This is a genomic window from Microbulbifer magnicolonia (assembly GCF_035117725.1).
Taxonomy (GTDB): Bacteria; Pseudomonadota; Gammaproteobacteria; order Pseudomonadales; family Cellvibrionaceae; genus Microbulbifer; species Microbulbifer magnicolonia.
The window spans coordinates 1,149,208-1,206,878 of record NZ_JAYEFD010000002.1 but is presented as its reverse complement, the minus strand read 5'-3'; the positions used below and the strand labels follow the sequence as shown (position 1 = coordinate 1,206,878).

Below are 57,671 nucleotides of genomic sequence, written 5' to 3'. Positions count from 1 at the left end.
GTTGTAAAAGAACATGTAACCGAGCCGCCCGCCCACCACGACGCCGATGGCGCAGTAGAGGATCAGGTCTTCCACCTCCGACTTGACCGGCGGCGTCCAGGGCTTGCTGGCCCGGCGAAGTGCCAGCCACCAGGCGGCGACAAAGCCCGCCAGGTACATCAGCCCGTACCAATGGACTTTCAGCGGGCCAATGGCGATGGCTACCGGGTCAATTTCGGGGTAGGGAATCATGGGGACTTCGCAGTTGTTGGTGAGTGCGTTGAGTTGGGCGAAATGTTACCAGCTAAACAGCTCGGAGAGTAATGCGGAATGATGAATGCGGACCAATCGGCAGGACGCCGATTGGCATCGCCAAAGGCGACCCCGCAAGGGGGTGAAGTGCAGGGACGCGCTTCATGAATGCGGAAATTCACCGCGATAGCCACTAATATTCCGAATTCATCATTCCGTATTCCGCATTCAGTTCATGTGCCTGTTGCTCTTCGCCTATCGCTGCCACCCGCAATACCCGCTGCTACTGCTGGCCAATCGCGATGAATTCTACGATAGGCCCAGTGCCGCCGCGGCGCCCTGGGAGGGCGAGGCGCTGGTGGCCGGCCGGGACCTGCAGGCGGGCGGCACCTGGGCGGGCATCGCGCGCGGCCGTGCGGCCGCGGTGACCAATATCCGCGAACCACAGGTACCCACACCGGTGAATCCGCTGTCACGCGGCGACATCCCGCGGGACTTTCTGCGCGGCAATGCCACCCCCGCCGAGTTCGCGCTGCGACTGGCCGACCAGCGCTACCGCGGCTTCAACGCCCTGCTATTCCAGCTCGACGCTGACAGCGAGCTTGTCTGCGCCGGCAACCGCCACAGCCCCTTCTCCTTTACCGCCGGCATTCACGGCATCTCCAACGGCGCCCCGGATGCGCCCTGGCCCAAAGTGCAGAAAGGCAGGGCCGGCCTGCGACGTATCGTGCAGGACATCCAGGGCCCGATAGACGCCGACAACTTCGTGCGACCGGCCCTGGCACTGCTGCAGGACAGGGCCACCGCCGCCCCTGCGGATCTGCCCAGCACCGGTGTCGGCCCGGAACTGGAGCTGGCGCTGTCGCCGCTGTTTGTAAAGATCGATACGCGCGACAAATTTCCCGCCGCAATCGCCGGGGCCAGCACCAGCGGGTACGGCACCCGTGCCAGCACCATGATGGCGATCGACAGCCGCGGCCGCTCACAGATCTGGGAACAGAGCTACAACGCCGGACGCGCGCTGGATCCGCTGCGCCACTTCACCCTGGAATAGCGCCCTTTCACGGTAACCCGATGGCCCCAGCCCTCCGGACAGTGCTGCAAAGGGGCTCCGCCCGGCCGGGACCACGGAGTCAGATTTTCAGCCCGCGATTAATGTAAAAAGAAACAAACGCCAAGCAAATTCTGCGTTTGTTGCCATACTTATTTTCACAGACTGAATTTGGTTGAGTTTCGCGCAAGGTCACTCAAACCACGGTCTATATAAAAGGAAGGTCGCGCGGGACGCATGACAAGGGCGAGTCGTCGGTAAACATCGACGAACAACAGGACCGACTCGCCACAGGTTGGGAAGGTATGAACGATCTGGCGCCCGATTTCCGCTGACTGGCAAAACGGGCCCTGCAGTATCGCTGAGGTACCATGTCGTATTTCAACCCAGAGCGCCGCACACGCAAATCACCGCTGCCACTGCTGACCCTCGGCAGTCTGTGCGTATTCGCCCTTTACTACGCCTTTGCCGCCAACCAGAAGACGGTGCCGGTGCTACCGGAGAACGCCGTGCGTCCACACCTGGTGCACTGGCTGGAGGAGAACCCCGACGCCTGGCCGGCACAGGACCCCATCTTCAATCCCGCCGCGGTGCGCCGTATCTACCAGCGCACGGACTACCGGTTGCTGTGGTTCGACAACTACAGCCTGAGCGACACCGCCAACGACCTGCTCAAGCAGCTGACTGCGGCCAGTTCCGGCAATCCGAGCAGCATGGTGGATTACCGCTATCACCTGGGCTACTTCGACCGCACCCTGCGCGACACGCCCCAGCGGCTGCAGATGGCCGCGGTGCTCGACGTACTGCTGACTGACGCCTTCGTGTCCTACGCCCAGGACACCCAGCTGGACAAGATCAGCCCGAAGAGCCGCCCGCCCCGGGATATTACCCCCGTCTACCACACCGATGGCGGTTTCCGGCTGGCGGCCTATACCGCGCCGCGGCAACAAACGTCTCCCGGCAGCGGGCGCCAGTATTTCCGCGGCTACAACCGCCGCAGCGACGCCGCCGACAGCCGCTACTATGCGCGCGATTACAACGTAGACCGCTCGCGCCACTACTCCACCTGGGGCAGCCGCAGCTACAACAGCAGTAACCGCGCTTACAACGGCAGTAATTCCGGCCGGGTCTATTACAACGCCGGCCGCGCTTACCAGAATCAGGGTGACCTGCCGCCCGTCGGACGGGTATCGGAGAACAGCGAAGGCCCCTATATCGAGGACAACACGCCCTTCGGCGGCGATGTCTACGCCCTGCGCGAACAGCTGTCGCGACTGCGCGCCATGTCTGCCAGTGGCCGCTGGCGCCCGATGCCGCCCGGGCCGGCCATGACGATCGGCGCGCGCCATCCGCACGTGGCCCTGCTGCGCGACATGCTCTCCCTCTATGGCGACTATCGCGGCTACTACGGATACGGCGGCGCGGAGCGCGACAAGTTTGACCGCGGCCTGCACGAGGCGGTACTGCGCTTCCAGCTGCGGCACGGCCTCAAGCCCGACGGCATCGTCGGCCGCGCCACCCGCCAGCGCCTGAACCTGTCGCCAGCCGCGCGCGCGCAGATTGTCGAGATCAATATACGGCGCCGCGAACAGCTGCCGGCGAGCCTCGGCGACCGCTTTATCCAGGTCAATGTGCCCGCGTACAAGCTGCAGTATGTGGAGGACGACCGGGTGCGGCTGTCGATGAACGTGGTGGTGGGCAAGAAGGAACACGCCACGCCGGAGATCGCCACCCGCGTCAGCAAAGTGGTGTTCAATCCGACCTGGACGGTGCCGCGCAGCATCCTGGTGAACGAAATTCTGCCCAAGGCGCGCGCCAACCCCGCGGGTATGGAGAATATGGGCTACCGAGTGGTCAGTGGCAGCGGCGAGCACCTGCCGCTGACCTCGAAGAATCTGTCCGCCGCGGGCGCCGGCTCCTTCCTGATGCGCCAACTGGGCGGCGAGGACAATATTCTCGGCCGGGTGAAGTTCGAGATCCCGAACAAGCACGATGTGTATCTGCACGACACCCGGGCGCGCAGCCTATTTACGCTGACGGACCGCGATTACAGCCACGGCTGCGTGCGCCTGGAAAAGCCGCGCCACCTGGCCGAAGCCCTGCTGCGCCCGGAGGGCGACTGGGACCAGTGGCGCATCGACCAGCTGACAGTCGGCGATGAGACCACCGAAGTGGAGCTGAAACAGAAGGTAAAGGTCTACATCACCTACTGGACCGCCTGGGTGGACGGCGACGGACGCCTCAATTTCCGCCCCGACCTCTACGGTAAGGACGGCCTCAGCGACAATCAGTTCTAACCGCCGCGCGGGGGCTTTCTGAGGGATAGCCCCCGTTTAATTACCGCCATATTCCAAACTCCCCCAGCCCCCGATAAAGCAATTCCTCAAAAGTATTAGGGGACAACCGGTCACAAGTTACCAATGTGAGTAGGGTCATCAGCCTGGCTGATAAATTCCTGCTTACCGGGGTGACTTATGGACGTTGGCAACCAGCTCCCGCTAGCGCGCGACTGCTCTCACGGCCGCGGTGCTTCCCACCATTGCAGCGCCCTGGCGCTGGCCCTGGCACTGTCATTGGCGCTAGATCTTCCACAGGTCGCTGCGGAAACCCAGCCCACGGCGACGCCCCCGCTGATCGACAGCAGTGACCCATATTCACCTTACGGTCGCCAATACGCGCTGATGCGCGAGGAGCTGGCGCGCTACAGCGCCCTCGCCGAGGGCGATCACTGGCGCCCCCTCGCCCCCGGCCAACCCCTGGTTCCCGGCGTGCGCGACCCGCGCGTCGCGCAGCTGCGCAGCCTGCTGATGCTGTATGGCGACTACCCGCTGGACGACCAGGCTTCGGCCAATCGCAGTGCGGACGAGTACGACGAACAGCTGCAGAGCGCCGTGCGCCGGTTTCAGCGCCGACACGGGCTGAAAGAGGATGCACTGGTCGACGAGCGCACCCGCGCGCGCCTGAATGTCAGTCCTGCAAAAATGGTGGAGACCCTGGCCGCCAATCTCGAGCGCTGGCGGCTCCTGCCCAAGGACCTGGGCCCGCGCTATATCCTCGTCAACATCCCGGACTACAGCCTGCGCCTGATCGACGGCGAGCGCGAGCAGTTCCGTATGCGGGTAGTGGTGGGCAAACCCAAGCACGAGACACCGCAGCTGACCACCCGCATGACACGGCTGGTATTCAATCCCGTCTGGCGCGTGCCGCCCAATATTGCGCTGCGCGAGCTGCTGCCCAAGGGCAGCGCCAACCTCAGCGCCAATGGTTACCGCCTGGTCAATCACAGCGGCAGGGCGGTACCCTTCTCCAGTCGCAATGTCGCCGCGGTCCGCCGCGGCAAGGTGACGCTGCAGCAGAAAGGCGGCCCCGGCAATGCGCTGGGGCGGGTCAAGTTCGTGATACCCAACCGGGAGGCCATATTCCTGCACGACACCAACAGCAAGCATCTGTTCAAGCGCAACCAGCGCGCCTTCAGTCACGGCTGTATCCGCCTGGAGAAACCGCTGGAATTCGCGCGCCTGATGCTGGCGGAGCAGAACAACTGGAGCGAAGCGCGTATCGAGCGCACGCTCCTCAGCAGCCGCACCCGGGGCGTGGAACTGGAAAATCCGATTCCGGTGTATATCGCCTACTGGACCGCCTGGGTGGATGAGGAGGGCCTGCTGCAGTTCCGCCCGGACATATACGGCCGCGACAATCCCGCAGCGTCCGGCGGCGAAACAGCGCCCGCAGATAACACGCAGCCGGAGTGAGTCATGGCACACAACCACGCCAGCTACAGCGTCAGCCCCAGGGTCGGCCGCTGGCTAGCGGCACTGCTGGCCGCGCTGGTGTCAGTTGCCCTGTCCCATGCCGGCAGTGACGCCGCGACAGAAGAGCGCGCACTGGATCCGGCCGGTGCCGGGGCACAGCTGCGCAGCATGGCGGCCCACTACCGCGAACTGGCCAAAGACTGGCAGCCCTTGAGCGAGGGCGGAACCCTGCAGGCGGGCGACCGGAGCGAGCGCGTGGTCCAGTTGCGCAGATTGCTCGAGCGCTACGGCGACTTCCGCGGACTGCCCGGCCCGCTGTCCGCCGGAAATGGCGATCCGCTGCGCTTTGGCAGCGCCTTGCAGCGGGCCGTGGAGAATTTCCAGCGCCGCCACGGCCTGGAAGCGAACGGCATCGTCGGAGCGGAAACGCTGATGGCACTGGCGGTGCCGCCCGCTGAGCGCGCGCGCCAGCTCGAGCTCAACGCCGCTCGCTGGGACAAGCTGTCACCGCCCGGCAAGGAACGCTATGTACTGGTCAATGTCCCCGACTACCGCTTGCAACTGGTGGAAGACGGCGCCGTGACACTGAGCATGAAAACCGTCGTCGGCAAGACCAGCAGCCGCACGCCGACGCTGCGCAGCCGCATCACCAACATCGTGTTCAACCCCACCTGGACAGTACCGCGCAGTATCCTGCTGACCGAGCTGCTGCCGAAAGCGCGCAACAATCCCGAGGCCATGCACAGGCGCGGCTACCGCCTGGTCAATTACGGCGGGGGCGATGTATTCCCCATCTCCGAAGATGGCCTGAGCCGTGCGGCCGAGGGTGATGCCACCCTGCGCCAGGTCAGCGGCCCCGGCAACTCCCTGGGCAGGGTGAAGTTCGTGATTCCCAACCGGCAGGCGATATTCCTGCACGACACCCAGGCGCAAAGCCTGTTCGGTCTGCGCGAGCGCGCCTTCAGCCACGGCTGCATTCGCCTGGAGCGCCCGGAAGAACTGGCCTATGCACTATTGCACCGGCAGGGCTGGGACAGAACCCGCATAGCCCAGGCGACGACCGGCGACGAGACGCTCAATATCAAGGTGGACCGCCCCCCGCGCCTGTATATCACCTATTTCACCGCCTGGGTGGATAGCGCCGGGCGCCCCCATTTCCGCCGCGACATCTATCATCACGACACTGAGTCCGGCACCGCTGAGTAGGCCGGGACAAAGGTCACGGTTCGCTACCCCAACCCTCGCCACTCCTAGTCACCCGCCCGAATCGCTTATTTTTGACTAAAATTGCACCAGCCGGTCACAGAAAAATTTTATTTTAGCAGCGCCACATAAATGACAACGCTGTCTCCCATTAACCGCCCGATTTTGCCGCAGATCGCCAGAATCCGGCGCTGCTCATAGTCCATGGAGCAACAAAGTACCAGTGTTTCTCTTGGATCAATTGCTAATTAGCAGAGATAGATTTGTAACACCTGGCTATTTTTTGTACATTTCTTCCCGTGCCCAGCGACGCCAAGCGTCACCAGGGCAATGACGAGACACAAACGACGAGGCGGAAATTAGGTATGAAGAATCCATCCAGACGTCGATTCCTGGCAGTGACCTGCGCAACTGCGGCGGCGGTCAGCGCCGGACCGACTTTCGCAAAAGTGGGCAACGCCCGCACTTTGAAAATGCGCAACCTGCACACCGGCGAAAGGCTGAGTACCGCCTACTGGTCGGGGGGTAGTTATGACAGCAGCGGCCTGAAGCAGTTCAACCGCCTGCTGCGCGACCACCGCGCGAACGAAGTGACGCGTATGGACCCGAAGCTGTTCGACATCGTCTACAAGCTGAAGGAAAAACTGAACTACAACGGCGAGGTCGAGATCATCTCCGGCTATCGTTCGGAGAAGACCAACGCCAAGTTGCGTGCAGCTGGCCGCGGCGTCGCCAAACGCAGCTACCACACGCGCGGCATGGCGCTCGACATCCGCATGCCCGGTGTGCCGCTGTCCAAGCTGCGCCAGGCGGCGCTGGACCTGAAAGCCGGTGGCGTGGGTTACTATCCGAAGAGTAACTTCGTCCACGTCGATACCGGCCCGGTTCGCCGCTGGTAATACGCCGCCGCAATACGCGGCGGGCAGAAAACACAAACCCCGGCCTTTGCCGGGGTTTGTCGTTTATGCGGCCGGGAAGCCGGCAGATGAGCGGTTACTCGCCCGGCAGCGGCAGCGCTACCGGGGTCATGTCTTCCGCCGCCACGGGCACCTGCGCGGTGCCGGTCATCAGCCCCGCCATCCGCTCCAGTAGTTCGCGCGCCTGTGCCAGCTGCTCCAGCTCCGCCAGCTCCACCGGGTCCTCCATCTTCAGCAACAAGGCTTCGAGCTCGGTAAAGGTTTGCGTCAACGCACTGACCTGGTGGCGATCCAGCAGCATCTCAGCCAGACCGGCCCCCTCTGCCGGCACCCAGTTGGACTGCAGAGTAGAGAGCATCGCCAGCAGGGCCTGCTTGGAATCCGCCGCGCGACCGCTCTCCACATCGCTCTCGGAACTCTCCGGCAGGCGCCGCAGCAACTCCTCGTCGAGCAGGCGGGTGTGGGCCACGCGGATCTGCTGCAGGCGGGCGGCGGGACTCAGGGCGAGAAAATGGCGCGACAGGTCGTTGGCAGCGGTCGGCCAGCGGCGCACCAGCCCGTCCACATCCTCCGCCATGCCACGGCCGATCAGGCGCGTCAGCTCACGGCGGCGGTTGGCGGCCAGCGCCTCGGGCTTCTCGCCTTCACTGACCTGACTGAACTGTTCTGCGGTGCGCTCACTGGTCGGCCCCCAGAGCATGATCTCCATCGCGTGGAACCCGGTGCTGGCCTCCTCGTGCGCCGTCAGCCGGTGCTGTTTGCGCAGATTGGCCAGGGTGAGCTCAATGGTGGTGTCGTTGACGATCCCGCTATCGGAGTAACCCGGCACCGTATCCAGGTAGCCCGGCTGCACCGGCCAGCTGTCCAGCGCCAACAGCAGCTGGCGCCCCTGATTCCTGAGTTCCGCCGGCGCGAAGGCCAGCTCGATATAGGGCAGCGCGCCGGTGAATTCCCGGTGCGCATCCAGCCAGGCCAGCTTGGCCGCCTCCAGGTGATCCTCACTGGGCTGATCCAGCAACGTCGCCACGGCGCGCTCCAGCGCCTCGACTGCTGCCTGGGCATCGATCAACTGTGCCTGACCGGCCTGCCAGACAGCCTGGGTCAGCTCTTCCGCCGCCTGCTCGTCGAAGGCCCGCGGCGCCGCCTGCTGCGCCGCCGATGGCGGCTCCACACGCTTTTGCTCGCAGGCCGCAAGTCCCGCCAAAAGCGCGAGCAATAACACTATTTTTCCATGCCGACTCATTATTACGCTCACAAATTTCCCCAAATCATGCAGCTTGCGCCGACGCCCGCCAGCTTATTCACTGTCGCGCAGGCTGATCACCGGCCAGCCACGCAGTTCCGCCTCGGCGCGCAGGCGCGCGTCCGGGTCCACCGCCACCGGATGCTCCACCTGCTGTAGCAGCGGCAAATCGTTGATGGAATCGCTGTAAAACCACTTCTCCCCGCCGCCGTATTGCGGGTTGTGCGCCAGCCACTGGCGCAGGCGCACGACTTTGCCACCCTGATAGCAGGGTTCGCCCACCACCCGGCCGGTGAAGCGCCCCTGCGCCTCTTCCGGCTCGGTGGCCAGCAGGGTATCCACTCTCAGGCGCGCGGCGATGGGCTCCACCACGAAGCGATTCGTGGCGGTGATGATCATAATATGGTGACCCTCGCGGCGATGCCGACTGATTAACTCTTCGGCGCGCGGCAGCCAGATTTCACTGATCACCTCCCGCATGAACTCGCGCTGCAGGTTATCCAGCTGGCCGCGGGACAGCTGCGCCAGCGGCTCCAGGGCGAACTCCAGGTAGGCGAAGATATCCAGCTCACCGCGCTGGTAATCCGCGTAGAAGCGGTCGTTGGCGGAGCGATAGCGTTCGCCATCGACGTACTCGCGCTCCACCAGGAACTCGCCCCAGGCGTGGTCGCTGTCACCGCCGATCAGTGTGTTATCGAGATCGAAAATTGCCAGTTGCACCACAGACTCCCCAGTAACTATAGATTCCCCAGGACGCTTCCGCCGCCATCTGCGGCGGGCAATTTTACCCCGCTGGCGGGCACTGCACACCGACCATTTCACACGAAGCGCGCCCAATTGCCGTAATACCCCCGCTGTGGAACAATGCGGGGCAAGCAGGCGCGGCAGCTGGCCGCGCACAACAGAATCGAGGACGGTATTTTGGGCGACGGCAAGCCAGCGCAAGCTGGGCGCAAGAACCGCCGCAAGTCCGCCAGACAGTCAAACCGCACCGACAATCCCGGCAACAACCGCAAAGGCCGGGCACGCGGTGACGACAACAGCAGCAATATCGACGCCGAGGGCTTCCGCCCCAATGTCGGCATTATTGTGCTGAACGCCCGCGGCCAGGCGCTGTGGGCGAGGCGGGTGGGCGGCAAGGACGCCTGGCAATTTCCCCAGGGAGGCATCAATCCGGGCGAGACCGCCGAGCAGGCGCTCTTTCGGGAGCTGTACGAGGAGATAGGCCTGACCCGGGACCAGGTCAGCGTATTGGCCTGCACCCGCGGCTGGCTGCGCTACCGACTGCCGCAGCGCCTGATCCGGCGGCGCTCGGAGCCCCTGTGCATCGGCCAGAAGCAGAAGTGGTATCTGCTCATGCTGGAGGCGCCGGAGAGTGCGATCAGCTTCAACAACGGTTACAAACCCGAGTTCGACCACTGGCGCTGGGTCAGCTACTGGCACCCGCTCAGCAAGGTGGTGACCTTCAAGCGTGAAGTGTATCGGCGCGCGCTGACCGAACTGGCCCCGCAGCAAATACAATTGGAAAGGAGCTGGCTGCGCGAGCTGGGCAATCCCTGAGGCGTGCACAGCCGGCTGTGCTGCGAACGAAATCTATCAACCTGACGGATCTGATAGAAAAGCGAAAATAACCGCTGCTGGTCAGCGAAACAATTCCGTTGAATGGCGAGGACAGGCCTTTGCTCGGATCTCTGCGCAGTATTGTTCAGGAAGTCAACGCGGCTCGGGACCTGCCCGCGGTGCTGGAAATTATTGTGCGCCGGGTGCGCGAAGTGATGCACACCCGCGTCTGCTCCGTCTATCTGCGCGACAAGCAGTCCGGCCACTATGTCCTGATGGCCACCCGCGGTCTCAATCAGGATGCGGTCGGCCAGGTGCACCTGGCCCCGGGCGAGGGCCTGGTGGGCAATGTGGTGACCCGCGAGGAACCCATCAACCTGGAACAGGCCGAGGCCCACCCCGCCTACCAGTATTTTCCGTCCACCGGCGAAGAGCGTTTCAGCGCCTTTCTCGGCACGCCGATTATTCACCACCGCAACGTCCTCGGCGTGTTGGTCGTACAGCAGGCGGAAAAGCGCCGCTTCGACGAGGGCGAAGAGGCGTTTCTGGTCACGCTGTCGGCACAGCTCGCCGGCGTCATCGCCCACGCCGAGGCGACCGGCGCCCTGGCCGTCATCGGCCAGCAGCGGCGCGAGGCCAAATTTACCGGCATCGCCGCTTCCCCGGGTGTCGCCATCGGCCGCGTGCATATAGTCGCGCCGCAGGCCAACCTGGCCACCGTGCCCTACTCCTGCTGCATGGATGTCGAGGCAGAACTGGAGCTGTTCCACGAGGCTCTGACCAGTGCGCGGGAAGAGATTCGCGAGGTGGGCGAGCGTCTCAAGGACGACCTGAACCGCGAGGAGCGCGCGCTCTTCGACGCCTACGTCGCCATGCTCGACGACAGCTCTCTCGCCGTCGAGGTCTGCGACCGCATCCGCCAGCAGGTCAGCGCACCGCGCGCCTGGGCCGAAGTGATGCTGGAACATGTGCGCCGCTTCGAGGCCATGTCCGATTCCTATTTCCGCGACCGCGCCGCCGACGTGCGCGATCTGGGCGCGCGGGTACTGATGCACCTGCGCCAGCAGCAGCAGAGCCGGCGCGACTACCCGGAAAACACCATCCTGATTGGCGAGGAGCTGACCGCCGCAGTGCTGGCGGAGGTGCCGCGCGAGAAACTGATCGGCGCGGTTTCGGTAAAGGGTTCCGCCAACAGCCATGTGGCCATCATCGCCCGCGCCATGGGGCTGCCGGCGGTGATGGGCGCGCAGGACCTGCCCTACGAGACCATCGACGGCGCCGACATCGTCGTGGACGGCTACCGCGGGGAACTGCATGTGCACCCCGGCGCAGAGCTGCGGCGGCGCTATGACAGCATCGTCGCCGAGGAGCGCGAGCTGGCCCGCAACCTGGATCATATGGCGAGCCTGCCGGGCGAGACCGCCGACGGCCACCGGGTGCGCCTGTGGGTCAATACCGGCCTGATGGCGGATGTGGTGCGCTCCCTCGAGCGCGGCGCCGAAGGGGTCGGCCTCTACCGCACCGAGGTGCCCTTCCTGCTGCGCGACCGTTTCCCTTCAGAGGAGGAGCAGCGCGAGATTTACCGCGAGCAGCTGCAGGCCTTCGCACCGCGGCCGGTGACCATGCGCACGCTGGATATCGGCGGCGACAAGGCGCTGACCTATTTCCCGATCGAGGAGACCAACCCCTTCCTCGGCTGGCGCGGCATACGCGTGACCCTCGACCACCCGGAGATTTTCCTCGCCCAGGTGCGCGCGATGATGAAGGCCAGCGTCGGCCTCGACAACCTGCGCATTATGCTGCCGATGATCAGCGGCCTGGGCGAGCTGGAAGCCGCGCGCAAGCTGTTGGAACGCGCCCATCGCGAACTGGTGGAAGAGGGCTACGACATCCCCATGCCGCCACTGGGCATCATGATCGAGGTGCCCTCGGCCGTGTACCAGGTGCGCGAGCTGGCCGAGCACTCCGACTTCATTTCCGTGGGCAGCAACGACCTGACCCAGTACCTGCTGGCGGTAGACCGCAACAACAGCCGTGTGGCCAACATTTACCACGCCCTGCACCCGGCCGTATTGCGCGCCCTGCAGGAAATCGTCAGAGCCGGGCACGCCGCCAATACCAAGGTGGGCATCTGCGGCGAGCTGGCCGGCGATCCGGGCGGCGCGCTGCTGCTGGTGGCCATGGGTTACGACGTGCTGTCGATGAACGCCACCAACCTGCCGCGGGTCAAGGCAACGCTGCGCGCCGTACGCAAGGCAGACACGGAAAAACTACTACAGCAGGTTTTGCAGATGCAGTGCCCGGAGGAAATTGAAGAGACGGTGCGGGCCTACCTGAAGCGGATCGGGCTCAAGGCGTTGCTGCAGCCGGCGGGGGGACAATAATTCGCGCTGCAGGCCCCAATTACTTAACAAACAAAAAAGCCGCTGTGATTTCACAGCGGCTTTTTTCTAAGCGATCACCGGCCGGGAATCACTCTTCTGATTCGGCGCGGTAGGCGTCGGCATCCAGCATGTTGTCCAGCTCGCTCACGTCGCTGGGCTTGATGCGGAAAAACCAGCCGTCGTCGTAGGGGGATGCGTTGACGGTTTCCGGCGCGTCTTCCAGCGCCTCGTTGACCTCGATGACCTCGCCGGAAATCGGTGAGTAGATGTCGCTGGCCGCCTTGACCGACTCCACTACACCCGCCTCGTCACCGGCCGCCAGCGTGGTGCCCACTTCCGGGGTCTCGACGTAAACCACATCGCCCAGCGCGTCCTGGGCATGGTCGCTGATGCCGACGGTGACGGTGCCGTCCTCTTCCAGTCGCGCCCATTCATGGCTGGACAGGTATTTCAGTTCGCTGCGAATTTCGCTCATGCTGTGCTCCCTCGATTAAGCATCTCTAAATATTGTTCAAGCTGCTGCGGGACTTGCCTTCAGACTCTCACGAGGACAGTCCCGCTGCCAGACAGCCGTCAAATCACCGATTTACCATTGCGCACGAAGCAGGGCTTTACCACTTTGACCGGCACCAGCTTTTTGCGCATTTCCACCTGGGCTGTGTCCCCCACTGTCACCGGCACACGCGCCAGCGCAATGGAGTAGCCCAGGGTGGGAGAAAAAGTTCCGCTGGTGATGATACCGCGGTCGTCGCTGCCGTCCACCACTACCGGCTGGTCGGCGCGCAGTACACCGCGATCCTCCAGCACCAGGCCGACCAGCTTTTCTTTTACACCGGCCGCCTTTTCCCGCTCCAGCGGCTCGCGGCCGATAAAGTCGCGGTCCTCCGGCTGCCAGGCCATGGTCCAGGCCATGTTAGCTACCAGCGGCGAAGTGTCTTCGTCCATTTCATGGCCATAGAGATTCATGCCGGCCTCCAGGCGCAGCGTGTCGCGGGCGCCGAGGCCACAGGGGGCGACACCGGCATCCGCCAGGGCGCGCCAGAAGCCGGGGGCGTCCTCGGCGGCCAGCATGATTTCCAGACCGTCCTCACCGGTGTAGCCGGTGCGGGCCACAAACCAGTTGCCGCGGGCCACACTCTCGAACACCTTCAGGCCGTCGATGGCGGCGACCCACTCGATACCCATCGCCTTCTTGACCTTGTCGATCGCGTTGGGGCCCTGGATCGCCACCATCGCCAGCTGCGGGCGCTCGCTCAGGGTCACGTCGAAGGACTCTGCCTGCCGGTTCATCCACGCCAGGTCTTTCTCGCGAGTGGCGCAGTTCACCACCAGGCGATAGCCCGGGTCGCGCAGGTAGACGATCAGGTCGTCGATCACCCCACCCTTTTCGTTCAGCATGCCGGTGTAGAGCGCCTTGCCCGGCTTGCCGTCCAGTTTGGCCACATCGTTGGCCAGCAGGTGGCGCAGGTAGTCGCGGGCGCCGTCACCGTCCACATCCACCACGGTCATATGGGAGACATCGAACATGCCGGCATCGGTGCGCACCTTGTTGTGCTCTTCCAGCTGAGATCCGTAGTGCAGCGGCATATCCCAACCACCGAAGTCCACCATTTTGCCGCCCATGGCGACATGTGTGTCATACAGAGGCGTTCTGTTTCCCATCTTTTGTTCTCAATTCACCAGGTAAGAAAGCCGCGTATTCTAGCGGCAGCGCCACCGGCGTTACCAGACGGCGGTATGCTGCAAGCCTAGCAGGCGCCGGGACGAATGACTGCCCGGCGCCGCACTCGCCGTCAAAGATTCGGCGGCGGTGGAAAAAAACACAGCGCAGAACCAAAAATGCTTTGCCGCCACCAGCATTGGCTGTATAAGTGGCCATCCCCACTGGCGGCACCCCGCTGCAGACAGAGATTCCCCGATTGAACATCAACGTTTCCGCCCTGGCGGAGGAGCACCATTCATCCCTCCGTTACCTGGGCCCCCGCGACGACGACCCCATGGACCTGATCGCCGCAGCCCTGCGCAGGGACGGCTATATCGTGCTGCCGGCGCCGCTGCCACCGGCAATGCTGGGGGGGGTGTTGCGCCACTTCAAATCCATCGACCGCGAGCGCTTCAAACGTGCCGGTATCGGTCGCGAGGAAGAGCACCAGCTCAACCGCTTTGTGCGCGGTGACCAGATCTTCTGGCTGGACGACTCCAACCCGGCGGTAACCGCCTATCTGAGCTGGATGGAAACCCTGCGCCTGGGGCTGAACCGGCGCCTGTTCCTCGGACTGTTCGATTACGAGTGTCACTACGCCTACTACGACCGCGGCACCTTCTACAAGAAGCACCTGGACGCGTTCAAGGGCGGCACCAACCGCGTGCTGAGCACCGTGCTGTATTTGACCCCCAACTGGCAGCCGCGGGATGGCGGCGAGCTGGCGATATATCCTCCCGAAACTGCGGCAGCGCCCACGGCGGAACCGCTGCTGAAAGTGGCGCCGCGCTTCGGACAGATGGTGATCTTTCTCAGTGAAGAGTTTCCCCACGAAGTGCTGACCGTCAACCGGCCCCGCTACAGCGTCACCGGCTGGTTCCGGGTCAACAACAGTCTCGGCGACAGCATCGACCCGGCCGCCTAAAGGCGCAAAACCGCGGCTGCCGGCCAGCGGCAGCCGCGGTGCCGGACTCAGTGCGCCGGCGCCACCGCGCGCTGGATATCGGCGAACGTCGGCAGCGCGTCTATGTTGATCTCCGCGTGCAGGCGCCTGCCCACCTCGGCGGCACTGATCACGCCGCGCACATGGTGGTTGTGCTGGTCGACGATCAGGCAGTCCCGCTGGCCGTGGTCGCGCATAGCCTGCAGCACCGTGCGGATACTGCTTTTCTCCACCTGTCGGTAACTCAGCACTTTCAATTTGCTGCGCGAGCGCATCAAATCGCCGACCGTCAGTTCGTGCCGTGGCACGCCTTCGGCCACGCGCTGAATGACCCGCTGGTAGGAAATATCCTCCGCGGTCAGCAGGCCGGCAACCAGCCCCTGCCGGTCCAGCACCAGCACCGCACTCAGATGGCCGGCGTGCATCACCTGAGCGGCATCCGCTGCTGACACCGATGGTGTCAGCAGAGCGGGATGATGGTCTTTGAAATCGGTAACAAAACTGAGTGCGGGAGAATCCGGGGTAAGCTCGCAGAACTCTTCCGGGAAAACCAGCTTGTCGATTTCGTGCAACTGTAAAAAATTCAGATCTTTCATGGCATAACTCACTGCAGCGTGCGCCCGGCAAATCGGGGGCACAGACTATTTCGGGATCACTGCCTCCGGCGGAGCACAGCTGATACAAACGTAAATAATCGAAGCGTTATGCCTGAGAGGGGGGCGCGCGAATGCCATTGGCCGCGCCGCGCAAGGACTGCGGGAAAAACTCGCGGGGAGAAAAGCCGGATGCCGCTGCCGCGGTCGGCTGGGTACGGAAAGCGCCGGCATTCTGCTGATCGTCGTCGCCATCGGTGTCATCGATCGAGACACCGTGGCCACAACCGCCGGGCTGGAAATGACTGGCGATATCGGACGCAAGGGAATCTGCAGCGACGGGACCGGCCTGCACTGTTGCGCACAACAGCACCGCCTGAAGAATCAAAAAGAGCATCCCGGTTCGCACTTTACCCGCTCCCGAAAACCGCGTTGTGTGCAGAGCCGCCGAACATAAACCGGGTACCGCTTGACCGGCAGCCGCAATATCGGCGAGCTCTACTCTGAGACTGACTATCTGGGGCCGGGTTCCGCAATTTCAATCGCCGGAGCGGTTGCGCTCTTCTTCGGCACCCTCGACAGCCTCTTTCGCATCATGCGCCTGTTGTGCGGACTCGTCTACTTTTAACCCGTATCTTTTCGAACGCAGTCGCCACAGGCGCTTGGCGACTTCCTGCCGATCCGGCGTCTTGTCCGCCTCGTCGACGATCTCCTCGCCCAACAGCGTCTCCAGCAAATCCTCCAGCGTGACCAGCCCTTCGAAGCTGCCGTACTCGTCCACCACCGCGCTGATCTGCACCCGCCGCGAGAGCATTTTCTGGAAGGCCTGATAGATGGTCGCCGTTTCCGGCAGCATCAACATGTCGCGGCGGAATTCCGCCAGCTTTTTCTCCCGGTCACCTTTGGCGAAGGCGAGCAGCAGTTCTTGCTTCAAAACGAAACCGACCACGCAATCCGGATCGCCGCGCTCGTAGACGGGAATACGGGAGAAGCGGCTCTTCTCCACTTCCTCGTAGGACGCCCCCACAGTTGCGTCCTGTGACAGTGAGTAGACCACGGTGCGGGGCGTCATCACCTCTCGTACCGAGTGATCGCGCAGGGTAAAAAACAGGTTGCGCAGAATACTGGACTCGCGGCGCTCCAACTGCCCCTCGGCCTCGCCGAGCTCCGCCATTACTGCAAATTCATCGCGACTGAAGCCAGTCAGCGTCGGGCCGTGTGCCAGTCCTCGGGTCAGCCACTCGGACAGCTTCACGAACGGGTAGAGCGCCCACACCATGAACCGCACGACATAGGCCGTAACCGGTGCCAGTTGCCGCCAGTAAGAGGCACCGAGGGTTTTGGGAATAATTTCCGAAAACACCAGGATAAGCAGCGTCAGCACCGCGGATATCACCCCTAGATACTGATTGCCGAATACGATCGCGGCCTGGGCACCGGCACCCGCGGCGCCAACGGTATGGGCGACAGTATTGAGAGTCAGAATGGCGGCCAGTGGCGCGTTGATATCATCCTTCAGTTTGCGCAATACGACACCGGAACTGTGCCCTTCCCGCTCGAGCAAACTGATATAGGGTTTGGTCACGCTGAGAATCACCGACTCGGCGATGGAACACAGAAAGGAAAAACCGATGGCGATGAGGATATAGGTAATCAGTAGAATCATGGAGGCTCAGACTGTCGCGGAACCAGGGGCAAATTTTCGCGCGCCGCCGACGAGACAGTAGACCACTGCGAGCAGCAGACCGCAGACAAATCCGCCAATATGCGCGGCATTGGCAACGCCGACACCGAAGACGTAGGTCACCAGCCCGGTCGCACACAACAGCAGCCAGCCGACCGCTACGGCGACTATGCCACGGGGCACGTCCCGCCAGCCGGGCTGCCAGCGCTGCAAAACAAAAACGCAGCCGACCAGTGCGTAGACCACGCCGGACATGCCGCCAAACAGAATCTGCGGCGACCAGTAGTATTGGGTCAGGTTGGAAGCTGCCGCACTGAAAAACACCAGCCCTGCGAATACCGGGGTTCCGGCGCGCGCCTCCAGCGGCCGCCCGAGTATCCAGATGCCCAGCGCGTTGAACAGCGCGTGGGGCAGCGAAAAGTGGACCAGCGCCGGCGACCACAGCCGCCAGTACTCGCCATGGGCCAGGTGCCAGGCGAGGGTGGAACTGCCCAGAGCCTGACGCATATTGTCCAGCTGGAAATCGCCGCCGCGATCCGGGTAGATAATCAGCACATCCGCCAGATCGTTGCGCAGCAACAGCCAGCCGATAAAGCACAGCGCGATCAGCATCAGGCTGAGCGCCGTTTTCTGCCAGGGCCAGCTCGGCAGCGGCGACGACACAGCGGCTGCTTCGGGCTCCTTTCCACCCTGCGCCGCCGATTCGGGCTGTGCGGTCTCCTCGCCGGCAGCGGACGTCTCGCCTACCGGCTCCAGGCGCACGTCGGCGAGTCTGATCTCGCCCGCATCCCAGCGCTGCAGAAGCGGCAACAGCAATTCGCCCAGCCGCGGATCCAGCGTCGAAAGTATCTGGCGATTGCTTTCTTCGGCAATGCGCAGCGGCAGGCGATAGCGCTGAATGAACTGGGCCAGCTCACTGAGATCTTTATCGATGGGAAATTGGTAAATGCTGGTCCAGTGGCTCAAGAGGCAGGGGCCTTTTTATTTAACGCGCTTTCGATGCACGGCGGGCCCTGGCCCGCCTGTAAAAGATATAGGGGCTGGCGACCACGGATTAAACCGCCATCGCACGCAGAATTATGCGTTTCTTCAATAAGGGGCTGGCATCCACCATGCTCAGCCCGGTGTTGCGCAGCCAGCGCCAGTGCAGGTCGCCGGCGCCGAACAGGGATTTGAAAGTGCTCATGGCTTTCAGCGTCGCGGCATTGTCGCCGCGGCGGCGGCGCTGATAGCGCGCCAGCACCGAGACGTCGGCCAGTTCCAGACCGCGTTTCAGCGCGCGACCTATCTCGTCGCTCAACACGCGCACGTCCTGCAAGCCCAGATTCACCCCCTGCCCCGCCAGCGGATGAATACTGTGGGCCGCATCGCCGATCAGTACCGCACCGGGGCCAAAATAGGATTCGGCATGGCGCGCACGCAGCGGGAAGGAAAAGCGCTCGCTGACCGATTCCACGCGGCCGAGGCTGCTCTCGAACGCCTTCTCCAGGTTCAGGCAGAAGGCGGGGTCATCCAGCATCAGCAGTTCCCGCGCCAGCTCGTCATCCGCCGACCAGACCACCGCACAGTGGTTCTCGTCGCCGAGGCCGGCCAGCGGCAGGAAGGCCAGTGGACCGGTTTTCAGGAAGCGTTGCCAGGCGGTGTGCTGGTGGGACTTCTCGCAGCGGGCTACGCACACCAGCGCCGTCTGGTGGTAGTCGGTATCCTGCGAGCGGATACGCAACAGGTCGCGCACCTTGGAGCGGGCACCGTCGGCACCGATCAGCAGGCGCGTGCTGAGCACCTCGCCGCCTTCCTCCAGCCCCTCGACAGCATTGATGCGATTGCTGCGCGGCTGCAGGTGCCAGAGGCCACAATCGCGCCACCAGCTCTCCAGGCGGAAGCCGTTGACCAGCTCCACGTTCGGCAGCGCCGCCAGGCGCTGGCGCAGTGCCGCCACCACCACGTTGTTCTCGACAATGTGGCCGAGGTTGGGCAACTGCACGTCGCGGCTGTTGAAGCGCACGGAACCGGTACCCTCCGCATCCCATACGCGCATTTCAGTGTAGGGGCAGGCGCGGCGGTCGCCGATCTCGGCCCAGGCGCCCACTTCCTCGAGCAGCTCACGGGAGGCCTGCGTCAGGGCGACTACGCGGGGATCGTAGTGATCGGCGGGCAGCTGCGGCACCTCGGTGGAGGCCTCCAACAGCGCCACCTGTAACTGCGGATGGCGAACGGCGAGCAGCGCGGCCTGGGCCAGCCCCACCATGCCAGCGCCGACAATTGCGATATCCAAACGGTGTCTGATCATATGACGCCAATCCCGTTGTTGTGACTCCGCCGGCATCTTGCCGGCCGGTGGGCACTATTAAAGCCCAAAACCCGCCGCCTGGCCGACGAAACTCGCGCGCAGCGGCGGCGCCAGCGTCAGCCCGAGCAGACCCGCCTGGCGCAAGCCCTGCGCCAACAAACTGGAGGAGGCGAAGAGCGGCGGAATCCGGTCGCTGAAGCCGATGGTCAGCTGCTGGTCCAGGCGCCGGTCGCGGCCGTAGCCCTGTAACAATTCTAGCTGCCCGGTTGAATCATGCGCCAAACCGGCCCCGGCCAGGGCGTGCGCCAGGCCGTAGCAATCGCGCAGGGTCAGGTTAAAACCCTGGCCCGCTACCGGGTGCAGGTAATGGGCGCAGTTGCCTACCAGCACCAGACCGCGGCGCCACTGTTCCCGCGCCAGCGACAGGCTGAGCGGATAGCTGTGCGGGCTGCCCGCCCGCTGAATGCGACCGGCGCGCCAGCCGAAGGCGCGCTGCAGCCGCTCGACAAATTCGCGCTCGGGCAACTCGGCCAGGGCCTCTGCCGCTTCCTCCTCGCAGGTCCACACCAGCGCCATGCGGTGCTGGCCGCCGCGCTTCGGCAGTGGCAGCAGGGCCATGGGGCCCGCATCGGTGAAGCGCTCGTAGGCGACACCGCCGTGATCCCGCTGCAACCCTACTGTAGTGACCAGCGCCCGCTGTCGGTACTGCACCGCTTCGGTCGCAATACCCAGCTGCTGGCACAGCGGCGAATTGACGCCGTCTGCGGCAACCAGCAGCGCGGCCCGCAGCTCGCTGTCGGCGCCGTCTTCGCCGGCGCGCCAGCGCAGGCGCGCGCCGCTGGCATCCATCTGCACTGCGGTAACCTGCGCCGGCGCCAGCAGTCGCACCGGCGTCTGCGCCAGCGCTTCGTGCAGAACGGGTCCCAGGGCGGCGTTTTCGATCACCGCACCGAACATACCGTCGAAACTGGCGCGTCGCTGCCGCTCCGCATCCATGGCGACACCGACGGCGTGGCCGCGGTCGTTGACCTGAATGCGTCTTATCGGTGCGCAGTATTCGCGCAATTGCGGCCAGAGCCCCAGCTCGGCGAAGATCTGCAGGCTGCCGGCCGCTATGGCGGTGGCGCGGGTGTCGAAGCTGGGCAATTGCACACTGGCGCCGGCGTGCGGCAGTGCCCGCTGTTCGAGCAGCGCCACCGACAACTGCGGACAGAAGCGGGCCAGCATCAGCGCCAGGCTTGCCCCGGCCATACCGCCGCCGACAATGGCGACGTCGACCCGCTGCAACGATGTAGCTACCACAGTTCCTCCTGCACCAGATCGTGCCCCTGGCGCATCGTGTATTCGATATCCGCGACCGTTTTCGGCGCCGCCGCCGACAGAACCTGAACGCCCTCCCTGGTCAGCGCCACGTCGTCCTCGATACGGATGCCGATGCCGCGGAATTTTTCCGGCACCTGCTCGTCGTCGGCGGCGATGTAGATTCCCGGCTCCACCGTCATCACCATGCCCGGCTCCAGCTGGCGCCACTGACCGTGTACACGGTAGTCGCCGGCGTCGTGCACGTCCATCCCCAGCCAGTGGCCGGCGCGATGCATATAGAAGCGCCGGTAGGCACCGGATTCGATCAGGCCGCCGAGATCACCGCGCAGCAGGCCCAGGTCCAGCAGCCCCTGGGTGATGACCTCCACACTGGCCGCGTGGGGCTGGTCCCAGTCATTGCCGACGCGAATCCGGTCAATGGCCGCGGCCTGCCCCGCCAGCACAATCTCGTACAGCGCGCGCTGTACCCCGCTGAAGCGCCCGCTGACCGGATAGGTGCGGGTCACGTCCGCGGCATAGCCGCGGTACTCGCAGCCGGCGTCCACCAGCACCAGGTCGCCGCTTTTGAGCTGCGCACTGTTGCTGCAGTAGTGCATCACCAGGGCGTTCCGGCCGCCGCCGACAATGGTCGGGTAGGCGGGCTCGCGCGCTCCGGCGGCGACAAAGGTATGCAGTATTTCCGCTTCCAGGTGGTACTCGTAACGGCCGGGGCGACAGCGGGCCATGGCGCGGCGGTGCGCCTCGGCGCTGATCTCCGCCGCGTGCGCCATCAGGCGCAGCTCGGCAGCGCTCTTGTACAGGCGCAGGTCGTGCAGCAGGTGATCCAGGTTGACCATTTCCGGCGCGCCGCCGCTGCCCGGCGCTGCGTCTATGGCCTGCAGGTAACTCTGCAGGCGGCGGTCCAGCTGCGGAAAGCGGCCCATCGTGAAGTAGATGTGCGCGCGCCCCTCGAGCAGGCCCGGCAGTATGTCGTCCAGGTCCCCGATCGGGAAGGCGTCGCACAGGCCGCACTGCTCGGCGGCGCGTTCCGGCCCGAGTCGCGGGCCGTCCCACATTTCCTTCTCCGCATCGCGCTCGCGACAAAACAGCAGCGCCTCGCCCTGGCTGCGCCCGGGCACCAGTACCAGCAGCGCCTCGGGTTCACTGAAACCGGTCAGGTAGAGAAAGTCGCTGTCCTGGCGGAAGGGGAAGTAGGTGTCCCGCGAGCGCAGCTGTTCGCGCGCCGCGGGCACTAAGGCCAGGCTGCCCGGCGCCATACTCGCGATCAGGCGCGCGCGCCGGCGAGCGTATTCAGCCCTGGTGATGGCCGCCGGTGCGGCCGCGGCAACTGTCATCAGTGTACCGTGGGCCCACTGCAGGACCTGTCGCCGCGTACCTCCGTAAAAATATTCAGTACCGCCACGCGCACATACTCCTGCAGTTCCGCCAGCTCGCGCTCGGCCTCGCCCGATTTCTCGGCGTGATCGGCATCCACCTGCGCTATGGCGCCGATGTCCCGCAGTGCCTCCTGGCTGGTCGGCTGCAGCTCCCCCTTAAATGCACCGATACCAAAGCCGTGCAGGAATCCCTCACACCAGTGGCCGAGGGTCAGTGTCCGCGCAATGAGGTCGTCCTCATCGCTGAGCAGCAACTGGAACGCAAAGTTGCTGTCACTCAGCTGCTGCTGGCTCTCCTCGGCCAGCAGCAGGAATTCACGGTTCAGGTCCGCGGGCACCGCGTCCAGCTCCAGCAGCTCGGCCAGTTCATTTTGCCAGCGTTTTTTATCCGGCCTGGCACCCGCGGCCAAAATACCGCAGGCAAAGCCGTGCAGTTCACTGGGATCTGCTTGACCGCCGGCGGCGAGAATGGCATTGGCAAGGGAGTCAAATCGGTTGGCTGCTGATGTCATGGTTACCGCTCAGTAAGTTTGCAAAGTGATCAGAACTTATTCAGTTAGTTGCGACCGCATTGGGCCGCCACCGGACATTTCGGTCTAAGGGACAAATTTATGATTACCCGCGCAGGCGGGGCGATTGACCCACCCATACGCCGGCAATATAGTAGCGGAATCCCTCGCAGTCTGTCGTGTTGCGAACCAACCCAAATGCAGGAATTATGGATAAGCTGCAAACGTTAGAAAGCACTGTGGATTCGCTGATCGCCCGCTGTCAGCAGCTGGCCGATGACAACCGCGAGCTGCGCCGGCAGGAAGCCGACTGGCAGCAAGAGCGCCAGCGCCTGGTAAAAAATAATGAGGCCGCCCGTTCGCGGGTAGAAGCCATGATCAACCGCCTCAAGGGGCTAGCGCAAGAATCCTGATGGCTGACTCAGCATCCTCCTCGGAAACCGTGACTGTCTCTATACTCGACAAGGAGTACCGCGTCGCCTGCGCGGAAGACGAGCGCGCCGAATTGCAGGCCTCTGCACGCCTGCTGCACGAGCGCATGTCGCGCATCCGTGCCAGCGGTTCGGTGATCGGCCTGGAGCGCATTGCGGTGATGGCGGCGCTGAACATCGCTCACGAACTGATCCAGGCCAAGGCGGAACTCACCCGCGTGCCGCTCGAACAGGAAATGCTCGACCGGCTGAAGGACAAGGTGCAGTCTGCGCTTGGCAAAATCGATACGCACGAAAAAAGCTGAGCACCCGGCCCATTAATTCACCCCAGCGCACAGCCAGTCTGCTCCACTGAAAAAACTTGACAGCCTCGCCGCAAGCAGAATTCCACCGCAAGTGCATTTAGCCTTTTCCGGCACCCCGCGTTATAATTCCTTTGCCCTGGGGTGTTGGCCAGTTGACTATGTCCTCGAGCCGATAATCTGACCCTGGTGGTTTCCAGCGGGTGCTGGTGAGCAGGTCCGCCGCGTAGCGGAAAGCCTTATGTATCCCGGACACCGCCACCTTGAACTTTACGGTTCAAGGCTACGTCATCAGCCGCACACTCGGGGTTCCTAATTTCTCTTCCAGTCTTCCCAATCGATGACCGAAAGCAAAGCCCGATCTGAGAAGGCTGAGTTGCGCCGCCGCATGCGCGCGGCCCGACGCAAGCTCAGCGTTTACCAGCAGCGCCTGCACGGTCGCGCCGCCGCCATTCACTTGAGCCGCAGCCCGCGCATGCAGCGCGCGCGGCATATCGGCATCTACTGGCCGATGGACGGAGAACTGGATATCCGCTGGCTGGTGCGGCGCTTTCCCGACAAACACTTCTATCTGCCGGTGCTGCCGGCAGAGCCGCACCCGCACCTGCGCTTTCGCCGCTGGCACGGCAAGCCGCTGAGCTATCGCAACCGTTTCCGCATCCCCGAGCCGCTGCGCGGCCACAGTCAGCCGCCGCTGCAACTGGATCTGGTGCTGGTGCCGCTGGTGGCCTTCGACCCGAGCGGCGCCCGCCTCGGCATGGGGGCCGGCTTCTATGACCGCACCTTCGCCTTCAAGCGGCTGCTACCCGGCGCCGGCCCGGTATTGATTGGTGCCGCCCACCAGCTGCAGTGCGTACAAAAGCTGGCCACCGACAGCTGGGACATACCGCTGGACGCGGTGGTGACCGAGGAGCGGATGTACCGCTGCCGCTGAACCTCAACACACTGTGGGAGCCGGCCCTGCTGGCGATGCCCATCGGCCGGCGGCCTCATAGCCGCCTGCAGCGCAGGCTTCCACAACGCGGGGAGAGCCCCGAAACGAAAAAGGCCGAACGCTGGAGGCGTTCGGCCTTTTTCGTTTGTTTGCGGGCAGAGTGGCTTTGCCGGCGAGATGCCTAGCGGTTCACCACTCCCTGCTGCAGAGCCGCGGGCGGTTCCGGATCCGAGGCGAATACCTCGGTCAGACCGGTGCTGCTCAACAGTACGCCCGCGACAAAGACAACCACGGCGATTGTCAGTGCATCGGGTTTCATTGGGACCATCCTGTAGGATCGATGTTCTTGTTATGCGCGTTTCGCCCCGCGTTAGACTCAGTTCAACGCAAAAGTTCCACAGCGGGAAAGATACTTTAGAAACGGCCAAATAGTAACCGGCGGGCGGTCGTTTTTTGTGAATTTTGTCGCATTATTGTTCAAAAAAGTTAGACAAGTCCGCCAACCCGGTCTACCCAGCGGCGGAACCATCCGGTCGGAAGTGACTTAACTGCCCCGCGGCGCGGGGCGGCCGCCTCAGCTGGCAAGGAAGAAGCGGTAGGCCGGGTTGTCCGTCTCGTCCCAGAAGGGGAACTGCAGCTGGTCCAGCAGCGCCCTGAGCTGCTCCCGCTCCTCCTGCGCCACCTGCAGTCCGGCCAGCACGCGACCGTAGGCGGCGCCGTGGTTGCGATAGTGGAACAGGGTGATGTTCCAGCGCCCCGCCAGGTGTTCGAGGAATTTGCGCAGCGCGCCGGGGCGCTCGGGAAACTCGAAGCGGTATACCACCTCGTCGGTCAGCCCCGGCGCGCGGCCGCCCACCAGGTGGCGGATATGCAGCTTGGCCATCTCGTTGTCGGTCAGGTCCGCGACCCGGTAGCCGGCGGCCTCCAGCCTCTCCAGCAGCTGGCGCCGGTCCGCATCCGCGGTCACCTGCAGGCCGACGAAGATATGCGCCTCGCCGCTGTTGGCGTAGCGATAGTTGAATTCGGTGATGGCGCGGTCGCCCAGGTCGCGGCAGAACTGCAGGTAGCTGCCGGCGCGCTCGGGGATGGTGACCGCCAGTACCGCCTCGCGCTTCTCGCCGATTTCGGTGCGCTCGCTGATGTAGCGCAGGCGGTCGAAGTTGGTGTTGGCGCCGCTGCACACGGTCGCCAGGGCCGCGTTGCGGCTGCCGCTCTGCTCTACATATTTCTTCAGCCCCGCCAGGCCCACGGCACCGGCGGGCTCGGCGATGGAACGGGTATCCTCGAAAATGTCCTTGATCGCCGCACAGATCTCATCGGTGGTCACGGTAATGACACCGTCCAGTGTTTCGCGCAGTACGCGGAAAGTCTCCTCGCCGATCTGCGCCACCGCGACACCGTCGGCAAAGAGCCCCACCTGCGGCAGGCGTACCCGCTCGCCGCTGTCCATCGCCGCCTTCAGGCAGGCGGCTTCCTCCGGCTCCACCGCATAGACCTTCACCTCGGGGCGCACATATTTGATGTAGGCGGCCATGCCCGCGGCCAGGCCGCCACCGCCGACCGGGATAAACACCGCATCCAGGTTGCCCGAGTGCTGGCGCAGCAGTTCCATCGCCACCGTGCCCTGGCCGGCAATCACGTCGGGATCGTCGTAGGGGTGCACGAAAACCAGGCCGCGCTCCTCTACCAGCTCCCGCGCGCGCGCCGCCGCCTCGTCGAAGGTATCGCCGTGCAGCACCACTTCGGCACCGCGCATGCGCACGGCGCCCACCTTGATCTGCGGCGTGGTCGTCGGCATCACGATGGTGGCGCGCACCCCCAGCTGTGCCGCGCCCATCGCCAGCCCCTGGGCGTGGTTGCCCGCGGAAGCGGCGATGACGCCGCGGGCGCGCTGTTCCGGCGGCAGCTGCAGCAGCTTGTTGTAGGCCCCGCGCACCTTGAAAGAAAACACCGGCTGCAGGTCTTCGCGCTTGAGCAGAATGCGGTTGTTGAAGCGGTGTGATAGCTGGCGCATCGGCTCCAGCGGCGTCTCGGTGGCGACATCGTAAATGCGCGCGTCTAGAATGCGCTTGATATAGGACTTGGGCATGGCGTAATTCGGCGGCCTTAGCGGTAAGAAGCAGCGGTTAAACTCTGTGCACGACGCCGTTTAGCACCGGTTCATTGAGATCGGCCGGACACGCGACACCGGCAGGCCAGTCTAATCCTCCGCCAGCAGAATTGCCACAGGAAAGCCGGAGTCACGCGAAATTAATTCGCGATCAAGACCTCTCGACACGAATAATTGCACAGGAAACTTTCCACACTATGACTCAGGACGAATTGAAACGGGCCACCGCCCGCGCCGCCGTGGACTATATCGCCCCCAAACTGGAAGCCGATTCGATCGTCGGCGTCGGCACCGGCTCCACTGCCAACTTCTTTATCGACTACCTGGCGGAGATCAAAGGCCAGTTCGACGGCACCGTGGCCAGCTCCGAGGCCTCCGCGGAACGGCTCAAGTCCCACGGCATACCGGTTTACGACCTGAACAGCGTCGACGGCATCCAGTTCTATATCGACGGTGCCGACGAGGCCAACCCGGCGCTGCAGCTGATCAAGGGTGGCGGCGCCGCGCTGACGCGGGAGAAGATAGTCGCGGCTGTGTCCTCCGAGTTCGTCTGCATCGCCGATGAGAGCAAGTGGGTGCCGATCCTGGGGGATTTCCCGCTGCCGGTGGAGGTCATCCCGATGGCGCGTTCCCTGGTGGCGCGCGAGCTGGTCAAGCTGGGCGGCGACCCCGTCTACCGCCAGGGTGTGACCACCGACAATGGCAATGTCATCCTAGATGTGCACAATCTGCGGATTACCGAACCGAAAGCTCTGGAAGAAGCGATCAACAATATCACCGGCGTGGTCACCAACGGCATTTTCGCCCTGCGCCCCGCCGACGTGCTGTTGCTGGGCACCACTTCCGGAGTAAAGACCTTTACCGCCGAATAAACTGCTTTGTCATGCCGAAAAACAATAACGATCGAATTGCCGTTTTACTGCTGCTCACACTGTCAGCGCTGACCGCGGGCTGCGCCACCAGCCCGCCGAGCAATCCCGACGATATCTGCTCCATCTTTCGCGAGAAAAAGGGCTGGTACGGCGAGGCCAAGGACGCCGAGGAGAAATGGGGCTCGCCGGTGGCCACCATGATGGCGATACTGCATCAGGAATCGCGCTTCGTGCACGACGCGCGCCCGCCGCGCACCAAGATCCTCGGCTTCATTCCCGGGCCGCGCCCGTCCGACGCCTACGGCTACCCGCAGGCGCTGGGCACCACCTGGCGCGGCTACCAGCGCGCATCGTTCAATTACGGCGCCGATCGCGACGATTTCGGCGACGCCATCGATTTCGTCGGCTGGTACAACAACACCAGCGCGCGCCAGTGCCGCATCAAGTCGAACGATACCTACCATCTCTATCTCGCCTACCACGAGGGACAAGGTGGCTTTAACCGGCGCACATTTAGAAATAAGGGCTGGCTGCAGCAGGTTTCCCACAAGGTGTCCGCCCGCGCCCAGAGCTACCAGCGGCAGCTGAACAGCTGCGAGAGCTCGCTGAAAAGGCGCCGGAAATTCCTCGGCATCTTCTGATTTGCGCCACAGCGCCCGATAAAAAAATTCACCCGTCTGGCGGCAAATGGCGCAACGCGCCGCCGAAACTGTCTACCCTGAGCTGACAACACCTCACTTTTGTCCCCGGCTGCGCCCGCAAAAGTACGACGTTTGTGGCCCCCTACGCGACGCTGGGCGCTCCCTCGCCGAAGCAAAAGCGTCCTTCCACCTATCCGAGGTGCACGATGAAAACTCCAGCTATCTGTTTTGCCGCGCTCGCTCTGCTCCTGGTACTGCCAATGGCACAGGCGCAAACTCCGGTCGCCGAAGTCAGGGCCCAGCAGACGGCATACAGCGATCCGCAGCTCCAGCAATTTGCCGACGCCTACCGCGCCATAGTCGTGCTCAGCCGCGAGTACGGCCCGAAACTCAAGGGCGCAGCCGACATAGAGGAAGCGGAGGCAATCAACCGGGAGGCGCAGGAAAAGATGGTCGCCGCAATCAACAAGGCGGGGCTGTCCAAGGAGGAATACCAGGCGATAGCCTCCAGCCTGCAGTCGGACCCGGCACTGGTGGAGAGAGTCAATAAACTGCTGCAACAGCAGGAAGGACAGTAATCGACAACAGGACCGCGGCGCACCGCCGCAGCCTTCAGGCGAGGGACACCTGCAGCACCTTGCAGATCTCCGGCAGGTGACCTCGCACCCACTCCCGATCGAAAGACCCCCAGTCGCGCAGCACGTAGTAGCCGTCGTTATTGCGCACGCCCTGCTGCACAAACTCCACCCGGGTACCGTGGCCCGGCAATCCCTTGGCGATGATGTCCTGCACCGTGCGCCGCGGCCAACCGGTAGCCTCCTCCAGCGCCGGGTTGTTCGGCTTCGGCAGCTGCTCGATCAGATGCGCGATCAGCATGCGCCGGCAGATGGTGGGATTGAGCTGTTCGGCGAGATCTGAAGTCATGGTATCCGTCCATTGGTCGATGCGCCCTTTGTAGCACACCGAAGTCCCACTCACACCCCAAAACTGACTTTCCGCGCCGCTTTGCGCATAATCGCGGTTCCACATCAGCGGATACACGCTGCGGGACTAAAGAGGGCTGAGGCTGTGGAAAACGACAGTGTGGAAATCGACAAGGCGGAAAATGGGGAAGCCAGATTCCGCGATGCGGACCCGGGCATACTCGCCGCGGCGGTGCGCGCGCAACTGGCCGGCGCCCACGATGCCGGGCTGGACTGCCGCCAGCTGCTACTCGACAGCGGCATAGACCCCGCCGCTATCGACGAGCCCGACAATCGCATCGGCCGCGAACAGGTCGCCAACCTGCTGCGCCGCGAGTGGGACCTGCTGAACGACGAGTCCGGCGGCTTCCTCGCCCGGCCGTGGCTGCCCGGCACCTTCGCGATGATGGGCCACGCCTGTATCAGCTGCCCCAACCTGCGCCGCGCGCTGCTGCGCTCCGGCCGCTTCGTCGCCATGGTCAGCGACGACCTGCACATCAAGCTGGTGGAAGACGGCGAGGAGGCGCGCCTGACCTTTCACCACGGCAACGACAAACAGCTGCCGAACCAGATCTTCGTCGAATCCCTGGCACTCATCTGGCTGCGCTTCTTCAGCTGGTTGATCGACCGCACCATATTGCTCGAACGGGTGCACCTGGCCTTCCCGCCCCCGGACTACAACGAAGACTACAGCGATATGTTCCCCTGCCGGCACTACTTCCACCAGCGCGAAACCTGCCTGGTGTTCAGCACGCGCTATTTGCAGATGCCGCTGGTGCGCGACGAGCAGCAGCTGGCCGAATTCCTCGCCCGCGCCCCCGAGTGCCTGCTGGCCCAGTACAAATCCGACCACAGCTACACCGGCCGCATTCGCCGCATGCTGCAGCAGCAGAACTGCATCGAGAACCTGTCGCTCGACGACGTCGCCGCGCGCCTCTATACCTCGCCGCAGACGCTGCGCCGGCGACTGAAAGAGGAGGGCAACAGCTGGCAGGACATCAAGGACTCGGTGCGCCGCGATATGGCCGTGTACCAGCTCAAGAAACAGGAAACGGCAGTGGCGGAGATCGCCGAGCGCCTCGGCTTTTCCGAACCCAGCGCTTTCAACCGCGCCTTCAAGAAGTGGACCGGCCTGGCGCCGGGCGCCTACCGCGAGAAATATCGCGGCTAGTGACATCTACTTACTGCGCCGGCGCCATGGGGATTTAAAGAAAATGTGCATCCGGTCGTCATACCGGCGCAGACCGGTATCCAGTTTCGCGGCACCAGGGTTCCTGGCCTGCGCCGGAACGACGACAATACGCCGAAGTCTCCCCAGCATCACAATCAAAAAAATCCCCGCAATTGCGGGGATTTTTTTCGTCTGGCAAAGCCGGGTTACTCGAAAGTCACCACCCGCACGCTGATGCGGCGGTTCTTCTCCTTGCCTTCCTCGGTGCTGTCATCGGCGACCGGCTTGGCCGAACCCATGCCGGTGGCAGTCACACGGTTTGGGTCTATGCCCTTTTCCACCAGCATCTGGCGCACCGTATCCGCGCGCTCCTGCGACAGCTCCTGGTTGGCCATCGCATCGCCCTCGCTGGAGGTGTGCCCCTCGATGGCGATGGTCAGCCCCGGGTTTTCCTGCAGGATGATGGCCAGCGCATCCACATCCGGCACAGACGCGCTGGTGACTTGGGCGCTGTCGACGGCAAACTGAATTGTGAGCGGGAACTCACGATTCGGATCCCGCGCGGCGCTGGTCAGATAGTCGCGGAAACTGCTGGCGAAATCCACCGTCTCCTCGGTGGTCGGCGGGGCGGTAGTGGTATCCGGCGGTATCGCGGTGGCATCGGGTGTCTCCTCGATAATCACCTTCTCCTCGTCCAGTATCACCTCGCCGGGTTTTTCCTCCACCTTTTCCCGCTTCGCGCACATGTTGAGCGCGTAGAGCGCCGCCAGGGCAATCAGCAGTGGCCAGAACCACTTGCCGAAACCGCCGCGCTTTTTCTCCGGCGCGCGATGTATCGCCTGCGGGCGCGCCTCCTGCGGCTGTTCGTGGCCGTGAGTTACCAGGGATTCGCCGAGCTTGTTGAAATCGGCCACCCCCAGTTCCCTCAGCAGCCCCGCGGGCACCTTGTCCTTGATAAATGGCTTCTGCCCCAGCAGCAGCGAGGCGAGACTGGAAACGTCCAGGCCCTTGCTCTTGACCATTTTGCTGAGCAGCGACATCACCACCGGCGCCGCCACCTTGAGCAGGCTGCCGCCTTTGCCGCCGCTCATGCCCAGCGCACTGGAAACAATGTCCCCGACACCGGCGGCCTTGCCGCCGAAGATGCCCTCCAGCATATTGCCGCCGCTCTTTTGCAGGCTGCTCATCTGCTCCGGGTCTTTGAAGACATCGGCGATGGACGAGAAATTCAGCTCGCTGCTGCCGGTGATCATGTTGAACAGGTTACCCATACCCGTCTTGCTACTGCCCTTGTTGAGCATGCCCGCAAGCACGGATGAGAGCCCGGTATTGACGGCGGACTCCCCTTTATCTGCCGGCAAGCCGAGCGCGCTGGTCAGCGCATCGATACCTGAATTACCCAACTGGCGTACCGCCATTTCCAATAAATTTTCCGCCATAACACAACCTCGTCGTTTAATACCTCTAAACGTCTCCACTGAGTGTACGGCAACCCCGCCAGTGGATTAGTTTGATTCCGAATAACCAGCGGGCGAATACCATCGGTGTCTTTATGGTCACCCCACTGGCGCCGGCGTCACCGTCTGTGGCGCCTTTTATCATTTGCGTCACCGGCGGGCCCAACTAAGGTATAGCTACTACCAATAACGAAGAGGCTCAGAACGTGCCCGCAGAAGCCTATATCTACGATGCGATCCGCACGCCCCGCGGCAAAGGCAAGCCCGGCGGCGCCCTGCACGAAGTCAAACCGGTGACGCTGCTCGCCGACCTGCTGCGCGAGCTGCAGAAACGCAACCAGCTGGACACCCGCAGAGTCGATGACGTGGTCATGGGCTGCGTCACCCCGATCGGCGACCAGGGCGCCGATATCGCCAAGACCGCGGCTTTGGTTGCCGGCTGGGACTGGGATATCGGCGGTGTCACCCTGAACCGTTTCTGCGCCTCCGGTGCCTCGGCGGTGAATTTCGCCGCCGCCAAGGTGCGCTCCGGCTGGGAGCAATTGGTGGTGGCCGGCGGTGTCGAGTCCATGTCGCGCGTGCCGATGGGCAGCGACGGCGGCGCCTTGATCGCGGACCCGCGCACCGCCATGGACACCGGTTTCGTGCCGCAGGGCATAGGCGCGGACCTGATCGCCACCCTCGGCGGCTTCAGCCGCGAGGACGTGGATGCCTTCGCGCTCGAGTCCCAGCGCAAGGCCGCTGCCGCCTGGGCCCGCGGCGCCTTCGCCAAATCCGTCGTGCCGGTGCGGGACCAGAACGGCCTGCTGATCCTCGATCATGACCAGCTGGTGCGCCCGGACACCTCGATGGGAGGCCTCGGCCAGCTGAAACCCTCGTTCACCGGCCTCGGTGAGCTGGGTTTCGACAGCGTGGCCAAGGCCCGCTACCCGCAGGTGGAGCGCATCGACCATGTGCACACCGCCGGCAACTCCTCCGGTATCGTCGACGGCGCCGCGGCGCTGCTGCTCGGCAGTGAACAGGCCGGCCGCGATCTCGGCATAACGCCGCGCGCGCGCATCGTCTCGGCCGCGGTGGTCGGCACTGATCCCACCATCATGCTCACCGGCCCGGCGCCGGCCACGAACAAGGCATTGAAAGTGGCGGGCCTGACCGCGCAGGAAATCGACCTGTACGAGGTGAACGAGGCCTTCGCCGCGGTGGTGATGCGCTTCCAGCGCGAGCTGGATATAGATCCCGAGAAAATCAACGTGAACGGCGGCTCCATCGCCATGGGCCATCCGCTCGGCGCCACCGGCGCCATGCTGATCGGCACCGTGCTGGACGAGCTGGAACAGCGCGGCCAGCGCTACGGCCTGGTCACCCTCTGTGTCGGCGGCGGCATGGGCGTGGCGACCATCGTCGAGCGTCTCGGTTAAATAGGGGAAGGGGAAAGAAAATGAAATCCATTCGCCTGGAAAAAGACAGCGACAACATCATCCACCTGATCCTCGACAATCCCAACGCGTCCGCCAACGTGATGGACCGGGATTTTGCCGAGTCACTGCACCAGGCCGTCGAGCGCCTGCAGAAAGACGACTACGCCGGCATCATCGTGCGCTCGGCGAAAAGCACCTTCTTTGCCGGCGGCGACCTCAACTGGCTCTACTCGGTGCAGCACAAGGATGCCGGGGAATTCTTCAAACACTGTGAAGCCCTGAAAGCGGACCTGCGCTGGCTGGAGATCCAGGGCAAGCCGGTGGTGGCCGCGATCAACGGCGCCGCCCTCGGCGGCGGCTGGGAGATAGCGCTGAGCTGCCACCACCGCATCGCGATCGACAGCCATGCGGTAAAGATCGGCCTGCCGGAAGTCACCCTCGGCCTGCTGCCCGGCGGCGGTGGCTGCGTGCGCATGCCGCGCCTGCTTGGCATCCAGAATGCACTGCCCTACTTGCTCGAGGGCAAGCAGGTCGGCGCACAGCAGGCGCTGGAAGCCGGCCTGATTCACCAGACCGCGAAAGACGCGGACGAGCTGCTCGATCACGCGCGCGCTTTTGTGCTCGCCAACGCCGGCAGCGAGGTGCAGCAGCCCTGGGACCAGCCCGGCTACCGCATGCCCGGCGGCGACGCCAGGAACCCAAAAAATGCGCAGCTGCTGGCATTCGCCCCGGCCATGCTGTGGCAGAAAACCAAGGGCTGTTTCCCGGCGCCGGAGGCGATACTGGCCACGGTGATCGAGGGCTCCCAGGTGGACTTCGACACCGCCACGCGCATCGAATCCCGCTATTTCGTCGAGCTGACCTGCGGCCAGGTGGCGAAGAACATGATCGGCACCTTCTGGTTCGGCCTTAACGCGATCAAGGCCGGTGCCTCGCTGCCGGACGCCGCGCGTGCTTTATTAAACGAGCGGGAAACCGCACCGTTAAAGAAAATCGGCATTCTCGGCGCCGGCATGATGGGCGCGGGCATCGCCTACGCCTGTGCGAGCAGGGGCGTCGAGGTGGTGCTCAAGGACGTCTCGCTGGAGGCCGCGCAGAAAGGCAAAGGCTATGCGGAGAAATCCCTGCAGAAGCGCGTCGACCGCGGCCGCATGGACGAGGCCGGCATGCAGGACATACTGTCGCGCATACTGCCGAGCGACAGCGCAGCTGACCTCAAGGGCTGCGAGCTCATCATAGAGGCGGTGTTCGAGGACCGCGAACTGAAGGCCAGGGTCACCGCGGAGGCCGAGGAACAGCTGGGAGAGAGCGCCATCTTCGCCTCCAACACCTCCACCCTGCCGATCAGCGGTCTCGCCGAGGCCTCGAAGCGGCCGGAGAATTTTATCGGCCTGCACTTCTTCTCCCCGGCGGACAAGATGCCGCTGGTGGAAATCATCTGCGGCGAACGGACCAGTGACGAGACCCTCGCGCGCGCCTTCGCCTTCGTGCTGCAGATCGGCAAGACGCCGATCGTCGTCAACGACAGCCGCGGCTTCTTCACATCGCGGGTGTTCGGCTGCTTCACCAACGAGGGCATCGCCATGCTCGGCGAGGGCGTGAACCCGGCCAGCATCGAAAATGCCGCGGCCCTGGCCGGTTTTCCGGTCGGCCCGCTGGCGGTCAGTGACGAAGTCTCGCTGACGCTGATGGGCAAGATCCGCCAACAGACCGTTGACGACCTGCAGCGCGAGGGCAAACCGGTGCCGTCGCATCCGGCGGACAAGGTGATCGACCATATGCTGGAAATGGGCCGCGCTGGCAAAGCCGCCGGCGGCGGCTTCTACAGCTACCCAGAAGATGGCAAGAAACACCTGTGGACCGGGCTGGCGAAGGAATTTCCCGTCGGCGAACAGCCGGCGTTCGAGGATGTGAAGGAGCGGCTGCTGTTTATCATGGCGATAGAGACGCTGCGCTGCTATGAGGAACATGTGCTGCGCAGTGTGCGCGATGCGAATATCGGCTCCATCTTCGGTATCGGTTTCCCGCCCTGGACCGGCGGCGCCCTGCAGTACATCAACCAGTACGGCCCGGCGGAATTCGAACAGCGCGCGCGGCAGCTGGCGGAGCACTACGGCGAGCGCTTCGCGCCGTCGCAGGTGCTGGTCGAGATGGCGGAAGCCAACCTGCCGCTGACCGATGAATAGCACGATGCCGAATTACCCCCTGTAGGAGCGGCCCTTGGCCGCGATCGATCTCGCTATAAACCACCATCGATCGCGGCCATGGGCGGATGGCCGCCCCGCCGCTTCTACAATAAGAAAAAAGATCCGGAGAAAAGTGATGATCCCGAGAACCGTCTTCAACGAAGATCACGAACAGTTTCGCGATACCGTGCGCAAGTTTCTGGAAAACGAGGCCGCGCCCTATCACCACCAGTGGGAAAAGGACGGCCAGGTGGACCGCGAGCTGTGGACCAAGGCCGGCGAGATGGGCTTCCTCTGCCCGCAGATCCCGGAAGAATACGGCGGCCTGGGCCTCGACTTCGGCTATAACGCGATCGTCGCCGAGGAGATCTCCCGCGCCAACCTCACCGGTATCGGCTGGGGCCTGCACTCGGATATCGCCGTGCCCTATATCGTCAACTACGGCAGCGAGGAGCAGAAACAGAAATACCTGCCCAAGTGCATCAGCGGCGAGATCATCACCGCCATCGCGATGACCGAGCCGGGCACCGGCTCCGACCTGCAGAACGTGCGCACCACCGCCATCAAGAAGGGCGATCACTATGTGCTGAACGGCTCCAAGACTTTCATCACCAACGGCCAGCTGGCCGACCTGGTCATTGTTGTCGCCAAGACCAATCCGGACGAGGGCGCGGCCGGCGTCAGCCTGCTGCTGGTCGAGTCCAACCTGCCCGGCTTCAAGAAGGGCACCAACCTGGAAAAGGTCGGCATGAAAGCCCAGGACACCTCGGAGCTGTTCTTCGACGACGTCAAGGTGCCGGCGGAAAACCTGCTCGGCGGCGAGGGTCAGGGCTTTGTCTACCTGATGCAGGAACTGGCGCAGGAGCGCCTCGGTGTCGCCATCGGTGCCGTCGCCAACGCCGAGGCCGGCCTGCGCTGGACCGTCGGCTATGTGCGCGAGCGCAAGGCCTTTGGCAAACCCATCTCCGCCTTCCAGAACACCCAGTTCAAGCTGGCGGAGCTGGACAGCGAACTGACCGCGCTGCGCGTGTTCATCGACCGCTGCATGGAACTGCACTACGAGAAGAAGCTGGACGCCGCCACCGCCGCCAAGGCCAAGCTGCTGGCCACCGACTTCCAGTGCAAGCTGCTCGACGAATGCGTGCAGCTGCACGGCGGCTACGGCTATATGTGGGAATACCCCATCGCCCGCGCCTGGGCCGACGCGCGCGTACAGCGCATCTACGCCGGCACCAACGAAATCATGAAGCTGATTATTTCCCGGGATCTGCTCAAGGATTAATCCGCTAACACTTTGTCGTCGTCCCGGCGCAGGCCGGGCCCCAGGTGCCGCGAACCTGGATACCGGCCTGCGCCGGTATGACGAGAGACTGGAAACCCTCGCCAACCAGACCGCAGATAACCTATGACTTACGTTGACGGGCCTTTAAAGGGACTGAAAGTTCTCGACTTCTCCACCCTGCTCCCCGGCCCCTACGCCACCATGCTGCTGGCCGACATGGGCGCCGAGGTGCTGCGCATCGAGTCGCCGACGCGCCCGGACATGCTGCGCGGCCTGCCGCCGATGGTCGGCGAGGATCAATCCGTGTCCGCCGCCCACGCCAGCATCAACCGCAACAAGCAATCCCTCGCGCTGGACCTGAAAGACCCGCGCGCCGGCGAGATCGTGCGGCGCCTGCTGGTGGACTACGACATCGTCGTCGAACAGTTCCGCCCCGGCGTGATGGGCAAGCTCGGCCTCGGTTACGAAACCCTGCGCAAGACCCGCGCGGACCTCATCTACTGCTCCATCACCGGCTACGGCCAGACGGGCCCGCTCAGACAGCGCGCCGGCCACGACATCAACTACCTGGCGCTGGCGGGCCTCGCCAGCTACTCCGGCCGCGAGTACAGCGGCCCCAGTCTCAGCGGCACCCAGATTGCCGATATCGCCGGTGGCTCGCACCATGCGGTGATGGGCATTCTCGCCGCGGTGTACCAGCGCCAGCAGAGCGGCAGGGGCAGCCATATCGATATCAGCATGACCGACTGCGCCTTCGCCCTGAACGCCATCAGCGGCGCCAACGCACTGGCCGGCGCCGGCGACCCGGAGCTGGAAAAGGAACTGCTCAATGGTGGCAGCTACTACGACTACTACCGCACCGCCGACAACCGCTACCTGTCCGTCGGCAGCCTGGAACCGCAATTCGCGGAACAGTTTTTCCGCGTCATTGGCCACCCGGAGTGGCTGCAGCGGGTGCTGCAGGCCGACCAGCAGCAACCGCTCAAACGGGATATCGCCGACACCATTGCGCAGGGCACACTGGATGACTGGATGCGCCTGTTCGATGCCTGCGACGCCTGCGTGGAACCGGTGCTGACATTCTCCGAGGCGGCCGCGAGTGCGCTGATGGCCGAGCGGCAGATGCTGTGCGAGGCGGTACTGCCGGACGGCAGCAGCCAGCAGCAGATCAATACACCGCTGACGTTCGACGGCCACAGGCCGCGGCGCCACACCGCCGGCGCCCCGCTCGGCGGCGACACCCACCAGCTGCTCAACGCGCTCGGCTATACCCAGGAGGAGATTGAGCAGATGCAACTCCAGGGTGTAATCGCCTGAACACCCCGCCGGGAAAGCGTCGAACAAGGCAGGGAAACGTGAAAACCCTGCGGCTGCTACTCGGCGACCAGCTCAACCACAAACACTCCTGGTATCGCAACGACGACGATGACACGCTGTATTTCATCGCCGAGATGCGCCAGGAGACCGACTACGTCAAACACCATATCCAGAAGGTGGTGGCCTTTTTCGAGGCCATGGAAAACTTCGCCGACTGGCTGCGCGCGCGCGGCAAGCGCGTGATCCACTGGCGCCTCGACAAGCCGGACAACACCCAGCACCTCGGCAAGAACATCGCCAGGCTGGTGCAGCGGCACGGTATCGAGAAATTCGAATACCAGCTGCCGGACGAATACCGCCTCGACCGGCAGCTGAAGCAGCTCGCCGACGACCTCAGCATCGACTGCGAGGCCTTCGACAGCGAACACTTCCTCACCAGCCGGGACGAGCTGGCGGCATTCTTCGACGGCAAGCAGTCCCTGCTGATGGAGAGTTTCTACCGCTATATGCGCCGCAAGCACGACCTCCTGATGAACGGCGATGAACCGGAAGGCGGCCAGTGGAACTACGACCAGCGCAACCGCAAGAAATGGAAGGGCAGGCCGGCCATCCCCCACGAGCGCGGCTTCCGCAAGGACGTGCGCAAGACGCTGCAGCGCATCGAGGGCGCCGGGGTGAAAACCTTCGGCGAGATAGACCCGCAGCACTTCAGCTGGCCCACGACCCGCGAAGACTGTCTAACGGTGCTGCGTTATTTCTGCGAGCATTTGCTGATCCACTTCGGCGACTACCAGGACGCGATGGATCCCGAGCAGGTCTACCTGTTCCACAGCCGCCTCAGCTTCGCGATGAACAGCAAGCTGCTGCACCCGCGCGAAGTGATCGATGCGGTGATCGAGCACTGGCAGCACAACAAAGCCACCATCTCCATCAACGAGGTCGAGGGCTATGTGCGGCAGATCCTCGGCTGGCGCGAGTATATGCGCGGCGTCTACTGGCGCGAGATGCCGGGCTACGCCCGCTGCAACCGCCTAGGCAACCACATGGAGCTGCCAGAGTTCTACTGGAGCGCAGACACCCGGATGAACTGCCTGCACCACGCGATCAAAAACAGTCTGGAGCACGCCTACGCCCACCATATCCAGCGGCTGATGATCACCGGCAACTTCGCGCTGCTGATCCAGGTGCACCCGGACCAGGTGGACGCCTGGTATCTGGGCATCTATATCGATGCGATCGAGTGGGTGGAGATCACCAACACCCGCGGCATGAGCCAGTTCGCCGACGGCGGCCTGGTCGCCACCAAGCCCTATATCTCGAGCGGCAGTTACATCCACAAGATGAGCAACTACTGCGAGGGCTGCCGCTACAAGGTCCAGGAAAAGTTCGGGGAAGACGCCTGCCCGTTCAACAGCCTCTACTGGAACTTCCTCGTCGAAAAACGCGAACACTTCGAGCACAACCCGCGCATGGCGATGATGCTGAGCCTGCTGGACAAAATGGAAAGCGGAGAGCTGGAGGCGCTAAGAGCGCGGGCAAAACGGATTATCCGCTGTCCGGATGATTTCTGAAGCAGCAAATAATCGACGTAAAAAAGGCCAGGGCTTATCGAACTCTTACGTAGGGCACCGAGATCAAGCGTCACAGCTCCAACCGATGATGGATCCACCACGCAACAGATCTATTGAGCCGCCCGAACTCGGTGCGTCTGTGTTACCAGACATGATTACCTGACCGAAAGAAATGGACGTTGGCTTGCCGACAAGATCGTCAGCGCCATCGATAGCAATCCACTCACGGGCTTTGGTATCAGAAAATTACAGCCATTCCGGTCAAAACTCTTTCGCAAAGGTGGTTAGAGGTCAGGAAGTTCCATCTCAGGTTGGGCTGACGACATGCCAAGCACCAATATGCATGCGGTGCTTTTCCAGGGCAGCACCCCATGAGCTAACGTTCGCAAACCCATTGGAATTTTTTGCCTGACCTGCACCACACCCCACGCAAAAAATGAAAATCTGCCTATCTTAAATGAAGACGCATTGCAGCAAAAGGCTATTAGAAAGACGAAAAATACGCTAATCCTATTACACGCCATTACATTACGCTATTTATCCCGCTTAAACGTGTTATTTTCGCTGGCGATTAATAGTTGCGTTTCCGGAACTTATCATAGTTTTAACCTATCAGAAGTAAGATGCACCCCTGAAAAAATAAAAATAAACTTCAGCCTGATTTCAAGCAACTGATATAAGAGGAAATACTGGCTAAGCTGCCAGATATAGTTCCTCTAGCCTCCGCAGATTGCGACCGCTGCGGATCAAAAATTTCTATGATCCGGCATTCAGACACAGGCAATCTGTAAGCCTCGATTATTTATGCGGGTTTAATGCAGAAATACATTGAGCACTAAAAGCAGACGAGAATTAATAACTGGTAAAACTAACACCTGATTATATTTAGTTACACAAAGAAGAAAAAAACAGCATCAGCTAAGTGCCACCGCCGATAAATCAAATTTCAAATACTGCTGTAATCACTATTGCAATTTAAATCATCATTCCGCAAAGGAAACCGACGATGAAGAATATAAGAATAATTACACTGTGTTTAGCTTCCGCTATAGGCATTACACTTTCAGGCAACGTCTTGGGACAAACCAGCGTCATTGAAGTTGACGCCGTAAAACGACAGACCGATTTGCCGCAAGTAACCCCTGGCGCTCTACGTGATCTGAAGAAATATAGAGACCATCACTGGGACTTTGAGGATGGAACCCTGCAAGGCTTCCGACACGAGGACGCAACTGGTGGTGGTGCCACTGGTGCCTTTCATGGTCAGCCAACCTTCGGCGACAACGTGTCTTCTGCGCGCGCGCTCAATACAGCGAGCATGCGCTTACCGGAAAATCCCTGCGCGGGACTGGTCCTGGATGCCGCTACCGAGTGCGAGTTTAACCAGGGATCAACCCATTATTATCTGAAGCAGCTCAGAAACGACCTTAATCGTCTAAGTGCCGATCTCCAACGCGTAGGCGGCGGCTATGCCAACACCGCTTTTCCCATTGGCAAAGAAGGCCTGTATTGGATCGGGACATACGAAAATCGTCCTTCACGCCGAATACTGTCGGACTCTGTGCCCGGCCGCTTTGCCCCGCGCCCACAGCCCTGGGGAACCACCCAGGGCGACCGACTGACGGGACGGCTGGTATCAACAGAAATCGAGTTACAGCATAAGTACTTTCACTTTCTTGTTGGTGGCGGCTGCTCCAAAAACGTCGGCGTTTACCTTCAATCGCGAGTGCCAAGACTCAACAACGCCGAACGCACCTCAGTCGGTGCACCGCTTGCTGGCGTATCTGTAACAGGCGGCACGGCAGGTAGAGGTGTACTCCCAACGACGAAACCCACATCCACCCCAACGATCACCACGGAGTGGAAAACTCTGTCCGATGCATCCGGCCGGCCGATTGCCGCCCGCGGCTTCTGCATAGAGAACATGGTCCGGGTCTCCTTCGATATTGGCCATCTTTCTGGCACCAAAGCGCGCATCCTAATCGAGGACAAGGATTCTGGCGGTTGGGGCCATATCAACGTCGACGATATCTGGATTAGCAACCGCCCAGCGAAGCCAAACAGACGGGACACAGACCCGGTCTTTGGCGTTGCCGATTTACATGCCCACTTGATGAACGAAGAAGCGTTTATGTCATATCCCGCCGATGGAAGGCAACCCGATGCCCGGGGGTTGTGGGGCAGCGCTCTCGGGCCGATCAGCGCGCTGGGGGCCTGCAACGATATTCACACCACCAGTGGCAATGGCTTCGTGCGCCCACACGAAACGCACTTTCATGCCGATTACACAATGTGCCGCGACATGTGCCTGAACTTGATCGAGGGTGCCGGACTGCCCGAGAAAGATGGCGACCAGACGCACCAGAGCCCGGGCCTTGGCGGGTACCACAATACGCAGGGTGGGTATCCGAGCTTTGTAAACTGGCCCATGTGGTACTCTGCCATACATCAACAGATGCACTGGGAGTGGGTTAAGCGTGCCCATGCCGGCGGCGTCAGAATGATGATCGCTTCCGTCGGCAATTCCGAAGTCATCGCATATGGCCTGACCAAGGAAAAGGATCGCCCCTTTACGTCTGATCAGGACGCAATAGCAAAACAGATTCCTGCAATTAAACGCTTTGCCAGGGAAAATTCCGACTGGGCGGAGGTCGCTTACACCCCCCGCCAGGCCAGGCGGATCATCAATTCCGGGAAGCTTGCGATTATCATTGGCGTGGAAGTCGATCACGTGATGGACAGCTGCGACGCTAATGTCACGCGTGAGCGCCACCACGTTGCGCGGGAATATGCCCACCCTGACCTGTGGGCCTCGCGAAATGGAATGGACATCGGCCTGGTCGGCAGTGCCGTCGGTGTTGCCCAATTCCTGGGGGGAGCCACACGCACCATGCACTACGCCGGCCATCCAAAATCCTGCTCCCCGGAACAAATTGAAGCACGTCTCGACGCCTTGTACCGTGCGGGCGTAAGACAGATAACTCCCATACATTTTTCCGATAGCATGCTGGGTGGTTATGCCATCAATGGTGCACTGTTTACTGCCAGCGCCATTTTTGGCGACCCCGACGCACGCCCCCCGAAATTCATGGCGCTGGAGGAACTTGAGCGAACCTATGGCGATCGGGTTCATCCACCCGAGCCTGTCGAACGCGAGGCCTACTACGGAGAAAACAAAAGGCGGCTGGAAGAATGGCGCAACACGCTCCCGTTTTCCTTGCAGCTCAATGAGGTGAATATTCCCATTTGGGCAAAGCTGGAGCCACATGCAATTGCTGACGGAAATGTCATGCCTGAAGGTATTGGCCGAACAGTCGCCGAGTTTTTTGCAGGGCAATGTGTCGAAGACGAAGGCTGGCGAATTGCATTCGGATTTTTGACCGCTGGCGCCTCTGAGGCCACCTGCGCAGCCACAACGTTAAACAATGAGATGTTCGAGGCGGCCCGCTCCACCATGCCCTTTGAAGGTGCTACCGATTCGGCACTCATGATTCCATTGGAGCTCAGCGACAAACAGAAAAAGCTGCCGTTTCATATTAACAGCCGGTCCTTAACCGCAAACGGCCAGGATTTCCTCAATTGCTATGATGCGGCGAGGCATGTTGATTGATATCCAGCACTCTTCAGAGCGGACCAAGGGAGGGATACTAAACCTTGCACACAACTATCCGCTCATGGCATCCCATGGCGGCGTTCAGGACGGTCAGCGTGTCAGTGAGAACATCCTGTCCGCCAAACAGCTATCCCACATTTATTCTCCTCCCGACCGCTTCCTGGCCGGCGGGCTGGTGGGGCTAGGAGTGCAAAGTTCCCACGAACTTGTCAAGCAAATCGGCATCGTGGGCGGAGGTGGTGACCGCGAGCGGCTGACCGACAGCGAGCGCGAGATCCGGCTGCAAACTCGGGGCATCGCACTTGGAACGGACTTTAATGGCTTTGATTGGCATGCCGCACCGCGCTTCGGCCGCTACGCCTATTATCATGAAGATACCCCCGCCGATCGCAGCAACCGCCAGCGCAGCGGTCGTATCGGCGCCAAGGTCAACTATGCCAGCTATCCGGAATCCAGTAATCCGTGGGCTAGCACCAAGCCAACCTGCGCTCCGGCCTGCACATCCTGGAGCAGCCGCACGGCAGAACATCGCCCGATCAATCCAAGCCAAGTTACCCAGGGGAGCCGCGTAACCAGAACCTTTGATATCAACTACGATGGCCTGGCGCATTACGGCCTGATCCCGGACTTCCTGCAGGAAATCTCAGTACTGGGCACAAGCTCCGAGCAAATGGGCGCGGTGTTCCGCTCGTCCGAGGCACTGATCCAGATGTGGGAAGAGACTTGTTTTCTCGCCTACCAAAAGCGTGACCGGCCGAGGAGCCTGGGAATGGGTTGCGGCCCCGCATCCGAGAATCAATAGTGCCCGGGTTCCGTCCCGACATGGCCGCTTGGGAGACCTTCCCAAGCCGGCCTGCGCTACGGTAAAGTCGCCGGCGAGTGCACTTTGACGGTGCGGTGCAAACCTCAACATCCCAGCGAGAGATAACAGCATGGCAAATACGGAAATTACTGAGATCAAGCGTATCTTCACCACGAGACTCGATGTGCTCGATCACATCCTGTCAGTCGGCGAAAAACATTTCCCGGATATGGACGCGATCATGCAGGAGCGTCTCGCCGAGGACATGTACCCGTTCGGCGCCCAGATCGCCTTCGTCTGCAACCAGCCGCTGGGATTTGCCCAGTGGTGCGCCGGCCAGCCGATCGAAAACCTCAGCAGGGAAGTGGACTCTCTGGCAACCGCGCGCAAATATATCGCACAGACCCGCGAGCAGGTTGGTGCCATTGCCGCGGATGACAGCAAACTCGACGAAGTGAAACGTATCGGCCTCGGGCCGGGCCGGTACTGCGAACTGCCGGCGCGGCAGTACATCAACGACTATCTGATGCCCAACCTGTATTTTCACATCACCACCGCTTACGCCATTCTGCGCAAGCTCGGCGCCCCGGTCGGGAAAGCCGATTTCATGACCTACCTCGCGCCCCATGTCAGGGAAGAGGCCTGATTAACTACTGCGCGAGCGGGCCAACGGTCCCTCGCAGGAGCCTGCTTGCAGACAAAAATCTAGCTAGCTAAGCGGCAAAAATTCGCTTGCTGGCAGACTCTTAAAACACTCGCTCGTCGTTCCGGCGCAGGCCGGAACCCAGGTGCTCCGCAACTGGATACCGGTACCGGATCAAGTCCGACACAGGCTCTGCGCCGGTATGACGAAGAGAATAATAGTGCCCATCCTGCGATTCATGGCCTTCGGGCCCGGAATTTTCCGGGCCCGCGCAGCGTTCAATTCGCTGCAGAAACCTCCGCCTGTCGCGTCAGCGTCTCGCCATCCAGCAGCGTCGGCTCCCCCAGACCCAGCTCCTCCAAGCGGCCGAACTGGGTCGCGCGGTCGCCGACCACCAGCCAGATCATCGAATCCGGCTGCATGTAGGCACCGGCAATCTTCTGCACCTTGTCCACGGTCATGGCCCTGGCGATGGCCTCGCGCTCACGCACATAGTCGGCGGGCCAGCCGTAGCGGCTCATGTTTTCCAGCAGGCCGAGCTTGGCGGACGCGGTCTCGAAGGCGCGGGTGTTGCTGCGGATCAGGAAGGAGCGCGAGTTTTCCAGGTCCCGCTCGCTGTAGGTGGGCGCATAGTCTTCGAGGATGTCGCGGATCAGCTGCACCGACTCCGCGGTGACATTGGCGCGCACACCGCTGCCGATCCCGAACTCGCCGCCGCTTTTCCCGGCGTCTATGTCGGAATAGATGCCGTAGGTGTAGCCCTTGCCCTCGCGCAGCTGCTGCATCAGGCGTGAGGCGAAGCCGCCGCCGCCGAGGATGTAGTTGCTGAACACCGCCGGGTAGTAGTCCTCGGACAGCGCGGACATGGCCGGGCGGCCGATGCGCAGTACCGACTGCTTGGCCCCCGGCACGTCGATAAAGTAGATACCCGGTGCCGCCGCCACCGACTGCGGATCGGGGATCTTGATCTCGCGGGCGGGCCAGCGCTCGACCAGGGGACCGGTCGCCTTGAGGAAATCCTCGCGGCTGATATCGCCCACCACATGGGCGCGGCTCACCGATGGCGAAAAATAGTCGCGGTGGAACGCCTTGAGGTCGTCCATGGTGATGGCGGCCACGGATTCCTCGGTGCCGAGCAGGCTGTAGCCGCGGATGCTGTCCTCGCCGTGCAGCAGGCGCGCGAAGGCCTTGCCGGCGATGGCATTGGGTTCGGCGGCGGCGCGCTTGATCTGGCTGGTGACGCTCTTCTTCGCCAGCACCAGTTCATCCTTGTCCCAGCGCGGCTCCAGCAGCATTTCCTCCACCAGCGCGAACACCTGATTGAAGTTGCGCGCCAGGGTGGTGACATCGATGCGGATGGCATCCTCCTCGGCGGATACCTCGATGCTGGCCCCCAGTTTCTGGATGGCGGTTTCCAGTTCTTCCGGCGTGCGCCTGGCCGTGCCTTTTTCCATCAGCATGGCGGTGAGGTTGGCCACGCCGGTCCTGTCGAGCCGCTCGTGCAGCTGGCCGCCGTCGATCACCAGGCTGAAGTTGACAGTCGGCACCTCGCTGCTCTCGATTCCGGACACCCGCAACCCGTTGGCCAGCGTCGCCTGCCACACGTCCGGCACCGCGGTTTCGGCGGGCGCACCGTAAGCGGGTTCTTTGCTGCGGTCGAAGCTGGACGGCGTGTGCTCGTAGTCCGCCGCTACTGAGGCATCGAACTGCGCCTCGGCGCCGTTGACGATCTGCTCTTCCACCACCTCAGCCACACTGGAGTCCGCCAGCGCCAGTTCGGCCTGGCCCTTGGGCACGAAGCTCGCCGCCACATACGGCTTGTCCTTCAGGTACTTGTTGTACACCCGCTGCACGTCTTCGTCGGTCACCGCCAGCAGGCGCTGGATATCCTCGCCCACGTAGCCGGCATCGCCGGTGTACACCTGGTATTGGGCCAGCTGGAAGCCCTTGCCCAGCACGCTGGCGAGGCCGTTGTAGAAGGCCACTTCCTGGCCGGCCTTGATGCGCTCCAGGTCCTCCTCGGCGATGCCCTCCTTCTCGAACAGCGCAAAGGCCTTCTCGATGCCGGCATAGACCTCGTCCAGGTCGCGGCCCCCGAACGCGTGCACCTGCAGCTGTATCTGCCCGGCCAGCTCGGAATCGTAGCTGCCCATGGACACGTCCGCGGTCAGCTGCTCGTCCTCCACCAGCACCCGGTACAGCGGCGCGCGCTTGCCGTCGGACAGGTATTCCAGCAGCACCGCCAGCGGGTAGCTGTCCGGGTGGTAGCGCTCCACCGCCGGCCAGGCCAGCGTCAGCGCCGGCTCGCGGGCAAAGTTGTCCTCGTGGTAGCGGCGCACCGACTCCTTCAATACCGCCGGCTGCTTGGGCGCGCGCTCGATGGCGTCGCCCGCCGGTATTTCATTGAAGTACTTGTGCACCCAGGCTTTCGCCTGCTCGGGATCGAAATCGCCGGCCACCACCAAAGTCACGTTGTTGGGCACATACCAGCGGCGGAAGAACTCCTTCACGTCGTCGAGGGTGGCCCTGTCCAGGTCCTCCAGCGAGCCGATGATCTGCCAGCTGTAGGGGTGCCCCTCCGGGTAGAGGTTGCGGTCGATCACGTACTGGGTGTGGCCGTAGGGGCGATTGTCGACGCTCTGACGCTTCTCGTTCTTCACCACCTGCTTTTCCTTCGCCAGCACCGGCTCGGTCACGGTGTTGATAAACCAGCCGAGCTTGTCGGCCTCGGCCCACAGCATCTTCTCCAGCGCGTCCTTGGGTACCGTCTGGTAGTAGTTGGTGACATCGCGGGAGGTGGAACCGTTGGCCCCGGAACCGCCGATGCGCGCACTCATCGCATCCAGCCCGCCCTTGCCCAGGTTCTCGGACTCCAGGAACAGCAGGTGCTCGAACAGGTGCGCGAAGCCCGTGCGGCCCTCCTTCTCCCGCGCCGAACCCACATGCGCCGTCAGCGACACCGCCACCACGGGATCGGAGCGGTCGATATGGAACAGCACGTTGAGGCCGTTATCCAGCTGGAACTGCTGGTAGTCGATAGCGAACTGGGACGACTGTTCCGATTGCGGCTTGGGTTCGGGTTTGGAGCGGTCGCAGCCTACAAGGCCGAGGGCCGGGAGGGATGCGGCGGCCAGCAGGGCCATGGAGGCGGTGAGGTTCCTGAACATGGTGGGTTCCTATGCGTGGTTATGCGCAGGAAGATAGCAGGAGTGGTGGGGTTGGGCGACGGCGCGTCGACGGCCCGAACGCAATTTAGGAATTGATGACGGTGGTCCGGCATCACCACCTATTCACCGCTGCGCCACTGGAATATCGGCCCCGGCAGCCATGTGGGCGTTATCGGCCTCGGCGGGCTCGGGCATATGGCGGTGAAACTGGCGGTGGGCCTGGGCGCCGATGTCACCGTACTGAGCCGCAGCGACGACAATGAAAAAGACGCGCTGGACCTCGGCGCCGACGGCCTGCTGGTATCCAGTGACGAGAATGCCATGGCGCAGGCGCAGTCATCCTTCGACCTGATTATCGACACGATTCCGGTCAAGCACGACCTCACCCCATACCTGCGACTGCTGGATATTGGCGGCGCCCTGGTAATGGTGGGCCAGGTAGGCGCAATCGACGGGCTGGACAGCGAGCCGATGGTCCTGGGGCGCCGCTGCATTGTCGGTTCCGCCATCGGCGGTATCGCCGAGACCCAGGAGCTGATCGACTTCTGCGCCAAGAAAAAAATCCTGCCCGAATGCGAGATCATCCAGATCGGCGAAGTGAACGACGCGCTCCAGCGGCTCAAGCGCTCGGATGTGCGCTATCGCTTTGTGATTGATATGGCTTCGCTGGCCGCGCCCTGATCGACGCGATTGGATAAACCAACGCTACTTTAAGCGGCACCCCGGCGTATGGTCTTGTGCTCACCTGCAGGGAGTGCCTGATAGTCGGTGGTGACATCACGAAAGTTGGAACCATTTGCATCGGAACCGCAGATGCGCGCACGCATCGAATCTGGCCCGCCCGTGCCCAGTTTCCAGGACTCCAGGAACAGCTAGTGCTCGAACAGTTGCGCAAAACCGGTGCGGCCTTCCTTCTCCCGCGACAAATCCACAAGGGCCGTCAGCGGCACCGACACCACCGGATCGGAGCGGTCGATATGGAAAAGGATGTTCAAGCCATTTTCTAGTTGAAATTTTAGATAGGCGATAGAGAAGTCGGTCTTTGACTGTTCTCAAGACTGAGCCTGAGGTTCAGGCTTCGGAGTGAATACAGTCTTGCAGCCGTCATAGCCCATCAGGGCAATAGCCGGGATGGATACTGCTGTTAGTAGGACCAGCGATGCCGTGAGAGTCCTAAACATCGTGGGTTCCTGTACGTTGTTATGAACAGCAAGATAGCAGGAGTCGTGTCTAGCGGGGACGGCAACATAGTTAGTCAACACCAACAAATTACAGGTAATAACAATAATCCCCCAACTGCTGTTTATCGTGTTATAAACATGCAAAAATGAGATATGCGTCACGCCGAGAAAAAGGCACACAACACGCGTATGAACCTCGCATTGATTGCTCAAATTATGAGCAAGGAAAAACGCTGAAAAACCTCGGCATTCGATTAAACAGCCCTCTTATCGCTGCCTGCTCACCCGAGGAACAAAATACAACAGTACAATCACTCTGGAGCACTATCCGGTAGAAGAAAGGCAGGCACACTAGAAACTATTTATAAATCCAGAAAAAAAATGCCTTGAGTTAAATTTCTATATACGCCCCCACAATTGCAAGTTTATTACTTGCCTTGAGAGCTAAAAAAAAAAAGGATTTACCTGAATGTCCAGTAGTAGAGCTTCACACCGGAAGGTTTCAAAGAGCACCTTGTCGATGTTTCTACGCACAAGATGCGACAGGGAACTATATCTTTCACTGCACGACAATAGGAGTATCGGAACTTTAGGGTTGCCGGAGCCTGTAAAGCGACCAGGAATAGGTACTTTATCGATTGCTGGGCGAGAGTTAGAGCTTGAACGAAACGATCAGGTAGTTAGATTATTCGGCAGTTCAGCGATATTTAATCGCGGGGCAAGCAAGTTCAATGACATTAATCTCAGCAGCGCTCTGCTAAACCTCCAACACTACCCTTGTGTAGTAATTCAGCCTAAGTTTTCGGTAAACGCCATAAAACAGCAAATTCTGCATAATATTGGTGTATCAATACAAGATGCCGCATTGATTCCGCCAATGGCAGATTTCATTCCTGATCTACTTTTAATTCAGCCCGCTCAAGCTGATGATCAGGAAGTCTTAATCAATGGCACTAGATCTCCAATTTCACCAAGCGAGCAGCGGTTGGCGATCAAAGTCTTTGACATTAAGCACACAAGTGAATCCAACCCCAGCTACTGCGCAGAAATAGCGATGTATTGCTTAATGCTTGCAAACTGGCTAGCGAGCAGCCCTGCCCTGAGTCGCCGGTATTATATTTCAGCAAACGCTTACTTATGGACTTTAAAAAAACAGGGTAATAGTGCGATAGATACAGTTGAGGGTCAGCAAGGAGCCAGTATTGGTGACTATGCAGCGGCATTGATCGAGGATTCAGAAGTGGCGCATCTCCGCTACTACTTAGCAACTGTGCGGCAATTTTTTGAAGATATAGCCAGGGTAATCAGAGTAGGCGACGCCTCTCCTGATGCTTGGAAGGATTTAGATTGGCATGTTGTCAGCTCATGCTCTAACTGTGATTGGCTGGGGGATAAGCGGCATTTAGGCAGGACGCAACACACTCTTATCGATAGTAACCGAGGTGGATATTGCATCACTACTGCTACGGACTCTGGTCATTTGAGTTTGATTCCCGGCATTACTAGAGGTGCGAAGAAAACTCTTGAATTAAATTCCATATCTGACGCTGCATCTTTGGCTGGGTCGACAGGGCACCCCGCTTTACAGCAGCATACGATGTTAAAAAAGGAAGCGGCTATTCTTCCTGCCAAAACTAGCGCCATTTTAAATAATCAGCTTGATAATGATCCAAATGCTGTAATTGCGTCTTTGGCAGGCTATGCCAACCTTCAGTTGTTCTTGAGTATAAATTTCGATGCGAGTGCAGGGCTATTGACAGGCATGTCGATCTCAGGGCTAGTTACGAGTTACACACGAGGCCAGGCCCCTGTACGATTTCCTACTGTTCCATTCGTCGTGGATGAAAAAACTATTGACGCAGAATGGGTGGCCTTGGAAGGACTACTGAGCCAAATTGCGGACAATATTGATCGGGCTGAACAGCAATTAGGTGGGGATAATCTCAAAGGTCAAATTCATATCTGGGAAAAAAGGCAGTTTACTGAACTGTGTAATGCTATAGGGCGTCATTTGCCAAGAGTTTTGAATCTTAGTGATCGAAAAGCGAAGGCGCTGGTTTGGATTTTTCCGCCAGAGGAGTTAATTGCAACTCCTAGGGCTATAGAGGCATCGACTGTAGTTATAGTCGAAGATATCGTGAGGCGTATGGTTTTCACGCCAACACCTCACGTTATCACGTTATTCGATACAGCTGAGACATATTCTAACTTGCAGCGTCCTCCAGTCGTTCGTGATTCGTATTTTCGAGAATATTTGAGCAATGGCATTCCGCGAGAGAGAATTTATGAAATATGGAGTAATGCACCGCGTATAAAGAGAGGCCCTAATGTAATACCTCGAAATACGCTTATTTCTGATTATTCAGACGCATTGAAAAAGCAATCCCTATCGCTGCAAACAATATGTGACAAGTTAAGAGATGATTATAGAGGAAGCTTTAAATCTACTGCCCCTAAAATTCCGACAGCGATTCCCCGCGGTGCGACTGGCGTAGCGTTCGACGCAAAATTATGGATCTGGTGGGATAACCTTAATTTTTTGACCTCGCAGCTTGAGGCGCACTTTCGACTTGTACTGGAAGGAAAGAGGCTAGAGGCAACCTATGAGGCCATCATCTTAAATAATGGTCAGGACTTAGGAAATGGGAGATTCTCTTTTGATGTTGAAGCCACATCGGCGGAGGCAAAGTTCAAAACGGATAGCTCGCTTACAGTTGGAAAAATTGGGAAGCCTGGTTTCCCACTGGAATACGTTAATAATGTGATAGCGCCCGCTGCTCAGCCGTATCCAGGCGATCAATCTCCACTTAACATGCCCCTGTGGTCTGTTTTAGAAACGAAACTTATCGATTTTGACCGAGTCAACTTAAGGGCTGTAGTTGAATTTTCGTACTGGCGTGATCCTGCATTTGCCCAATATATTGTTGATAATTGTGTAGAAAGCCTTTTGGATGAGGTATTTCTGCTAGAGTCAAAAAGCCCGAAAGCCTATAACTGGGCAAATACTAGCACCGAAATACTCCGGGAAATAGGAAACCCTCCTATTGCTAGGGTAGATGTGAACGCTGCAGCGGCAATGGGAATTACACCTCCTAAAAGGCAAACTAGAATAGGTGGAAATACACCGGCTGCAGAAATCTTATGGGACGCTGCGACACTTGTTAGAACTTCAAGAATTTCATCTGCTGAGGCTGATAACATTGCTAATGTAGCGGAAGCTAATAATCAGCTTAATGCATCCCAGAAGCAGGCAGTCAAAAACTCAGCAGAAAAAGCTCTCACAGTAATTTGGGGTCCGCCAGGCACCGGTAAAACTAAAACTCTCTCCGCGTTTATTCATGCGATATCGCAAAATTCCAGTATTGCTCAGCGACCGTTAAAGGTACTCATCACAGGTCCCACTTATAAAGCAGTAGAAGAAATAATAGAGCGAACACATAGATTGCTATCAGCCGATGCGACGGCAACTTGCACATTAAGCTTTGGTTATTCAGCAGCGCGAATTACTGGAAGGCTAATACTTTCATCGTCGAGTAATTTGACCTATTCGACCTTTTCGCTTGATAGCCGAGATGCGGATTATCAGCAATGCCTGACAAATTTATCTGAAAATAGTGGTGTTCATATAGTGGGCGCTCAGATAAGACAGGCTCGTCGGCTTTCAAAGGACTTATCTGCAGGTAGAGATTTCATTAACGACGTTTTTGATGTAGTGATTATAGATGAAAGCTCGCAAGTTCCCGTGTCCAATGCATTATCTGCACTCTGCGGCTTAAAGCCTAATGGGAGAGTAGTCGTTGCTGGAGACAGTCTCCAAATGCCTCCGATAACAGCAGTTGAAGCACCATTGGACGCGTCTTACTTGGTTGGCAGTATCCAAACTTATCTTTTAGAGCGTGATTTTGGTCTGCCGATAACTCCATGTGTGCTTGATAGAAATTATCGCTCTTCACGTGCAATCGTTGAATTTGCCAAAACTATAGGGTATCCAGACACTCTTGTTGCTGAGTTTCCCGATACAGCTTTAACAATCTCACGCCAATTTCCTAATCAACGCCAGTATCCTGCTCATCTGCCCTGGAGCGATCAATTTGCGACGTTGTTGTCTTCAGAAAATTCGGTTGTTGCCTTGCTTCATGAGGATGAAATTTCATCTCAAGGAAACCATTTTGAGGCGAAGCTAGTAGCAGGGCTGGTTTGGATCCTTAGACAGACTGTCGGCGCAGATTTAAGCGGCAGGGGCGCATCGAACAATACAACACCAACTCCCGATAAATTCTGGAGTGAATGTGTGGGCATTGTTACTCCACATCGAGCTCAGCGCGCTCTCGTTATTAGGGAGCTGGAGGCTCTATATCCTACTGAAAAAAATTTAATTGATGATGCCGTTGATACTGTGGAGCGCTTCCAGGGAGGAGAGCGGCACAGTATTATCGTGACCTATGGAGTTGCAGACGTTGATGTAATCTCTGGAGAAGAGGCGTTCTTGTTGCAGCTTGAGCGAACAAATGTGGCCATTTCTCGCGCCATGGGGAAATGTATTGTAGTTATGCCAAGGTCTCTGGCGAAACATATTCCAGAAGATAAAAAAGCTTTGGAGACTGCACATGCATTAAAAGACTATCTTGATGAATTCTGCAATGTAAGAGTAGATTGCGAATTTTCCGACCCTCAAGAAGTTCGACCCGGCCAGATAAGGATTCATAGATAGCTGTTATTATGAAAAAACTATCAAATTCGGCTCGATATAAACTTAACGCTGTATGCCCATATTACACCATGTTTCCACTTGAGTTTCCCATGGCTGTTCTCAAGGGGGCTGATCGAAATTCGATTGTATTCGATCCTTTTTGCGGGAGAGGAACGACTAACTTTGCAGCTCAGACTTATGGTATAAAATCTTATGGATTTGACGCATCACCGATAGCTATCGCCATCGCGAAGGCTAAGCTCGCAAATACTGATGTGAATTCGGTAATGGAGCTTTTGGATGAATTGCTTCAGCTACCGAATGTTAAGGTGCCTCAAGGAGAATTTTGGGAATTAGCATTTCATCCAGATACACTTCAGGATGTCTGTAAGCTAAGAGATTACTTACCTCTAAAAAGAGATACTGATGTGGTGGTAATGCTAAAAGCTATAGCCCTTGGGTGCCTACATGGCCCAATGACTAAGGACCCCCATAATCCCTCCTATTTTTCAAATCAAATGCCAAGGACCTTCTCAACTAAGCCAAATTATTCGGTAGGCTACTGGAAAAAGAAAAAGTTATTTCCAATTTTTGTTGATATTAGGACACCAATAAGAAAGAAGGCTGAAATGGTCTTGAAATATATTGATGCTAGTGGAGCAAGACCAACTAATATTGTCTGCACCGACAGCCGAAAACCTTCTGGCTATCGGAAGATAGCAGAAAATATTGACTTGGTGATTTCATCGCCTCCTTATTATGGCATGCAAACATACGTGCAAGACCAGTGGTTAAGAAATTGGTTTATTGGTGGACCAGAACATGTAGATTACGACATCAACAGCCAAGTTAGCCATGAATCTCCTGAGGCTTTTTCAAAATCTTTGGCTCAAGTCTGGAATAACATTTCAAAGAGGGCATCAGAAGATATAAGGCTTGCTATCCGTTTCGGCGGTTTAAGATCCAGAAAGGGTTGCTATGACTCAATACTTCGAGAGTCTTTCAAAATGGCATCGGAAAACTGGTCAATCTATTACAGTCGAAACGCAGGGTCTTCTTATAAAGGTAGAAGACAGGCAGAGACGATGGGGGATAGAGCAAAGTCCTCTCCCATCGATGAGAAAGACTATTTTGTAAGATTTACTTGAGCGCGTATTAGTTGGCTAACTCACAAGAAGTTAGTCGAAATATTTAGGCACAACAGTATTCACACAGAACCTCTCGACGAAAAAAAATCAACTGTAAGTTGTGTGGCGACGTTAAGGTACCATCCTGTCCGTAAATTCTTTGGACGACGATTTAAAAGCAGGCCACAGTTAGATGTGGTTAATGCTAAATGCTCAGCTCCAAAAAGGAGAAAGTATTGACGGAGGTCAATAATATGGGCTGCAAGCTGCAGCCTCGAGATCCAAATAAGTGGGCGGCCAAGGAAGGCCGCCCTAACGGTTACAGATGGCGAGTTTCCGCTGGCGTTGCAAACCCGTTGTCGTTACGGCCGTCGAAATATCGAATCGGCGCATCGATCAGTTCCTGCGGTGTGACATTGTCCAGCGTAGACAAATAGACGGCGACATAATCGCCACCAATTTTCTCCACACATCCCTTGCCGAACGAGCGCACGCCGCAGTGTTTACAGAACAGGTGATGAGCCTGCTTACCGCCAAACTGATAATTGCTGAGCGCCTCCTGGCCTTGTACCAGGCGGAAGTCACCGGGCTTAATCAGTGCGGCCCATTCGCGGGCCTTGGTGCAAATTGAGCAATTGCATTTGCCGGTGCCTGTGCTCAAGTCGATATCCGCCTCATATTGCACCGCGCCGCAGCAATAAATAGGGTCAGATCAACATTATGACGCCGGATTCTACCAAATAAATCAGCGTCACAAATTTGATCTGACCCCATTTACTAAATCGATGCCAGTGTTCCCTCACCGGCTATCGCCCACCAATTCTCTCAGCTCAAATCATCAATATTCCTGTCTGGGCAATCCCCCACCAAGGGAAATTTTTCCGCCACATAATTTGCCTTTGCTGTCGATTTCCGACTACCTGATGCGACTAGTGGATACCGACGCAATCCATCGTTGGCTGTAATCGAGGAAATAACATGTCCAGAATGATGTTCGTAAACCTGCCTGTTGCCGATTTAGGGAAATCCATCGAGTTTTTCTCCCGACTCGGCTTCGAGTTCAACCCCAAGTTCACCGATGACACCGCTACCTGCATGATCATCGGCGAAAGCAACTTTGTCATGCTGCTCACCCGCGAGAAGTTCCTCAGCTTCACGCCCGGTCTTGAGGTCTGCGATACCGGCAAGCGCACCGAGGTGCTGGTGTGCCTGTCCGCAGAGAGCCGTGCTGAGGTGGATATGCTGCTCGACAAGGCCGTCGCGGCGGGAGGGACGAATTTCCGCGATCCCGAGGACCACGGTTTAATGTACGGCCGCTCCTTCCGGGACCTGGACGGACATATCTGGGAGATTATGTGGATGGATCCCGCTGCGGTGTAACGCTGCCTCGCTTCGAAAAATAGGCGGCGACACGGTCGCCACCTATTTCCCTCATCTAGCCTTGCCTACCCTTATCCACCATTTCCGACCGGGCGCAGGCCGCAGTGGCAGCTGCCCTGGCAGGTCTGTTCCATCAGGCCGTTGCCTCAAGCGCGTCATCTTTTTCCATGGCTCGACGGTGGGCATCGCGCGCGGTGACCCGCTGCGCGTAGTCGATGAATTCGATCCGCTTTTCGATCGTGCCGAACTGCAAACCCCAGTTGATGTGCGCACCAACATAGACATCGGCGGCGGTAAAGCGCTCGCCCGTTACATAGGTGTGACCCATAAACCAGCTGGAAAGGTTGTCGAGCACCGCCGCGTAGCTGCCGTAGCCCACCGTCATCTGCTTCTGCGCATCCGGCTCCACCCCGAGTGTCTTGAAGTCGGTAATCGCCGCCTCCAGTGGCCCGGCGGCAAAGATCAGCCAGCGGTAATAGCTGGCGCGCTCGTCGGGCGCTGGGGCCAGTCCCGCTTGCGGAAATGCCTCCGCCAGATACGCACAGATGGCCGCGCCCTCGGTCACCACCTGGTTGCGGTGCACGATGGCCGGCACCTTGCCCATCGGGTTGATCTTCAGGTAGGCGGGCGCTTTCATGCTGGCACCGTATTCGAGAATCTCCGCGCGATAGGGCGCACCCACTTCCTCCAGCATCCAGCGCGCGATGCGACCGCGGGACTGGGGGTTGGTATAGAGAATGACTTCATCTTGCATAGCTGCTCTCCGTTGCTCTTTGTTTCTGTTCGGTTGTCAGTGCCTGTGAAAGGAACGGGAGCACTGTAATCGCCAAATAGGCTATATTCCGCCCTAATAAATTTTGCGGGATGCAAGTCATGTCGAATCCGACAACACGCGTGCTGGCGCTGCTGGAGTTGCTACAGAGCCACGGCAATGCCAGTGGTAGCGAACTGGCGCAGATGCTCGGCGTAGACGGCCGCACGCTGCGTCGCTACATCGCGACCCTTGAGGAGATCGGTATTCCATTGACGGCCGAGCGCGGGCGCTACGGCGGCTACCGGTTGGTGTCTGGCTACAAGCTGCCGCCGATGATGTTCACCAACGAGGAGACGCTGGCCATCTCCCTCGGCCTGCTGGCGGCACGCGGCCTCAGCGTGGGCGAAGTCTCCACCGCCGTCGCCAGTGCCCAGGCCAAGCTCGAACGGGTCATGCCGCAGAATCTGAAACGGCAACTGCGCGCGCTCGGCGATAGCGTCACCCTGGATCTGGTGCCGTCGGCGGCGCCGGACAGTGCCACGCTGGCAACCCTGGCCGCCGCCGCCCAGAACCGATGCCGCACGGTGTTCGACTATGCCGGCGGCAGCAGTAGCGGTAACGGTGGCAGTAACGGTGGCAGCAACGAGAGTAAGACGCGGCGCGAGTTCGACCCCTATGGCCTGGTGTTCCGCCGCGGTCGCTGGTACGCAGTGGGCCACTGCCATCTGCGCGCAGATCTCCGCACCTTTCGCCTCGACCGTATGCAGCAGCTGCGCCGGCTGGAAGTTCCTTTTCAGCGGCCACAGGATTTCGATGCCGCCGCTTATCTCACCAGCAGTTTTGCCAGCATGGATTCGGGCATTGAAGTGGAGCTGTTGCTGCATACGGACCTGGCGAAT

General features: G+C 60.5%; 49 protein-coding genes and 1 other RNA gene (2 of these 50 only partly in view). 29 read left to right on the top strand and 21 right to left on the bottom strand.

What is annotated here, in order from left to right:
- A protein-coding gene (lgt, locus tag RRF64_RS14610) for a prolipoprotein diacylglyceryl transferase (protein ID WP_323846630.1) crosses the window boundary here: on the bottom strand, positions 1-231 show its start. It extends 627 nt beyond the left edge of the window; the window shows 231 of its 858 coding nt (coding positions 1-231); it begins with the start codon at positions 229-231; its stop codon lies off the left edge, out of view.
- Positions 232-466: 235 nt separating this feature from the next.
- Here lgt and RRF64_RS14605 point away from each other — a divergent pair, with 235 nt between their 5' ends.
- The 5 genes from RRF64_RS14605 (at position 467) to mepK (ending at position 7,136) form a co-directional block, all read left to right on the top strand.
- Entirely contained in the window at positions 467-1,285 is an 819-nt protein-coding gene (locus tag RRF64_RS14605) for an NRDE family protein (RefSeq protein WP_323846629.1), read from the top strand.
- 368 nt (positions 1,286-1,653) lie between these two features.
- Positions 1,654-3,579, top strand: a complete 1,926-nt coding sequence (locus RRF64_RS14600) for a L,D-transpeptidase family protein (RefSeq protein WP_323846628.1) — start codon at positions 1,654-1,656, stop codon at positions 3,577-3,579.
- Positions 3,580-3,756: 177 nt separating this feature from the next.
- Positions 3,757-5,034 (top strand): L,D-transpeptidase family protein, encoded by a 1,278-nt coding sequence (locus tag RRF64_RS14595; protein WP_323846627.1) that lies wholly within the window; start codon positions 3,757-3,759, stop codon positions 5,032-5,034.
- A 3-nt stretch (positions 5,035-5,037) separates the two neighbouring features.
- On the top strand, positions 5,038-6,240 hold the full coding sequence (locus tag RRF64_RS14590) for a L,D-transpeptidase family protein (protein ID WP_323846626.1): 1,203 nt from the start codon (positions 5,038-5,040) through the stop codon (positions 6,238-6,240).
- A gap of 362 nt (positions 6,241-6,602) precedes the next feature.
- On the top strand, positions 6,603-7,136 hold the full coding sequence (gene mepK, locus RRF64_RS14585) for a peptidoglycan L,D-endopeptidase MepK (protein WP_323846625.1): 534 nt from the start codon (positions 6,603-6,605) through the stop codon (positions 7,134-7,136).
- A gap of 94 nt (positions 7,137-7,230) precedes the next feature.
- On the opposite strand, the gene RRF64_RS14580 is transcribed toward mepK, so the two are convergent.
- Together RRF64_RS14580 and RRF64_RS14575 are read right to left on the bottom strand one after the other, a co-directional pair.
- Entirely contained in the window at positions 7,231-8,325 is a 1,095-nt protein-coding gene (locus tag RRF64_RS14580; protein ID WP_323846624.1) for an imelysin family protein, read from the bottom strand.
- Between the two features lie 126 nt (positions 8,326-8,451).
- Entirely contained in the window at positions 8,452-9,117 is a 666-nt protein-coding gene (locus RRF64_RS14575) for a histidinol-phosphatase (protein WP_323846623.1), read from the bottom strand.
- Positions 9,118-9,261: 144 nt separating this feature from the next.
- Here RRF64_RS14575 and RRF64_RS14570 point away from each other — a divergent pair, with 144 nt between their 5' ends.
- Together RRF64_RS14570 and ptsP are read left to right on the top strand one after the other, a co-directional pair.
- Positions 9,262-9,957: an RNA pyrophosphohydrolase gene (locus RRF64_RS14570; protein WP_323846622.1), complete on the top strand. Its 696-nt coding sequence runs from the start codon at positions 9,262-9,264 to the stop codon at positions 9,955-9,957.
- A gap of 119 nt (positions 9,958-10,076) precedes the next feature.
- Positions 10,077-12,341 carry a phosphoenolpyruvate--protein phosphotransferase gene (ptsP, locus tag RRF64_RS14565; protein ID WP_323846621.1) on the top strand — a complete coding sequence of 755 codons (2,265 nt, stop codon included), beginning with the start codon at positions 10,077-10,079 and terminating at the stop codon, positions 12,339-12,341.
- Between the two features lie 88 nt (positions 12,342-12,429).
- Here the strand turns inward: ptsP and gcvH are convergent, their stop codons facing one another.
- Both gcvH and gcvT read right to left on the bottom strand, forming a co-directional pair.
- Positions 12,430-12,816 carry a glycine cleavage system protein GcvH gene (gcvH, locus tag RRF64_RS14560; RefSeq protein ID WP_323846620.1) on the bottom strand — a complete coding sequence of 129 codons (387 nt, stop codon included), beginning with the start codon at positions 12,814-12,816 and terminating at the stop codon, positions 12,430-12,432.
- A gap of 98 nt (positions 12,817-12,914) precedes the next feature.
- Positions 12,915-14,003 carry a glycine cleavage system aminomethyltransferase GcvT gene (gene gcvT / locus RRF64_RS14555; protein WP_323846619.1) on the bottom strand — a complete coding sequence of 363 codons (1,089 nt, stop codon included), beginning with the start codon at positions 14,001-14,003 and terminating at the stop codon, positions 12,915-12,917.
- Between the two features lie 209 nt (positions 14,004-14,212).
- Here gcvT and RRF64_RS14550 point away from each other — a divergent pair, with 209 nt between their 5' ends.
- On the top strand, positions 14,213-14,968 hold the full coding sequence (locus tag RRF64_RS14550; RefSeq protein WP_323846618.1) for a 2OG-Fe(II) oxygenase: 756 nt from the start codon (positions 14,213-14,215) through the stop codon (positions 14,966-14,968).
- Between the two features lie 47 nt (positions 14,969-15,015).
- Here RRF64_RS14550 and RRF64_RS14545 read toward each other — a convergent pair whose 3' ends face one another.
- From RRF64_RS14545 to RRF64_RS14510, 8 genes are all read right to left on the bottom strand, one after another.
- Entirely contained in the window at positions 15,016-15,582 is a 567-nt protein-coding gene (locus RRF64_RS14545) for a CBS domain-containing protein (RefSeq protein ID WP_323846617.1), read from the bottom strand.
- Between the two features lie 106 nt (positions 15,583-15,688).
- Positions 15,689-15,976 (bottom strand): hypothetical protein, encoded by a 288-nt coding sequence (locus tag RRF64_RS14540; protein WP_323846616.1) that lies wholly within the window; start codon positions 15,974-15,976, stop codon positions 15,689-15,691.
- Positions 15,977-16,117: 141 nt separating this feature from the next.
- Entirely contained in the window at positions 16,118-17,245 is a 1,128-nt protein-coding gene (locus RRF64_RS14535; protein WP_323846615.1) for a CNNM domain-containing protein, read from the bottom strand.
- A 6-nt stretch (positions 17,246-17,251) separates the two neighbouring features.
- Positions 17,252-18,229 (bottom strand): rhomboid family intramembrane serine protease, encoded by a 978-nt coding sequence (locus tag RRF64_RS14530; protein WP_323846614.1) that lies wholly within the window; start codon positions 18,227-18,229, stop codon positions 17,252-17,254.
- Between the two features lie 88 nt (positions 18,230-18,317).
- Complete coding sequence (locus tag RRF64_RS14525) at positions 18,318-19,553, bottom strand: UbiH/UbiF/VisC/COQ6 family ubiquinone biosynthesis hydroxylase (RefSeq protein WP_323846613.1); 1,236 nt, start codon at positions 19,551-19,553, stop codon at positions 18,318-18,320.
- Between the two features lie 57 nt (positions 19,554-19,610).
- Entirely contained in the window at positions 19,611-20,855 is a 1,245-nt protein-coding gene (gene ubiH / locus RRF64_RS14520) for a 2-octaprenyl-6-methoxyphenyl hydroxylase (protein ID WP_323846612.1), read from the bottom strand.
- Positions 20,849-22,210: a Xaa-Pro aminopeptidase gene (pepP, locus tag RRF64_RS14515; RefSeq protein ID WP_323846611.1), complete on the bottom strand. Its 1,362-nt coding sequence runs from the start codon at positions 22,208-22,210 to the stop codon at positions 20,849-20,851. The genes ubiH and pepP overlap by 7 nt, the downstream gene beginning before the upstream one ends.
- Positions 22,210-22,764: a UPF0149 family protein gene (locus RRF64_RS14510; RefSeq protein ID WP_323846610.1), complete on the bottom strand. Its 555-nt coding sequence runs from the start codon at positions 22,762-22,764 to the stop codon at positions 22,210-22,212. Before RRF64_RS14510 ends, pepP begins: the two co-directional genes overlap by 1 nt.
- 206 nt (positions 22,765-22,970) lie before the next feature.
- On the opposite strand from RRF64_RS14510, the gene RRF64_RS14505 reads away from it, so the two are divergent.
- The 4 genes from RRF64_RS14505 to RRF64_RS14490 all read left to right on the top strand — a co-directional run bounded on the left by RRF64_RS14505 (position 22,971) and on the right by RRF64_RS14490 (position 24,428).
- On the top strand, positions 22,971-23,174 hold the full coding sequence (locus RRF64_RS14505) for a TIGR02449 family protein (RefSeq protein ID WP_323846609.1): 204 nt from the start codon (positions 22,971-22,973) through the stop codon (positions 23,172-23,174).
- Positions 23,174-23,497 carry a cell division protein ZapA gene (locus tag RRF64_RS14500; RefSeq protein ID WP_323846608.1) on the top strand — a complete coding sequence of 108 codons (324 nt, stop codon included), beginning with the start codon at positions 23,174-23,176 and terminating at the stop codon, positions 23,495-23,497. Before RRF64_RS14505 ends, RRF64_RS14500 begins: the two co-directional genes overlap by 1 nt.
- 130 nt (positions 23,498-23,627) lie before the next feature.
- Positions 23,628-23,808, top strand: a non-coding RNA gene (gene ssrS, locus RRF64_RS14495) — 6S RNA.
- Between the two features lie 26 nt (positions 23,809-23,834).
- Entirely contained in the window at positions 23,835-24,428 is a 594-nt protein-coding gene (locus tag RRF64_RS14490) for a 5-formyltetrahydrofolate cyclo-ligase (RefSeq protein ID WP_323846607.1), read from the top strand.
- A 181-nt stretch (positions 24,429-24,609) separates the two neighbouring features.
- On the opposite strand, the gene RRF64_RS14485 is transcribed toward RRF64_RS14490, so the two are convergent.
- Both RRF64_RS14485 and ilvA read right to left on the bottom strand, forming a co-directional pair.
- Entirely contained in the window at positions 24,610-24,747 is a 138-nt protein-coding gene (locus RRF64_RS14485; protein ID WP_323846606.1) for a hypothetical protein, read from the bottom strand.
- A gap of 255 nt (positions 24,748-25,002) precedes the next feature.
- Positions 25,003-26,517 carry a threonine ammonia-lyase, biosynthetic gene (gene ilvA / locus RRF64_RS14480; protein ID WP_323846605.1) on the bottom strand — a complete coding sequence of 505 codons (1,515 nt, stop codon included), beginning with the start codon at positions 26,515-26,517 and terminating at the stop codon, positions 25,003-25,005.
- 218 nt (positions 26,518-26,735) lie between these two features.
- Here ilvA and rpiA point away from each other — a divergent pair, with 218 nt between their 5' ends.
- The 3 genes from rpiA to RRF64_RS14465 all read left to right on the top strand — a co-directional run bounded on the left by rpiA (position 26,736) and on the right by RRF64_RS14465 (position 28,629).
- Positions 26,736-27,410 carry a ribose-5-phosphate isomerase RpiA gene (gene rpiA / locus RRF64_RS14475; RefSeq protein ID WP_323846604.1) on the top strand — a complete coding sequence of 225 codons (675 nt, stop codon included), beginning with the start codon at positions 26,736-26,738 and terminating at the stop codon, positions 27,408-27,410.
- Between the two features lie 11 nt (positions 27,411-27,421).
- Positions 27,422-28,051: a transglycosylase SLT domain-containing protein gene (locus tag RRF64_RS14470; protein ID WP_323846603.1), complete on the top strand. Its 630-nt coding sequence runs from the start codon at positions 27,422-27,424 to the stop codon at positions 28,049-28,051.
- Between the two features lie 206 nt (positions 28,052-28,257).
- Positions 28,258-28,629 (top strand): DUF4168 domain-containing protein, encoded by a 372-nt coding sequence (locus RRF64_RS14465; protein ID WP_323846602.1) that lies wholly within the window; start codon positions 28,258-28,260, stop codon positions 28,627-28,629.
- Between the two features lie 34 nt (positions 28,630-28,663).
- Here the strand turns inward: RRF64_RS14465 and RRF64_RS14460 are convergent, their stop codons facing one another.
- Positions 28,664-28,975, bottom strand: a complete 312-nt coding sequence (locus RRF64_RS14460; protein WP_323846601.1) for a helix-turn-helix domain-containing protein — start codon at positions 28,973-28,975, stop codon at positions 28,664-28,666.
- Between the two features lie 144 nt (positions 28,976-29,119).
- Here RRF64_RS14460 and RRF64_RS14455 point away from each other — a divergent pair, with 144 nt between their 5' ends.
- A complete protein-coding gene (locus tag RRF64_RS14455; protein WP_323846600.1) occupies positions 29,120-30,184 on the top strand; it encodes an AraC family transcriptional regulator in 1,065 nt (354 codons plus the stop codon).
- Between the two features lie 206 nt (positions 30,185-30,390).
- Here the strand turns inward: RRF64_RS14455 and RRF64_RS14450 are convergent, their stop codons facing one another.
- A complete protein-coding gene (locus RRF64_RS14450) occupies positions 30,391-31,623 on the bottom strand; it encodes an OmpA family protein (RefSeq protein WP_323846599.1) in 1,233 nt (410 codons plus the stop codon).
- A gap of 224 nt (positions 31,624-31,847) precedes the next feature.
- Between RRF64_RS14450 and RRF64_RS14445 the strand changes: the two genes are divergently transcribed.
- The 8 genes from RRF64_RS14445 (at position 31,848) to RRF64_RS14410 (ending at position 44,476) form a co-directional block, all read left to right on the top strand.
- Complete coding sequence (locus tag RRF64_RS14445) at positions 31,848-33,059, top strand: acetyl-CoA C-acetyltransferase (protein ID WP_323846598.1); 1,212 nt, start codon at positions 31,848-31,850, stop codon at positions 33,057-33,059.
- A gap of 20 nt (positions 33,060-33,079) precedes the next feature.
- Entirely contained in the window at positions 33,080-35,245 is a 2,166-nt protein-coding gene (locus tag RRF64_RS14440; protein WP_323846597.1) for a 3-hydroxyacyl-CoA dehydrogenase NAD-binding domain-containing protein, read from the top strand.
- A 136-nt stretch (positions 35,246-35,381) separates the two neighbouring features.
- Positions 35,382-36,527, top strand: a complete 1,146-nt coding sequence (locus tag RRF64_RS14435) for an acyl-CoA dehydrogenase family protein (RefSeq protein WP_323846596.1) — start codon at positions 35,382-35,384, stop codon at positions 36,525-36,527.
- A 123-nt stretch (positions 36,528-36,650) separates the two neighbouring features.
- Complete coding sequence (locus tag RRF64_RS14430; RefSeq protein WP_323846595.1) at positions 36,651-37,844, top strand: CaiB/BaiF CoA transferase family protein; 1,194 nt, start codon at positions 36,651-36,653, stop codon at positions 37,842-37,844.
- A gap of 38 nt (positions 37,845-37,882) precedes the next feature.
- A complete protein-coding gene (locus RRF64_RS14425) occupies positions 37,883-39,415 on the top strand; it encodes a cryptochrome/photolyase family protein (protein ID WP_323846594.1) in 1,533 nt (510 codons plus the stop codon).
- 1,006 nt (positions 39,416-40,421) lie between these two features.
- The gene (locus tag RRF64_RS14420) at positions 40,422-43,025 is read left to right on the top strand and encodes a hypothetical protein (RefSeq protein ID WP_323846593.1); all 2,604 of its coding nucleotides are present in this window, start codon (positions 40,422-40,424) and stop codon (positions 43,023-43,025) included.
- Entirely contained in the window at positions 43,015-43,830 is an 816-nt protein-coding gene (locus RRF64_RS14415; RefSeq protein ID WP_323846592.1) for a hypothetical protein, read from the top strand. The genes RRF64_RS14420 and RRF64_RS14415 overlap by 11 nt, the downstream gene beginning before the upstream one ends.
- Before the next feature lie 130 nt (positions 43,831-43,960).
- Positions 43,961-44,476: a DUF1993 domain-containing protein gene (locus tag RRF64_RS14410; protein ID WP_323846591.1), complete on the top strand. Its 516-nt coding sequence runs from the start codon at positions 43,961-43,963 to the stop codon at positions 44,474-44,476.
- A gap of 275 nt (positions 44,477-44,751) precedes the next feature.
- Here RRF64_RS14410 and RRF64_RS14405 read toward each other — a convergent pair whose 3' ends face one another.
- On the bottom strand, positions 44,752-47,640 hold the full coding sequence (locus RRF64_RS14405; protein WP_323846590.1) for a M16 family metallopeptidase: 2,889 nt from the start codon (positions 47,638-47,640) through the stop codon (positions 44,752-44,754).
- 162 nt (positions 47,641-47,802) lie between these two features.
- Between RRF64_RS14405 and RRF64_RS14400 the strand changes: the two genes are divergently transcribed.
- Positions 47,803-48,321 carry a zinc-binding dehydrogenase gene (locus RRF64_RS14400; protein WP_323846589.1) on the top strand — a complete coding sequence of 173 codons (519 nt, stop codon included), beginning with the start codon at positions 47,803-47,805 and terminating at the stop codon, positions 48,319-48,321.
- Positions 48,322-48,512: 191 nt separating this feature from the next.
- Here RRF64_RS14400 and RRF64_RS14395 read toward each other — a convergent pair whose 3' ends face one another.
- Entirely contained in the window at positions 48,513-48,635 is a 123-nt protein-coding gene (locus tag RRF64_RS14395) for a hypothetical protein (RefSeq protein ID WP_323846588.1), read from the bottom strand.
- A gap of 781 nt (positions 48,636-49,416) precedes the next feature.
- On the opposite strand from RRF64_RS14395, the gene RRF64_RS14390 reads away from it, so the two are divergent.
- Together RRF64_RS14390 and RRF64_RS14385 are read left to right on the top strand one after the other, a co-directional pair.
- Complete coding sequence (locus RRF64_RS14390; protein ID WP_323846587.1) at positions 49,417-53,532, top strand: DEAD/DEAH box helicase; 4,116 nt, start codon at positions 49,417-49,419, stop codon at positions 53,530-53,532.
- 8 nt (positions 53,533-53,540) lie between these two features.
- Positions 53,541-54,659 (top strand): DNA methyltransferase, encoded by a 1,119-nt coding sequence (locus RRF64_RS14385; RefSeq protein ID WP_323846586.1) that lies wholly within the window; start codon positions 53,541-53,543, stop codon positions 54,657-54,659.
- Between the two features lie 298 nt (positions 54,660-54,957).
- Here the strand turns inward: RRF64_RS14385 and RRF64_RS14380 are convergent, their stop codons facing one another.
- Complete coding sequence (locus RRF64_RS14380) at positions 54,958-55,323, bottom strand: GFA family protein (RefSeq protein ID WP_479691298.1); 366 nt, start codon at positions 55,321-55,323, stop codon at positions 54,958-54,960.
- A gap of 293 nt (positions 55,324-55,616) precedes the next feature.
- Here RRF64_RS14380 and RRF64_RS14375 point away from each other — a divergent pair, with 293 nt between their 5' ends.
- Positions 55,617-56,018 (top strand): VOC family protein, encoded by a 402-nt coding sequence (locus RRF64_RS14375; protein ID WP_323846584.1) that lies wholly within the window; start codon positions 55,617-55,619, stop codon positions 56,016-56,018.
- Between the two features lie 133 nt (positions 56,019-56,151).
- Here RRF64_RS14375 and RRF64_RS14370 read toward each other — a convergent pair whose 3' ends face one another.
- A complete protein-coding gene (locus RRF64_RS14370; protein WP_323846583.1) occupies positions 56,152-56,772 on the bottom strand; it encodes a glutathione S-transferase family protein in 621 nt (206 codons plus the stop codon).
- 119 nt (positions 56,773-56,891) lie between these two features.
- On the opposite strand from RRF64_RS14370, the gene RRF64_RS14365 reads away from it, so the two are divergent.
- Positions 56,892-57,671: the 5' portion of a helix-turn-helix transcriptional regulator gene (locus RRF64_RS14365; RefSeq protein ID WP_323846582.1), read on the top strand. Its footprint extends 204 nt past the window's final position; 780 of the gene's 984 nt are visible here — the first part of the coding sequence; its start codon is at positions 56,892-56,894; the stop codon falls past the right edge of the window.

Coding starts and splice junctions, on each gene's coding strand:
- RRF64_RS14605 (WP_323846629.1), top strand. CDS start 467: ATGTGCCTGTTGCTCTTCGCCTATCGCTGCCACCCGCAATACCCGCTG.
- RRF64_RS14600 (WP_323846628.1), top strand. CDS start 1,654: ATGTCGTATTTCAACCCAGAGCGCCGCACACGCAAATCACCGCTGCCA.
- RRF64_RS14595 (WP_323846627.1), top strand. CDS start 3,757: ATGGACGTTGGCAACCAGCTCCCGCTAGCGCGCGACTGCTCTCACGGC.
- RRF64_RS14590 (WP_323846626.1), top strand. CDS start 5,038: ATGGCACACAACCACGCCAGCTACAGCGTCAGCCCCAGGGTCGGCCGC.
- mepK (WP_323846625.1), top strand. CDS start 6,603: ATGAAGAATCCATCCAGACGTCGATTCCTGGCAGTGACCTGCGCAACT.
- RRF64_RS14570 (WP_323846622.1), top strand. CDS start 9,262: ATGCGGGGCAAGCAGGCGCGGCAGCTGGCCGCGCACAACAGAATCGAG.
- gcvH (WP_323846620.1), bottom strand. CDS start 12,816: ATGAGCGAAATTCGCAGCGAACTGAAATACCTGTCCAGCCATGAATGG.
- gcvT (WP_323846619.1), bottom strand. CDS start 14,003: ATGGGAAACAGAACGCCTCTGTATGACACACATGTCGCCATGGGCGGC.
- RRF64_RS14545 (WP_323846617.1), bottom strand. CDS start 15,582: ATGAAAGATCTGAATTTTTTACAGTTGCACGAAATCGACAAGCTGGTT.
- RRF64_RS14540 (WP_323846616.1), bottom strand. CDS start 15,976: ATGCTCTTTTTGATTCTTCAGGCGGTGCTGTTGTGCGCAACAGTGCAG.
- RRF64_RS14535 (WP_323846615.1), bottom strand. CDS start 17,245: ATGATTCTACTGATTACCTATATCCTCATCGCCATCGGTTTTTCCTTT.
- RRF64_RS14525 (WP_323846613.1), bottom strand. CDS start 19,553: ATGATCAGACACCGTTTGGATATCGCAATTGTCGGCGCTGGCATGGTG.
- pepP (WP_323846611.1), bottom strand. CDS start 22,210: ATGACAGTTGCCGCGGCCGCACCGGCGGCCATCACCAGGGCTGAATAC.
- RRF64_RS14510 (WP_323846610.1), bottom strand. CDS start 22,764: ATGACATCAGCAGCCAACCGATTTGACTCCCTTGCCAATGCCATTCTC.
- RRF64_RS14505 (WP_323846609.1), top strand. CDS start 22,971: ATGGATAAGCTGCAAACGTTAGAAAGCACTGTGGATTCGCTGATCGCC.
- RRF64_RS14500 (WP_323846608.1), top strand. CDS start 23,174: ATGGCTGACTCAGCATCCTCCTCGGAAACCGTGACTGTCTCTATACTC.
- RRF64_RS14490 (WP_323846607.1), top strand. CDS start 23,835: ATGACCGAAAGCAAAGCCCGATCTGAGAAGGCTGAGTTGCGCCGCCGC.
- RRF64_RS14485 (WP_323846606.1), bottom strand. CDS start 24,747: ATGAAACCCGATGCACTGACAATCGCCGTGGTTGTCTTTGTCGCGGGC.
- ilvA (WP_323846605.1), bottom strand. CDS start 26,517: ATGCCCAAGTCCTATATCAAGCGCATTCTAGACGCGCGCATTTACGAT.
- rpiA (WP_323846604.1), top strand. CDS start 26,736: ATGACTCAGGACGAATTGAAACGGGCCACCGCCCGCGCCGCCGTGGAC.
- RRF64_RS14470 (WP_323846603.1), top strand. CDS start 27,422: ATGCCGAAAAACAATAACGATCGAATTGCCGTTTTACTGCTGCTCACA.
- RRF64_RS14465 (WP_323846602.1), top strand. CDS start 28,258: ATGAAAACTCCAGCTATCTGTTTTGCCGCGCTCGCTCTGCTCCTGGTA.
- RRF64_RS14460 (WP_323846601.1), bottom strand. CDS start 28,975: ATGACTTCAGATCTCGCCGAACAGCTCAATCCCACCATCTGCCGGCGC.
- RRF64_RS14450 (WP_323846599.1), bottom strand. CDS start 31,623: ATGGCGGAAAATTTATTGGAAATGGCGGTACGCCAGTTGGGTAATTCA.
- RRF64_RS14440 (WP_323846597.1), top strand. CDS start 33,080: ATGAAATCCATTCGCCTGGAAAAAGACAGCGACAACATCATCCACCTG.
- RRF64_RS14435 (WP_323846596.1), top strand. CDS start 35,382: ATGATCCCGAGAACCGTCTTCAACGAAGATCACGAACAGTTTCGCGAT.
- RRF64_RS14430 (WP_323846595.1), top strand. CDS start 36,651: ATGACTTACGTTGACGGGCCTTTAAAGGGACTGAAAGTTCTCGACTTC.
- RRF64_RS14420 (WP_323846593.1), top strand. CDS start 40,422: ATGAAGAATATAAGAATAATTACACTGTGTTTAGCTTCCGCTATAGGC.
- RRF64_RS14415 (WP_323846592.1), top strand. CDS start 43,015: ATGTTGATTGATATCCAGCACTCTTCAGAGCGGACCAAGGGAGGGATA.
- RRF64_RS14410 (WP_323846591.1), top strand. CDS start 43,961: ATGGCAAATACGGAAATTACTGAGATCAAGCGTATCTTCACCACGAGA.
- RRF64_RS14405 (WP_323846590.1), bottom strand. CDS start 47,640: ATGTTCAGGAACCTCACCGCCTCCATGGCCCTGCTGGCCGCCGCATCC.
- RRF64_RS14385 (WP_323846586.1), top strand. CDS start 53,541: ATGAAAAAACTATCAAATTCGGCTCGATATAAACTTAACGCTGTATGC.
- RRF64_RS14375 (WP_323846584.1), top strand. CDS start 55,617: ATGTCCAGAATGATGTTCGTAAACCTGCCTGTTGCCGATTTAGGGAAA.
- RRF64_RS14370 (WP_323846583.1), bottom strand. CDS start 56,772: ATGCAAGATGAAGTCATTCTCTATACCAACCCCCAGTCCCGCGGTCGC.